At 71.0% G+C, this 47,167-nt stretch carries 32 protein-coding genes and 4 pseudogenes (1 of these 36 running past the window's edge); 24 read left to right on the top strand and 12 right to left on the bottom strand.

Annotated elements, in window-relative coordinates:
* Positions 1-350: pseudogene (locus tag ABZW18_RS10960) on the bottom strand (hypothetical protein); the annotation flags it as partial.
* Between the two features lie 343 nt (positions 351-693).
* On the opposite strand from ABZW18_RS10960, the gene ABZW18_RS10955 reads away from it, so the two are divergent.
* Positions 694-1,611: a carbohydrate kinase gene (locus ABZW18_RS10955; RefSeq protein WP_356185166.1), complete on the top strand. Its 918-nt coding sequence runs from the start codon at positions 694-696 to the stop codon at positions 1,609-1,611.
* Between the two features lie 272 nt (positions 1,612-1,883).
* Here the strand turns inward: ABZW18_RS10955 and uvrA are convergent, their stop codons facing one another.
* On the bottom strand, positions 1,884-4,952 hold the full coding sequence (gene uvrA / locus ABZW18_RS10950; RefSeq protein ID WP_356185163.1) for an excinuclease ABC subunit UvrA: 3,069 nt from the start codon (positions 4,950-4,952) through the stop codon (positions 1,884-1,886).
* Positions 4,953-5,127: 175 nt separating this feature from the next.
* Here uvrA and ABZW18_RS10945 point away from each other — a divergent pair, with 175 nt between their 5' ends.
* Both ABZW18_RS10945 and ABZW18_RS10940 read left to right on the top strand, forming a co-directional pair.
* Positions 5,128-5,844 carry a maleylpyruvate isomerase family mycothiol-dependent enzyme gene (locus tag ABZW18_RS10945; RefSeq protein WP_356185160.1) on the top strand — a complete coding sequence of 239 codons (717 nt, stop codon included), beginning with the start codon at positions 5,128-5,130 and terminating at the stop codon, positions 5,842-5,844.
* A 4-nt stretch (positions 5,845-5,848) separates the two neighbouring features.
* A complete protein-coding gene (locus ABZW18_RS10940) occupies positions 5,849-6,502 on the top strand; it encodes an MBL fold metallo-hydrolase (RefSeq protein ID WP_356185157.1) in 654 nt (217 codons plus the stop codon).
* A gap of 322 nt (positions 6,503-6,824) precedes the next feature.
* Here the strand turns inward: ABZW18_RS10940 and ABZW18_RS10935 are convergent, their stop codons facing one another.
* Positions 6,825-7,043: a hypothetical protein gene (locus ABZW18_RS10935; RefSeq protein ID WP_356185154.1), complete on the bottom strand. Its 219-nt coding sequence runs from the start codon at positions 7,041-7,043 to the stop codon at positions 6,825-6,827.
* Between the two features lie 558 nt (positions 7,044-7,601).
* On the opposite strand from ABZW18_RS10935, the gene ABZW18_RS10930 reads away from it, so the two are divergent.
* Positions 7,602-8,891, top strand: a complete 1,290-nt coding sequence (locus tag ABZW18_RS10930; protein WP_356185171.1) for an MFS transporter — start codon at positions 7,602-7,604, stop codon at positions 8,889-8,891.
* A gap of 55 nt (positions 8,892-8,946) precedes the next feature.
* Here ABZW18_RS10930 and ABZW18_RS10925 read toward each other — a convergent pair whose 3' ends face one another.
* From ABZW18_RS10925 to uvrB, 4 genes are all read right to left on the bottom strand, one after another.
* On the bottom strand, positions 8,947-9,954 hold the full coding sequence (locus tag ABZW18_RS10925) for a TerC family protein (RefSeq protein ID WP_356185152.1): 1,008 nt from the start codon (positions 9,952-9,954) through the stop codon (positions 8,947-8,949).
* A gap of 220 nt (positions 9,955-10,174) precedes the next feature.
* On the bottom strand, positions 10,175-12,193 hold the full coding sequence (locus ABZW18_RS10920) for a TerD family protein (protein ID WP_356185150.1): 2,019 nt from the start codon (positions 12,191-12,193) through the stop codon (positions 10,175-10,177).
* 283 nt (positions 12,194-12,476) lie between these two features.
* Positions 12,477-13,055 carry a TerD family protein gene (locus ABZW18_RS10915; RefSeq protein WP_356185147.1) on the bottom strand — a complete coding sequence of 193 codons (579 nt, stop codon included), beginning with the start codon at positions 13,053-13,055 and terminating at the stop codon, positions 12,477-12,479.
* 138 nt (positions 13,056-13,193) lie between these two features.
* Entirely contained in the window at positions 13,194-15,302 is a 2,109-nt protein-coding gene (uvrB, locus tag ABZW18_RS10910) for an excinuclease ABC subunit UvrB (protein WP_356185144.1), read from the bottom strand.
* Between the two features lie 879 nt (positions 15,303-16,181).
* On the opposite strand from uvrB, the gene ABZW18_RS10905 reads away from it, so the two are divergent.
* Both ABZW18_RS10905 and ABZW18_RS10900 read left to right on the top strand, forming a co-directional pair.
* Positions 16,182-17,096, top strand: a complete 915-nt coding sequence (locus ABZW18_RS10905) for a glycerophosphodiester phosphodiesterase family protein (protein ID WP_356185142.1) — start codon at positions 16,182-16,184, stop codon at positions 17,094-17,096.
* Positions 17,097-17,536: 440 nt separating this feature from the next.
* Complete coding sequence (locus ABZW18_RS10900) at positions 17,537-18,070, top strand: methylated-DNA--[protein]-cysteine S-methyltransferase (RefSeq protein WP_356185139.1); 534 nt, start codon at positions 17,537-17,539, stop codon at positions 18,068-18,070.
* 131 nt (positions 18,071-18,201) lie between these two features.
* Here ABZW18_RS10900 and ABZW18_RS10895 read toward each other — a convergent pair whose 3' ends face one another.
* Entirely contained in the window at positions 18,202-18,735 is a 534-nt protein-coding gene (locus tag ABZW18_RS10895) for a hypothetical protein (RefSeq protein WP_356185136.1), read from the bottom strand.
* Between the two features lie 382 nt (positions 18,736-19,117).
* Between ABZW18_RS10895 and ABZW18_RS10890 the strand changes: the two genes are divergently transcribed.
* Both ABZW18_RS10890 and ABZW18_RS10885 read left to right on the top strand, forming a co-directional pair.
* Positions 19,118-20,041 carry a pseudouridine-5'-phosphate glycosidase gene (locus tag ABZW18_RS10890; RefSeq protein ID WP_356185133.1) on the top strand — a complete coding sequence of 308 codons (924 nt, stop codon included), beginning with the start codon at positions 19,118-19,120 and terminating at the stop codon, positions 20,039-20,041.
* Between the two features lie 232 nt (positions 20,042-20,273).
* Positions 20,274-21,173, top strand: coding sequence for a PfkB family carbohydrate kinase (locus tag ABZW18_RS10885; RefSeq protein WP_356185130.1), 900 nt, complete (start codon positions 20,274-20,276; stop codon positions 21,171-21,173).
* A 36-nt stretch (positions 21,174-21,209) separates the two neighbouring features.
* Here the strand turns inward: ABZW18_RS10885 and ABZW18_RS10880 are convergent, their stop codons facing one another.
* Positions 21,210-21,857 carry a uridine kinase gene (locus ABZW18_RS10880; protein WP_356185128.1) on the bottom strand — a complete coding sequence of 216 codons (648 nt, stop codon included), beginning with the start codon at positions 21,855-21,857 and terminating at the stop codon, positions 21,210-21,212.
* 617 nt (positions 21,858-22,474) lie between these two features.
* On the opposite strand from ABZW18_RS10880, the gene ABZW18_RS10875 reads away from it, so the two are divergent.
* From ABZW18_RS10875 to ABZW18_RS10860, 4 genes and pseudogenes are all read left to right on the top strand, one after another.
* Complete coding sequence (locus ABZW18_RS10875) at positions 22,475-23,710, top strand: glycosyltransferase (RefSeq protein WP_356185125.1); 1,236 nt, start codon at positions 22,475-22,477, stop codon at positions 23,708-23,710.
* Between the two features lie 190 nt (positions 23,711-23,900).
* Positions 23,901-25,581, top strand: a pseudogene (helR, locus tag ABZW18_RS10870) (RNA polymerase recycling motor ATPase HelR).
* Positions 25,582-25,907: 326 nt separating this feature from the next.
* Positions 25,908-27,047, top strand: a complete 1,140-nt coding sequence (locus ABZW18_RS10865; RefSeq protein ID WP_356185122.1) for a peptidoglycan-binding protein — start codon at positions 25,908-25,910, stop codon at positions 27,045-27,047.
* Between the two features lie 24 nt (positions 27,048-27,071).
* Positions 27,072-27,446 (top strand): annotated as a pseudogene (locus ABZW18_RS10860) (transposase family protein); the annotation flags it as partial.
* Between the two features lie 20 nt (positions 27,447-27,466).
* On the opposite strand, the gene ABZW18_RS10855 reads toward ABZW18_RS10860, so the two are convergent.
* Positions 27,467-27,877 (bottom strand): Fur family transcriptional regulator, encoded by a 411-nt coding sequence (locus tag ABZW18_RS10855; protein ID WP_356185119.1) that lies wholly within the window; start codon positions 27,875-27,877, stop codon positions 27,467-27,469.
* 159 nt (positions 27,878-28,036) lie between these two features.
* Between ABZW18_RS10855 and ABZW18_RS10850 the strand changes: the two are divergent.
* Positions 28,037-28,494 (top strand): annotated as a pseudogene (locus ABZW18_RS10850) (transcriptional repressor).
* On the top strand, positions 28,487-30,718 hold the full coding sequence (katG, locus tag ABZW18_RS10845; RefSeq protein WP_356185116.1) for a catalase/peroxidase HPI: 2,232 nt from the start codon (positions 28,487-28,489) through the stop codon (positions 30,716-30,718). The pseudogene ABZW18_RS10850 and the gene katG overlap by 8 nt, the downstream one beginning before the upstream one ends.
* Before the next feature lie 241 nt (positions 30,719-30,959).
* On the opposite strand, the gene ABZW18_RS10840 is transcribed toward katG, so the two are convergent.
* Positions 30,960-31,556, bottom strand: a complete 597-nt coding sequence (locus ABZW18_RS10840) for a polysaccharide deacetylase family protein (protein ID WP_356185113.1) — start codon at positions 31,554-31,556, stop codon at positions 30,960-30,962.
* 600 nt (positions 31,557-32,156) lie between these two features.
* Here ABZW18_RS10840 and ABZW18_RS10835 point away from each other — a divergent pair.
* A complete protein-coding gene (locus tag ABZW18_RS10835; protein ID WP_356185110.1) occupies positions 32,157-33,203 on the top strand; it encodes a hypothetical protein in 1,047 nt (348 codons plus the stop codon).
* 179 nt (positions 33,204-33,382) lie between these two features.
* On the opposite strand, the gene ABZW18_RS10830 is transcribed toward ABZW18_RS10835, so the two are convergent.
* Complete coding sequence (locus tag ABZW18_RS10830; RefSeq protein ID WP_356185107.1) at positions 33,383-33,805, bottom strand: SgcJ/EcaC family oxidoreductase; 423 nt, start codon at positions 33,803-33,805, stop codon at positions 33,383-33,385.
* A 534-nt stretch (positions 33,806-34,339) separates the two neighbouring features.
* On the opposite strand from ABZW18_RS10830, the gene ABZW18_RS10825 reads away from it, so the two are divergent.
* From ABZW18_RS10825 to ABZW18_RS10785, 9 genes are all read left to right on the top strand, one after another.
* Positions 34,340-34,930: a GNAT family N-acetyltransferase gene (locus ABZW18_RS10825; protein WP_356185104.1), complete on the top strand. Its 591-nt coding sequence runs from the start codon at positions 34,340-34,342 to the stop codon at positions 34,928-34,930.
* An 87-nt stretch (positions 34,931-35,017) separates the two neighbouring features.
* Complete coding sequence (locus tag ABZW18_RS10820) at positions 35,018-36,214, top strand: alanine racemase (protein ID WP_356185102.1); 1,197 nt, start codon at positions 35,018-35,020, stop codon at positions 36,212-36,214.
* Between the two features lie 103 nt (positions 36,215-36,317).
* The gene (locus tag ABZW18_RS10815; protein WP_356185099.1) at positions 36,318-37,715 is read left to right on the top strand and encodes a diaminobutyrate--2-oxoglutarate transaminase; all 1,398 of its coding nucleotides are present in this window, start codon (positions 36,318-36,320) and stop codon (positions 37,713-37,715) included.
* Positions 37,712-39,514, top strand: coding sequence for a pyridoxal-dependent decarboxylase (locus ABZW18_RS10810; protein ID WP_356185097.1), 1,803 nt, complete (start codon positions 37,712-37,714; stop codon positions 39,512-39,514). Before ABZW18_RS10815 ends, ABZW18_RS10810 begins: the two co-directional genes overlap by 4 nt.
* A complete protein-coding gene (locus ABZW18_RS10805; protein ID WP_356185094.1) occupies positions 39,511-41,565 on the top strand; it encodes an IucA/IucC family protein in 2,055 nt (684 codons plus the stop codon). The genes ABZW18_RS10810 and ABZW18_RS10805 overlap by 4 nt, the downstream gene beginning before the upstream one ends.
* Positions 41,562-42,977, top strand: coding sequence for a SidA/IucD/PvdA family monooxygenase (locus ABZW18_RS10800; protein WP_356185091.1), 1,416 nt, complete (start codon positions 41,562-41,564; stop codon positions 42,975-42,977). The genes ABZW18_RS10805 and ABZW18_RS10800 overlap by 4 nt, the downstream gene beginning before the upstream one ends.
* On the top strand, positions 42,974-44,419 hold the full coding sequence (locus tag ABZW18_RS10795; RefSeq protein ID WP_356185088.1) for an MFS transporter: 1,446 nt from the start codon (positions 42,974-42,976) through the stop codon (positions 44,417-44,419). Before ABZW18_RS10800 ends, ABZW18_RS10795 begins: the two co-directional genes overlap by 4 nt.
* Complete coding sequence (locus ABZW18_RS10790) at positions 44,416-46,224, top strand: IucA/IucC family protein (RefSeq protein WP_356185085.1); 1,809 nt, start codon at positions 44,416-44,418, stop codon at positions 46,222-46,224. Before ABZW18_RS10795 ends, ABZW18_RS10790 begins: the two co-directional genes overlap by 4 nt.
* Positions 46,221-47,167 carry the 5' portion of a glutamine synthetase family protein gene (locus ABZW18_RS10785; RefSeq protein ID WP_356185082.1) on the top strand. The gene runs 424 nt beyond the window's last position, so only the first 947 of its 1,371 coding nucleotides appear in the window; its start codon is at positions 46,221-46,223; the stop codon falls past the right edge of the window. Before ABZW18_RS10790 ends, ABZW18_RS10785 begins: the two co-directional genes overlap by 4 nt.

Below are 47,167 nucleotides of genomic sequence, written 5' to 3'. Positions count from 1 at the left end.
CGAGCCTGAGCCGGGGCATAGGCGCGAGCCTGAGCCTGCACGTGGGCGCGAGCCTGAGCCGGGGCATAGGCGCGAGCCTGAGCCTGCACGTGGGCGCGAGCCTGAGCCGGGGCATAGGCGCGAGCCTGAGCCTGCACGTGGGCCTGGGCGTGGCCCTGTATCTGCGGACCAACTGCGACCACAGCGGCGGCAAGAGCTCCGGCGGCGACCGCTCGGGCGGTGTTCGTCATGGCGGTCACGGACTCGGGCCCGAAGCACTCGCTGTTCGACATACCGGCTATGGCGCCCAGTTGAAGCAGTCGCTGGAGGGCTGCGGGCCCCGTGGACCCGGCCGCCGGTGGTGCCGTCACCGTAGAACATGTATGTGCCCGCCACCTGAGAACCGCGGGATACCACCCCGCCGGCCGACCACCGTTGATCTCGCTCCATACAGCCGGTGGACGCGAGCGGGTCCCTACGACCCGGCGCTCGAGCTGCGAAAACGTACGGCCGGCGCCAGGTGGTGTGCTCCCCCGGCCGCAGCGGCTCTGCCCTCGTCACCATGACGCCCTACGTGGTCACGGAGCGGATAGCCGGGGCGGCGGACCGGAAGCAGAGGTCCGGGGGGAGCGGCGACCCCGTCGGACCGGCTGTCAGAATCACCTCACTCGACTCGTGGACGCCGGGGAATCCCCGGGGAAAGGAATGCGGCTCGTGATCGTCGTAGCGGGAGAAGCCCTGATCGACCTCGTCCCCGGCCCGAGCACGGAAGGCGGCGGGCTTCCGGCGCTGCTGCCCCGGCGCGGAGGCGGCCCGTACAACACCGCGGTGGGACTGGGCCGGCTCGGCTCCCCCACCGCCTTCTGCTCACGGGTTTCGGAGGACGGTTTCGGGGAGGCCCTGCTGCGCGGGCTGCGCGCGGACGGTGTGGACACCAGCCTTGTGCAGCGCGGCCCGGAGCTGACCACGCTGGCGCTCGCCGCCATAGGCGCCGACGGTTCCGCGGGCTACGGCTTCTACGTCGAGGGCACCGCCGACCGCCTCTTCGAGCTCCCGGGTCCGCTGCCGGACGAGACGCGCGCGCTGTCGCTGGGCACCTGCTCGCTGGTGCTGGAGCCGGGGGCGGGGGCGTACGAGGAGCTGCTGCGGCGCGAAGCCGGGCGTGGGGTGTTCACCGCGCTGGACCCGAACATCCGGCCCCCGCTGATCCCCGACGCGGACGCCTACCGGGCCCGCTTCCGGTCCTGGCTGCCGTACACCGCGCTGCTGAAACTGTCCGCGGAGGACGCGGACTGGCTCGGCGGCACTCCGCGCGAGTGGCTGGCGGCCGGTCCCGGCGCCGTGGTGATCACCCATGGGGCGGACGGGCTCACGGTGTTGACGCGCGACGGCCACGAGTTCTCGGTGCGGGGCGAGCGGGTGGAGGTGGTGGACACCATCGGCGCCGGCGACACGGTCAACGCTGCGCTGCTGCATCGTCTCGCCGCGCACGACGCGCTCTCCCCCGCCGCGCTGGCCGCCCTCGGCGCCGAGGATTGGCGGGACATCCTCGGCTTCGCGGCCCGCGCGGCGGCGATCACCTGCTCCCGCGCGGGCGCCGATCTGCCGTACGCGGCCGAACTCGACGGCTAGGCGCGTTTCCGGACGCAGCGCCGTCCGCCCGGAGGGCAGGGCCCACGGCGTCCGGTGCGCGCGGTCGCACGGCGGTGGGGCACTCCCCCCGGCTACCGCTGGCTGGGGGTGCCCCCAGCGGTAGCCGGGGGAGGTCGCCCCGCACGCAGCGCGACGGCCCTCCGTACGAGCCCGCGCAGCCGAATGCCGCCCGCCGCCGCAGCGGACGGGCGGCATCGTCCCACCCCTGGGCCGGTGCTGCGGATCGCCGCCCCGGCCCGGCAGCCCTCAGCTCAGCTGCCCCGCGTCTTCGAGGACTTCTTCGCGGTCGCGGTCTTCTTCACCGCCGCGGCCGCGGACTTCTGCTTCCTCGCGTCGGCGGTCGTCGTCTTCGCGGCGACGGTCCGCTTGGCGGTCGCAGATTTCGCGGCGACCGTCTTCGCGGGCGCCTTCCTGGCCGCCGGAGCCTTCTTCACCGCGCTCTGTTTCCCGCTACGGGGCTGCGGAACCGCGTCGCTGACCCGCTCCCCCAGCAGATCCCGCAGGAACTTGCCGGTATGGCTCGCCGGGATCGAGGCGACCTCCTCGGGCGTGCCTTCCGCGACGACCAGACCGCCGCCGTTGCCGCCCTCCGGGCCCATGTCCACGACCCAGTCGGCTGTCTTGATCACATCGAGGTTGTGCTCAATGACGATCACGGTGTTGCCTTTGTCGACCAGTCCGGACAGCACATTGATCAACTTGCTGATGTCATCGAAGTGCAGACCGGTCGTGGGCTCGTCGAGCACGTAGACCGTCCGGCCCGTCGAGCGCTTCTGCAACTCGCTGGCCAGCTTGACGCGCTGCGCCTCACCACCGGAGAGCGTCGGCGCGGACTGCCCGAGGCGTACGTAGCCGAGACCGACCTCGTTGAGCGTCCGCAGGTGCCGGGCGATGGTCGGCACCGCCTCGAAGAAGCCGAGTGCCTCCTCGATCGGCATGTCCAGGACCTCGGCGATGCTCTTGCCCTTGTAGTGGACCTCCAGCGTCTCCCGGTTGTAACGCGCGCCGTGGCAGACCTCGCACGGCACATACACATCCGGCAGGAAGTTCATCTCGATCTTGATGGTGCCGTCGCCGGAGCAGTTCTCGCAGCGCCCGCCCTTGACGTTGAAGGAGAACCGGCCCGGCAGATAGCCGCGTACCTTCGCCTCCATCGTCTCCGCGAAGAGCCTGCGGACGTGGTCGAAGACACCGGTGTACGTGGCCGGGTTGGAGCGGGGCGTACGGCCGATCGGCGACTGGTCGACGTGCACGACCTTGTCGACGAGGTCGTCGCCCGCGACCCGCGTGTGCCGGCCGGGCACGGTCTTCGCACCCTGGAGCTCCCGCGCCAGGTGCGTATACAGAATGTCGTTGACCAGCGTCGATTTACCGGATCCCGAGACACCGGTGACGGCCGTGAACACCCCGAGCGGGAACGACACATCGATGTCCTGCAGGTTGTTCTCGCGGGCGCCGTGCACGGTCAGCCGCCGCTTGCCGTCCACCGGCCGGCGGATGTCCGGCGTCGGAATCGCCTTCTTCCCGGCCAGATACTGCCCGGTCATCGACTCCGTGTTGGTCAGCAGCTCCTTCAGCGGACCGCTGTGCACGACCTTGCCGCCGTGCTCGCCCGCACCGGGGCCGATGTCCACCACCCAGTCCGACGAATTGATCGTGTCCTCGTCGTGCTCCACGACGATCAGGGTGTTGCCGAGGTCCCGGAGGCGGACGAGTGTCTCGATCAGCCGGTGGTTGTCCCGCTGGTGCAGGCCGATCGACGGCTCGTCCAGCACGTACAGCACGCCGACCAGGCCGGAGCCGATCTGGGTGGCGAGCCGGATGCGCTGCGCCTCGCCGCCGGACAGTGTGCCCGCCGCCCGGTTCAGCGACAGATAGTCCAGGCCGACGTCGACCAGGAACCTCAGCCGCTCATTGACCTCCTTCAGCACACGCTCCGCGATGGTCTTCTCGCGCGCGGTGAGCTTCATGTCCCGCAGGAAGTCCGCGCATTCGCTGATCGACATCGCCGCGATCTCCGCGATCGAACTGCCCTGCACGGTGACCGCGAGCACGATCGGCTTGAGCCGGGTCCCGTCACAGGTCGGGCAGGGCACCTCGCGCATATAGCCCTCGAAGCGCTCCCGGCTGCTGTCGCTCTCCGCCTCCGAGTGCCGCCGCTTGACGAACGGCACCGCGCCCTCGAAGGAGGTGGTGTACGCGCGCTCCCGCCCGTAGCGGTTGCGGTACCGCACCTCGATCTGCGTCCGGTGGCCTTGCAGCAGGGCCTTCCTGGCACGCTGCGGCAGGCCTGCCCACGGGATGTCCGTACGGAATCCGAGCTCATCGGCGAGCGCGCCGACCAGCCGTCCGAAGTAGTCCTTGGTGTGCCCGTGCGACCAGGGGTTGATGGCGCCCTCGTCGAGCGACTTCTCCTCGTCGGGGACGATCAGCTCCGGGTCGACCTCCATGCGCGTGCCGATGCCGGTGCAGTCCGGGCAGGCGCCGAAGGGCGAGTTGAAGGAGAAGGAGCGCGGCTCCAGCTCCTCGAAGGACAGATCGTCGTACGGGCAGTAGAGGTGCTCGGAGTACATCCGCTCGCGCTGCGGGTCGTCCTCGTCGAGGTCCACGAAGTCCAGGATCACCATGCCGCCGGAGAGCCCGAGCGCGGTCTCGACGGAGTCCGTGAGCCGGCGCTTCGCGCTGTCCTTGACGGTGAGGCGGTCCACGACCACCTCGATGGTGTGCTTCTCCTGCTTCTTCAGCTTCGGCGGGTCGGACAGCTGGATCGTCGTGCCGTCCACCCGGGCCCGGCTGTAGCCCTTGGCCTGGAGGTCGGAGAAGAGGTCGGCGAACTCGCCCTTGCGCTCTCGCGCCAGTGGCGCCAGCACCTGGAAGCGGCTCCCCTCCTCCAGGCCCAGTACCTTGTCGACGATCGCCTGCGGCGACTGCCGGGCGATCGGGCGGCCGCACTCGGGGCAGTGCGGCTTGCCGATGCGGGCGAAGAGGAGCCGGAGGTAGTCGTAGACCTCGGTGATCGTGCCGACCGTCGAGCGCGGGTTGCGCGAGGTCGACTTCTGATCGATGGAGACCGCCGGGGACAGGCCCTCGATGAAGTCCACATCGGGCTTGTCCATCTGCCCCAGGAACTGACGGGCGTAGGAGGAGAGCGACTCGACGTACCGACGCTGCCCCTCGGCGAAGATCGTGTCGAACGCGAGGGAGGACTTGCCCGACCCCGACAGTCCGGTGAAGACGATGAGGGAGTCACGGGGGAGATCGAGCGAGACATTCTTGAGATTGTGCTCGCGAGCGCCACGGACGATGAGACGGTCGGCCACGCCGGTCGGCACCTTTCTTGAGAAGCGGTGGGATGCGCCGCACCCCGGTCCAGGGTATGGGCGGCGGCTGAGCGGTGTCCTACTGATGCCGAACCGAGCCTATAGCACGCACATTCGATTTACGGGCTTCCGTCGCCTCCTTCACCCGAACGTGTGGCGGCGATAGCGTCGGGTCATGACTGATCACGTGCAGGACGCGGCCGCCGTACAGGAGGCCACCGACCGGCTGATCGCGGCGGTGGGCAAGCTCGACGACGCGGCCGTACGCGCGCCCTCCCGGCTTCCGGGCTGGTCACGCGGCCATGTTCTCGCCCACCTGGCGCGCAATGCCGACGCTCTGGTGAACGTCCTCACCGCCGCACGCACCGGCACCCGCATCCCTATGTACGCGAGCGCCGAGGTCCGGGGCGCGGACATCGAGCGCGACGCCGACCGCCCGGTCGCCGCCCACATCGAGGACCTGCTCGCAAGCACCGAACGTTTCAACACCGCGGCCGCCGCACTTCATCCCGAGGCGTGGCAGCGGACAGTCGAGCTGCGCAACGGCGTCACCGACCGCGCCGACCGGGTGCTCTTCCGCCGGCTCGTGGAGATCGAACTGCACCACGTGGATCTCGGTATCGGCTGCGAGGTCGAGGATCTGCCGGCCTCCTTCGTGGACCGTGATCTGGACTACGTCGCGGGCGAGCGTTTCGCGGGCCGCTCCGACGTTCCGGCGCTGCTGCTGACCGCTGACGACGGCCGCAGCTGGCGTACGGGCCGGGACGGCGCCGAACCCACGGCGGTCAGCGGCTCCGCCGCCGCCCTGCTCGGCTGGCTCACGGGCCGGGCGGACGGTGCACGCCTCGATACGGGCGGGTCCGCCGTGCCCGCGCTGCCGCCGCTAGGCTGACGCCATGACGTACAGCGGAGTGGTAACGGTGGGCGGGCCCGCGGATGTGCACGAGCTGACGGACCTCATGATCTCGAAGGTCGCGGTCGGGCCCATGGAGAACAACGCCTATCTGCTGCGATGCAGAGCGACTGATGTGCAGCTGCTGATCGACGCGGCGAACGAGCCGCGGACGCTGCTGAATCTCATCGGCGACGGCGGCATCGCCTCGGTGGTCACCACCCACCAGCACGCCGACCACTGGCAGGCCCTGCCCGAGGTCGTCACCGCGACCGGCGCCCGCACCTATGCCGGCCGCCACGACGCCGCCGGCATCCCCGTCCCGACGGATGTCCTGGTCGACGACGGCGACACGATCCGGGTCGGCCGCGTCGAGCTCACCGCGCGCCACCTCGTCGGCCACACGCCGGGCAGCATCGCCCTGATCTACGACGACCCGCACGGCCACGCGCACGTCTTCACCGGCGACTGCCTCTTCCCGGGCGGTCCCGGGAAGACGACGAACCCGGAGGACTTCACATCGCTGATCGAGGGGCTGGAGACCAAGATCTTCGGTGCCCTTCCGGATGAGACGTGGGTCTATCCGGGCCATGGCAACGACACGACGCTCGGCAACGAGCGGCCGCACCTCGCGGAGTGGAAAGCCCGGGGCTGGTGATTGCGGCCCGGAGCTGGTGTTCGGCGGTGGCACCCCCGCGGGCTGGTGAGCCCGGCCCGGGGCTGGTGGTCCGGCGGGCGGTCCCCCGCGGGCTGGTGATCCGCTCCGGGGCTGCCACCCGACTCAGGCCCCTGGCCGCCCAACTCGGGCCCCTGTCGGTCGGGACGGGCACGCTTTCGGCGTCAACGCACGGCGGCAGGGCCCGGGTCGGGCTGACCCAGGCCCGGGTCGGGCTGACCGAGGCCGGGTCCGGCTGACCGAGGCCGGGTCGGGCTGACCGAAGAGGCCGTACAAGCCGCCGACAGGGGCACTTCTTCGGTTGTCAGGCCGCGTGCGGCGGGCCGTCGTCCTCCGGCTGGTAGCGGTCGGCGTACCGGTGGGCGGCTGCGGTCCGTGACCGCCACGGGGCGACCGGGGCCGAGCCGAAGCGGGCGGCATTCTGCTCAGCGGCTCCGGGGCTCTCGCTCGCGGGACCTGACGGCTCAACGCCACGGATCCGGGCCTCCATCCGGTCAGCGGCACTGAGCTTGAGATCACGCATGTCATCCTCCAGGGGATCGGACTTCGGGGGCGCCCTTCGGCGGTCGACCGCCTCGACCGTGAGGCGGCGCCGGTGGCGTCATTGATCTGTACGGCGGCGGCCCCGCGTCCGTTCAGCCGGGCCTGCTGGGGTGGCACGGGCGTGCCGGAAGCCCCTGGTGCCGCCGGAACCGTGGGCACGCGCGCGTGGCTGGGCTCCGGCAGATGCCGATCTCCGTACCCGCGCCCGCCCCTGCGCCCACGCCGCGTACCCGCCGCGATCAGGCGTTCGCCCAGGAGGAACAGACCCGCCAGCGCGCGGGCCTGGGGGGTGTCGCCGACGCAATCCCGCGGCCCGCCAATTGACCCGAAGCCCCGCCGCGGCGACCGGAGTACCGGCGTCGGGTCACCGGGCGTCGGAGCGTGGGCCGCGTCAGGCGTTGCGGAGAGGGCGTCGGCCGGTCCGCCCGGCTCCTCCCGGTCACCGCGCGAGCGCTCCCGCGCGCCCGGTGACCAGCGTGCGCAAGCGCTCGTTGAGCGCGGCGTGAAGGATCATAGCGACGCCCTCCGCCGCCCGTCGATGACTCGCCTGGCCGCGGCGTCACTCGTCGGCACCGCCATCGAGTTCTACGACTTCTTCGTCTACGGCACCGCTGCGGCCCTGGTCCTCGGGCCGCTCTTCTTCCCGGCCTTCTCGCCGCTCGCGGGCACTCTCGCCGCCTTCGGCACCTTCGGTATCGGCTTTCTCTCCCGCCCGCTCGGCTCGGTCCTCTTCGGGCACATCGGCGACCGCCATGGCCGCCGCCCGGTCCTGCTCGCCTCACTGCTGCTGACCGGTGTCGCGACCGTCGGCGTCGGCTGTGTGCCCACGTACGGGGCGATCGGGGCCGCCGCTCCCGTGCTGCTGCTGATCCTGCGTTTCCTCCAGGGGCTCGGTCTGGGCGGTGAGTGGGGAGGCGCGGTGCTGCTCACCGCCGAGCACGCGCCCGAGCGGCGGCGCGTGCTGTGGTCGAGCTTTCCGCAGATCGGGCCCTCGGTGGGCTTTCTGCTGGCGAACGGCGTGATGCTGGGGCTGTCGGCCACCCTGACGGAGGCCCAATTCCGTTCCTGGGGCTGGCGGGTTCCGTTCTGGGCGGCAGGGGTGCTGGCTCTGGCCGGGCTGCTGCTGCGTACCTCGCTCGCCGAGAGCCCGCAGTTCGAGGAACTGGCGCGGCGGGGCACACTGGCCCGCGTCCCACTGGCGGAAGTCGTCCGCGGCCACTGGCGGTTGGTCCTGCTGACGGCCGGAGCGCTCGCCGTCGGCTACGCCGTCTTCTACACGGTGACGACCTGGTCCCTCGCGTACGCCACCGAGAAGCTGGGCGTGAGCCGGACGGTGATGCTCGGCTGCATCATGGCGGCGGTGGCGGTCATGGGCACGTGCACGCCGCTGGCCGCGATGCTCGGCGACCGCTACGGCCGACGGCCGCTGTGCCTGGCGGGCTGCACGGCCGCGGCGCTGTGGATGGCCCCGATGATCGCGCTGCTGCGCACGGCGCAGCCGCTGTTGATGTTCCTCGGCTTCCTCGTCGCGCTGCTGGCCTTCATCACGATGTTCTCCGTCGTCGCGGCCTATCTGCCGGAGTTGTACGAACCGCGGATGCGCTGCACGGGCGCTGCCGTTGGCTACAACCTGGGCGGCGTCGTGGGTGGTGCGCTCACGCCGGTGGTCGCGACGGCGGTGGCTGTCGGTGACGGGCCGCCGTGGGGAGTTGCGGCGTATCTGACGGCGATCGCTCTGCTGAGCCTGGGCTGCTTCGCGCTGCTTCCCGAGACACGGCCCGCGGTGGCAGCGGATCATGCTGCCACCGGGGCGAGTGCTCCGGCCTGAGCCCAGCCGCGCACCATCCCGGCCTGGTCCGGCCAGGCCAGGCCAGGAGCGTAGGTCAGGTGTCGATGCGGTCCTTCTCGGCCCTGGCCCTGGCCTCGACCTCGACCGTCTCCGCGGCCGCCTGCTTCCTCGACGCGTTCAGGCTGGTGATCGTGGTGACGACGAGCACCGCGCAGATCACGCCGAGGGAGACCGGGATGCTGATCTCGGGGACGGACAGACCGGACTCGTGCAGCGCGTGCAGCACCAGCTTCACGCCGATGAAGCCGAGGATCACCGAGAGCCCGTACGACAGGTGGACCAGCTTCTTCAACAGTCCGCCGATCAGGAAGTACAGCTGCCGCAGACCCATCAGCGCGAAGGCGTTGGCGGTGAAGACGATGTACGGGTCCTGGGTGAGACCGAAGATCGCGGGAATGGAGTCCAGGGCGAAGAGGACGTCCGTGGTGCCGATCGCCAGCATGACGATCAGCATCGGGGTCATCAGACGCTTGCCGTTCTCGGCGATGAACAGCTTGGTGCCGTGGTACGTGTCGGTGGACGGGAAGCGCTTCTCCACCGCCTTCAGCAGGCGGTTCTCCTCGTACTCCTCGTCCTGCTCCTCACCTCGCGCGTCCTGGATGAGCTTCCAGGCGGTCCAGATGAGGAAGGCACCGAAGATGTAGAAGATCCAGGAGAAGTTCGCGATGATCGCGGCGCCCGCGACGATGAAGACCGTGCGCAGGACGAGGGCTATCAGTACGCCCACCATCAGCACCCGCTGCTGATATATCGGCGGGACAGCGAACTTGGCCATGATCAGGACGAAGACGAAGAGGTTGTCGACGCTCAGCGACTTCTCGGTGATGTAGCCCGCGAAGAACTCGCCCGCCGGCTCGCCGCCGCCGAACAGATACACACCGACACCGAAGAGCGCGGCGAGCACGACCCAGACAGCCGTCCAGAGACCGGCTTCCTTGATCGAGACCTCGTGAGGCTTTCGGCCGCCGATGAAGAAATCGACGGCGATGAGGGCGATGAGACCGGCAACGGTCATGAGCCACACGGTCAGGGAAACGTCCACGTGATCCTCCGGCATGTCTACGGCAACTGTCAGCGTCGTCGCTGCCGGAGGTCTCTTCCACCCGAGTTCGCGTGCCGCGCTACGGGCCGGCGCCCCGGGATCTCATCGATCCGTATTGACGGGTACGCCGCAGCAAGGAGTACTCCCCTCCGTACAAAGAACGGTACATGAAAAGCCAAAGGAAGGTAAAGGACAAGGTAGCTCGCGGCAAAAGCACTGGTCAGCGCTTCCACGACCGGCGGGCTTCGACGACCTGGCCGAGCACTTGGTGAAGCACCCGGCTCCCGGCGGGCGCGAGCGCCGGCTCGTACGTCCAGGCGTGCCCGACCCAGGGGTCCGCGAGGTGGTCGTCGGGGACCGGCGTGATGCGCAGCAGCGCGCGCCACAGCGGGTCGAGTACCGGCCCGTACTCCCGCGCGTCCTCCCGGTCGGCGACCATCATCAGATGCACGCCCACGGCCGGGCCCTCGTCGGCGAGGTAGCGCAGCCTGGTGACCGCGCGGTCGTCGAAGCCGTGCGGGAAGTCATTGACGATCAGCAGCTGTTCGGCGGTGTCCAGATCCGGCGGCAGCGAGTCGGACGCGCCGCCCCGTATCGCCATCTGCACCAGGTCCACGCGCTGTGTCAGCTTGGCCATCACCTCGGCCACCCCCGCTGCGCCCACCGCGGGCGGCCCGCCGATGGCGCCGGACTGGACCAGCGGGGCGAGCGAGGAAACGGCCGACCCGGCCGGGTCGATCACATGGACCGTGAACTCGCCCGCCGGATAGACGGCGAGCAGGCGGGCGGCATGGGCGACGGCGGTGTCCATGGCCAGCCGGCGCTTTTCCGCGGAGTCGGCAAGAGCGCCTCCGGCCGTGCCGGCGCGGCCGCTGTCGACCCACAGTCCACGCTCCAGCGGCAGCCGCATCAGCATGGGGATACGGAGCTCCGGCCGCTCCGGCAGATGCAGATCGCCGAGGCGCAGCGCCATCGGTATCTCCATCGGCACCCGGTAGCCCTGCCAGACCGGGCTGTCCCATCCGGCGAAGGCGGGCGGCAGCGCGGGCTCCACGACACCCGACTCGGCGGCGAGTTGGGCGAGGTCGCGGTCGAACGCGGTACGAGCCTGGTCGACGAGCCGGGTGTGCTTGGCGTGGGCCTCCGCGCGGGCGGCGTCGCCCGCGGTGCCGATACGGGAACGCGGGTCGGAGAGCACCCGGTCGAGCTCCTGCTCCATCCGGGAGTCGGCGAAGTCCACCGCGCTGCGGTAGGCGGCAGTTGTCCGGGCCAGGTCCTCGAACATGCCCCAGACCTGGTTGTAGAGGCGCTCGTCCATCGTCCAGCCGGAGGCGTCACCGGCCACGGGCTGCGTGGGCTGTCCCGGCTGGGCGGGCGGCGCGGCGGGAGGAGGGGTGGGGGGAGCCGTCGGTGTACGGCCCGGGTGCCGGTAGTCGACCGGACCGCCGCCGCTCACGCTCCCGGTCGCGGACGCAGGCGCGCTTCCGCTCCCGGTCGCGGACGCAGGCGGGTTCGCGCTCCCGGTCGCGGACGGCTGGGTCGGCACGACGGCCGGAGGGGTGGTGGGTGCGGGGCCGTGGCCGGACGGCCCCGGGGTGGCGTCGCCGGTGCCGCCGGTGCCCGCGGCAGCCGTACGGACTCGGCCCTCGTCGCCGGGTCGCGGCGGCGGAGGGGCGACGGAGCGGGCCATGCCCCGGGCGACAGCGTCGTTGATGCGGGCGGCGAGCTCGGTGGCCTGCGACAGCCCCTGGTCCTGGAGCATGGCCGCCAGTCCCCCGGCGTAGCCCTGGCCGACGGCACGTACCTTCCACACGTCCTGCCTGCGGTAGAGCTCCAGCGCGACCACGGCGGACTCGCGTTCCAGGTCCGTGATCGTGTAGCTGGCGACCTCGGTGCCGTCGAGACCGGTGACCGCGACGAACGGCGCGGCGACCGCCCCGAAGCGTACGGGCCCGCCGACGCCGGTCGGCAGCGCGAGGAGCACGCTCACCCGGTGAACGCTCTCCGGCAGGGCTTCGAGGTCCACGGCGAACCGGTGGTCCGCCGCTGCCAACTTGGAGACTTCGAGTCCGGGGAGGTTCGGCGAGCCCGGGTGGGCCACCCACTCGGCCCCCCGTACGGTGCCCTGCTCGTCGCCCAGGGTGGCTCCTGCCACGATCGGCTTTCCGGCCGACACCCGGATCTCCAAACGGGTCCGGGGCAGTGGGTGGTTCTGCCCACGCACCAGTTCGGCCGTCATCGTGCATCCCCTCGTCGTTTTCCTGCGTACGGTTGCGTGCCAGGCCGTCCGGAGCGTGCCGGGGCCGGCCGGGGTGTGCTGTTCACCCCGTTGTGCGTGGCGTGCGTTCACGTGCGGTGACGCGCTGTGCCATGTGGTGCAGTGTCGTGCGGTGCGGTGCGGTGCGGTGCAGTTGCGGTGTCGTGCGGGGTGCGGCGTCCTGCTATGCCGCACGGCTCCCGGGGCCGTGCCTCCGGGAGCCGTCAGTGCTGCTGCTTCGCCGGGCGCTCTGCCCGTCGGCCGGCTACAGATGCGGCAGAATCGCCGGCATCAGGTCCTGGAACGTGCGGCCGTTGGCGGGGTTGCCGACGGCGGTCATCTGCCAGCCGCTGCCCGCCCGGTGCACCTTCGCCATGATCTGAGCGGTGTACTGACCGCCGCCGGTGAGGGTGAAGCGCGCCAGTTCCTGGCCGTTGGTCTCGTCGACGATGCGGCAGAACGCGTTCTCCACCTCGGCGAAGGTCTGGCCGGTGAAGGAGTTCACGGTGAAGACGATCTGGTCGATGTGCACCGGAACCCGCTGGAGGTCGACGAGGATGGCCTCGTCGTCGCCGCCCTGCCCGGCGCCGCCCACCAGGTTGTCACCGGTGTGCCGGACGGAGCCGTCGTCGCTCACCAGATGGCGGAAGAACACCACGTCCACCGGCTGCTTGTCGGCGAAGAGCACGGCCGACGCGTCGAGGTCGATTTCCTTCGTACGCTTACCGAACAGTCCACGGCGAGGAGCCGCCTGCCAGCCCAGGCCCATCCGTACTGCGGTGAGGGTGCCCCCGTCGGACTTCTGCAGGCTGATGCCCTGCCCCTTGGACAAGTTGACGCTCACGCGCTGTCCCTTCTCTCCCGTGCCCCGTAACCGCCTGTCTGTGCGGTTGGACTGAAACCCTACGCAGTGCCCCTGTCCGTGCGGCATGCCACACCCCGATTTGTGGCGCTCTTGCAACACAGCAGGCGACGGCCCCTGTCAGGAGAGACCGGCTTCCCGCATCTGGCGCAGTTCCTTCTTCAGTTCGCCGACCTCATCCCGCAGCCGTGCGGCGATCTCGAACTGGAGCTCCGCGGCCGCGGCCCTCATACGCTCGGTCATCTCCTCGATCAGCGCGGCCAGTTCGGCGGCGGGCCGGTCCGTCAGCTCGCGGCCACCCTTGCCGGCGCCGGCCTTGCCGCTCAGCGCGGGAACGGGGGCCTTGCCTTCCTTGGCATTGCGGTATCCGGTGCCGAGGAGCTCCTCGGTGTCGACCTCCTCGCGGGCGATGGTGGCGACGATGTCGTTGATCTTCTTCCGCAGCGGCTGCGGGTCGAGGCCGCGCTCCTTGTTGTACGCGATCTGCTTCTCCCGGCGGCGGTTGGTCTCGTCGATGGCCTTCTCCATCGCCGGGGTCATCCTGTCCGCGTACATATGGACCTGGCCGGAGACGTTGCGCGCCGCGCGGCCGATGGTCTGGATCAGCGAGGTGCCGGAGCGCAGGAAGCCCTCCTTGTCGGCGTCGAGGATCGCGACCAGCGACACCTCCGGCAGGTCGAGGCCCTCCCTGAGGAGGTTGATGCCGACCAGTACGTCGTACTCACCGGCGCGCAGCTCACGCAGCAGCTCCACCCGGCGCAGCGTGTCGACGTCGCTGTGCAGATAGCGGACCTGGATGCCGAGTTCGAGGAAGTAGTCGGTCAGGTCCTCGGCCATCTTCTTGGTGAGGGTGGTGACCAGGACGCGCTCGTTCTTCTCCGTGCGCGTACGGATCTCGTGCACCAGGTCGTCGATCTGGCCCTGGGTGGACTTGACGACCACCTCGGGGTCGACGAGCCCGGTGGGCCGGATGATCTGCTCGACCTGGCCGTCGGAGCGGGAGAGCTCGTACTGCCCCGGGGTCGCGGAGAGGTAGACGGTCTGGCCCATCCGCTGCAGGAACTCCTCCCATTTCAGCGGCCGGTTGTCCATGGCGGACGGCAGCCGGAAGCCGTGCTCGACCAGAGTCCGTTTCCGGGAGGCGTCCCCCTCGTACATCGCGCCGATCTGCGGCACGGTGACATGCGACTCGTCGATGACCAGGAGGAAGTCCTCCGGGAAGTAGTCGATCAGCGTGTGCGGCGCGGTGCCGGTCTCACGGCCGTCGATGTGCTGCGAGTAGTTCTCGATCCCGGAGCAGCTCCCGATCTGCCGCATCATCTCGATGTCGTAGGTGGTGCGCATGCGCAGCCGCTGGGCCTCCAGCAGCTTGCCCTGCTTCTCCAGCCGGCCGAGCTGCTCCTCGAGCTCGTTCTCGATACGGGTGATGGCCTTCTCCATCCGCTCCGGACCGGCGACGTAGTGGCTGGCCGGGAAGACGTACAGCTCCCGGTCCTCGGTGATCACCTCGCCGGTGAGCGGGTGCAGGGTGGAGAGCGCCTCGATCTCGTCGCCGAACATCTCGATCCGGACGGCCAGCTCCTCGTAGACCGGGAAGATCTCGATGGTGTCGCCGCGGACCCGGAAGGTCCCGCGGGTGAAGGCCAGGTCGTTCCGCGTGTACTGGATCTCCACGAAGCGGCGGAGCAGCTGGTCGCGGTCGATCTCCTCGCCGACCTTCAGCGGCACCATCCGGTCGACGTACTCCTGCGGGGTGCCCAGGCCGTAGATGCAGGACACGGATGCGACCACGACCACGTCACGCCGCGTGAGCAGGGAATTCGTCGCCGAGTGGCGCAGCCGCTCGACCTCCTCGTTGATGGAGGAGTCCTTCTCGATGTAGGTGTCCGACTGCGGGACGTACGCCTCGGGCTGGTAGTAGTCGTAGTACGAGACGAAGTACTCGACGGCGTTGTTCGGCAGGAGCTCGCGGAATTCGTTGGCCAGCTGGGCCGCGAGGGTCTTGTTGGGCGCCATCACCAGGGTCGGCCGCTGGAGCTTCTCGATCATCCAGGCGGTGGTCGCCGACTTTCCGGTACCGGTGGCGCCGAGCAGCACGACATCCTTCTCCCCCGCCCGGATGCGCCGCTCCAGCTCGGCGATGGCCGTGGGCTGGTCGCCGCTGGGCTGGTAGGGGCTGACGACCTCGAAGGGCGCCACAGTACGTTCGATCTTGGATACGGGCCGCATGGATCCAACGGTACGACTCGGCTCTGACAACAGGCGCCGCGGCTGCTCCAGCGCCCCGCTGATCATGCTGGGAGCCCCCGGGAGGCGGCCAGGTTCTCAGTGGGGTGGTTCCGGGTGGGGCCGGGTGGGTTCCAGGTGGGTTCCGGGTGGGGCTGGGTGATCCCGAGTGGTCTCGGGTTCCGGGTGATCCCGGGGTGGTGGTCCCGGTGATGGCCCCTCCCTCCGTCGCCGTCGCCGGACGCCGGACGCCGGACGCCGGCCAGCGGCCGGGGAGCCTGCGCTGTCACGTCCCGGGCTCGGCCGAGGACAGGACCGCTTCGCCGGGCGACCGCTCCGGCCGACCGGCTGGCTGGGGAGTCGGCCGGTGAGCCGTCGGAGCGAGTCGTTCGGATCGGAGCGAGGCTGCCCTCGAACATGAGCTCCAAGGGCGCGGATCCCCCGGTCGTCGGAGACGGTGGGACACGAGTGGGAGGGCGTGGGACGCGGGCGGGAGGGCGGAGCCGACCCGGCGGGGCTCGGCCGGACGGGCTCGACCGGACGGACGGATGGGCTCGACCGACGGGACGGACGTGCGCGCAGTCGGTTCCGGCGGCGCGCAGCCGGCAGGGCACGGTTGGTCCGGCGGGCGCTGGAAGAAGTCCGGCGCGGTCGGTACGACGCGGTCGGCGAGTGCCCCCGGCCGGGGGGCCGTTACGCCCGGGACTCGCGTTTCATCAAGACGGGTTTCTCGCAGCGCGGCGGAGGTCGGCGTACCGCAATATGACAAGGCTGGGATCCCCCAGCGAGTTCCGTTCAACTTCTGTCCATCCCCCGCCTGTCGGATGTTGCCCCGCGGCTGGGACCCTCGGCCCGTCCGTGAACACAAAGCGAGGAGTCCACGTGCAAATACGCCCTCTCGCAGCCGCAGTTGGCACGCTTCTGGGGTTCTCCGCACTCAGCCTCCCCACGACGGCGGCGCATGCCGCCACCGATCCGCACCGGCCTGTGGTCGTCGCTCACCGCGGCGCGTCGGCGTACGCCCCCGAGAACACGCTCGCCGCCGTGGACAAGGCGGACGACCTCGGCATCACATGGGTCGAGAACGACGTCCAGCGCACCAAGGACGGTGAGTTGGTCATCATCCACGACACCAACCTCAAGCGGACCACGAACGTGGAGGAGATCTTCCCCGACCGCGCTCCCTGGAAGGTCGCCGACTTCACCCTGAAGGAGATCAAGCGGCTCGACGCAGGCAGCTGGTTCTCACCCGCCTACGCGGGTACGCGCGTTCCCACGCTCGAGAAGTACCTCGAACGGGTGAGTCACCACCATCAGAAATTGCTGATGGAGATCAAGGCGCCCGAGCTGTACCCGGGCATCGAGAAGCAGACACTGCGTGAGCTGCGCCGCGAGGGCTGGCTGGACCGCGACCATGTGGAGCACAAGCTGGTCATCCAGTCGTTCAGCGCGGACTCCGTCAAGGCGGTCCACAAGCTCAGGCCGGATGTGAAGACGGGCTTCCTGGGCACCCCCGCGGTGGCGGAGTTGCCGCAGTACGCGAAGTTCACGGACCAGATAAACCCGAGCTTCCGGACGGTGACACCTGAGTACGTAGCCGCCGTTCACAGTCTCCCGGGGGCGCACGGGCGGCCCCTCGAGGTATACACCTGGACCGTCGACGACGGCCCGACCGCGGCCCGGCTCAAGGGCTACGGGGTGGACGGCATCATCAGCAACAAACCCGACGTCGTCCGCGACGCGACGGCGGAGGACACCTCGTACTCCCTGCCTTTGGCGGGCGTCTTGGCGCCGTAGCCTCCTTCTCCCGGGAAGCCCCAGGCGCCGGTGTGGCCGCGTCCCCCGCCCGGGGGCGCGCCCACACTCATCGGTTGCGGGGCTCTCTCCTGGGACAGGGCACTGGGAAACGGGTCACGCACGCGTGCCTGCGGGACACGCGTGCTGTCGGGAGGGGAGACGGCGTTCATCCGCCCGGCAGCGCGGCCGCCTCCGCCCGTCCGCCGGGCGCCGGTGCCGCGCGTCCGCGGGGTCGCCGGTGCCGCGCGTCCGCCGGTGCACGGGTCCGCCGCTTCGCCGCTTCGCCGGTCCGCCGACCGCCCGGTGTCGAGGCGGTCGGTCGTGTTCGAGACAGTCCGAGCGGTCCCCAGGCCCGGTCCGCCGGCCCCGGTTCGCGGACCCTTCCGCCGGTCCTCCCGCTCCACGCGCGCGTGCGGACGGCGCCAGCTACGCTGCGTGAGATGAGCGCAGTGACCTGGACCGTGACCGGCACCCCCATCGGACCGCTGCTGCTCGCGGCGACCGACGAGGGCCTGGTCAACGTCGTCTTCCACGCCGATGAGAAGACTTCGCGCAGAGCGCTGGAGCGGCTGGCCGCCCAGCTCGGGAGCCGTCCCGTGGAGGCGGCGGAGACGCCCGTGCTCGCCGAGACGGTCCGAGAGCTGCGCGCCTACTTCGCCGGTACGCTCCGCGACTTCGACCTCGCGCTGGACTGGTCGCTCTCGGGCGGCTTCAACCGGCGGGTGCTGCGCGAGCTGGCGGCCGGCGTCCCGTACGGCACGGTCGTCGGCTACCAGGACCTGGCCGACCGGGTCGGCGACCCGGGGGCGGCACGGGCGGTGGGCGCGGCCATGGGCTCCAATCCGCTGCCGGTCGTCGTCCCCTGCCACCGGGTGGTGGAGAGCGACGGCGGGATCGGCGGCTTCGGGGGAGGCCGGGAGACGAAGCGCGCGCTGCTGGCGCTGGAGGGCGTACTTCCGCAGCCCTTGTTCTGACGCCGACTCCGACTCCGACGTCTCCCACGCCCATTCACTCTGACGCCCGCTCACTCCGACGCCCGACCGCTCGGACGCCGAGCTGCCCGCGGCAGGAGACGCGGGCAGCAGCCGGTACGAACGGGAGGCGGTCAGCAGCCGCCGCAGTTGTAGTACAGGACGTCCCAGTGGTTGCTCTCGCGGGCGTAGATGTTGCCCGAGCCGGACCGGTACTGCGGGGCGCCGTCGCCCGGGCGGGTGCCGATGTAAGTGAAGGTGTTCTGGACGTAGTTGGTCACGCAGCTCGTGGGGCTGAAGTCGAGCTTGTAGCCGTTCCAGTGGCTGTACGTACCGGACGCGTGGCCGGTCTCGGTCCCCCCGGTGATGGTGAGGGCGCAGCCGCTGGCGGACCTCAATGTTTCGGCGCCCTGGATGGTGGCGAGGTTGACCTGCTCGAATGACGTACAGGTCGGGTTGTTTCGGTCGCTGCACCCGCCGCTGGAGGTCCAGGAGATGCCTGCGGCGCTGAGCCGGGAAGTGGCCTGGGCGTGGGTGAGCTTGGTGACGGCGACGGCCTGCTCGCCACTGGGCCGGGCGGTGGCCGCGGAAGCGGCGGCGGGCGCGCTGAACAGGGTAGCGACGGCGAGGATCGCTCCGGACATGCCGAGAAGTGCGGATCTCTTCACGATGTTTCCTCTCTCGGTGCCGTGGGGTGCCGGCTTCCGGGCGGCGTGACGATAGTGGCAGCGTTGTCAGTACACCGACAGACTGCCGAATAACAGCCGCCCGACCGCCACATGGCCGCCGGGCGTCCGCCCCGAGCCGCCCCGAGCCGGCCCGAGCCGGCCCCGGCACTCCGAACCAGCCCGGACGTCCCGAACCCAGCCCGGGCTGCCCCCGAACCCAGCCCGGACAGCCCGGTAACCCAGCCCGGACAGCCCCCGGACCGAGCGCTGGGCAACGGTGGGCAGCCCTGCCGCCCGACGGGGGAGGTTTGCGGCCGGGCCCCGGATGCCAGGGATGGGAGAGCGTGGGAAAGGTGGCCTACGAGCCGGGAGGCGCAAGAAGATGCCGCAGCGCACACCGTGGATGGTGTTGTCCGACGAGGTTCAGGATGCGGTCGAACGGCACCGGCGGCCGGTCGTCGCGCTGGAGTCGACGATCATCGCGCACGGCCTGCCCCGCCCGCGCAATCTGCGGGTGGCGGAGGAGCTGGAGGGGATCGTACGGGCCGTCGGCGCCGTACCCGCGACCATCGCCGTACTCGACGGCAGGGCCCATATCGGCCTGGACAAGGCCCAGTTGGAGCGGATCGCGGCAGGCGAGGGGATCCGTAAGCTCGGGCACCGCGATCTGGCACCCGCGGCGGCGGTCGGCGCCAGCGGGGCGACAACCGTGTCCGGTACGGCTTTCCTGGCGGCGCGCGCCGGGGTCCGGGTCTTCGCCACGGGCGGGCTGGGCGGCGTACACCGCGAGTGGACGACGACGCAGGACGAGTCCGCCGACCTGCGGTTGCTGGCCCGCACCCGCGTCACGGTCGTCTGCGCGGGCGTGAAGTCGATCCTCGACGTCCCCGCGACGCTGCAACGCCTGGAGACGCTGGGCGTCGGAGTGCTCGGCTACGGTACGGACCACTTCCCCGGCTTCTACATCCGGGACTCGGGTGAGCCGGTCGACTGGACGGTGCACGCGCCGGAGGACGTGGCTGTGGCGATGCACGCCCAGGACGCCCTGGGCGGCCCGGAGTCGGCGCTGATCGTCGCGAACCCCGTCCCGGAGGCGGAACAGCTGAACCCGGACCTCCACGACCGGGTGCTGGCCGAGGCTTTGACGGCCTGTTCCCGCGAGGGTGTCACAGGGCAGGCCGTGACCCCGTTCCTCCTGGACCATCTAGTCCGCCACACGGAGGGCGCCTCGCTGGAGGCCAACCTGGCTGCCGTACGCGGCAATGTCGCTCTGGCCGCGCGGATCGCCACGGCCTGGTCCGCATGACTCGGCACGGCACGGTCCGCATGAATCACCGCGGCCTGGTCCGTACGACTCGCCGCGGCGCAGTCCGCATGAATCACCGCGGCACGGTCCGTACGACTCGCCGCGGCGCAGTCCGCATGAATCACCGCGCCGCGATCCGCATGACTGACCGCGGCACGGTCCGTAGAACTCGCCGCGGCACGGTCCGTACAACTCGCCGCGGCCCGGTCCGCTCGGCTCCCGGGTCCCCTCCATGACGCGCGAGGCTGCCGGCGGCCTGCTGGTGATCGGCGACGTGGTCACGGACATCGTCGCCCGGCACCGCACCCCACTGGCTCCGGCGACCGATACCGCGGCCCGCATCGCGACGCTCCCGGGCGGCGCGGGCGCCAACGTCGCCTGCTGGGCGGCTCACGCGGGGGCCGGCGACGTACACCTGCTGGCGAGCGTCGGACGGGATTCCGAGGCCTGGCACCGCGAGGCGCTCGTACGCTCCGGTGTACGCCCGCACCTGCGCATCGACCGCGAAGCACCCACGGCCGTGGTCATCTCCCTGGTGGACCGCGCCGCCGAACGCACCCTGATCACCGACAGCGGCGCAGCCCTCAGCCTCTCCCCCGCCGACTGGCAGGACGCCCGCCTGGACGGGATCGCCCATCTCCACCTCTCCGGCTACCTCTTCTTCGCCGAGACGAGCCGGCGGCTGGCGCGTGCGGCCATGACGGCGGCCCGTGAGCGCGGAGTCCCTGTCAGCGTGGACCCGGCGTCAACGGGCTTCATCGAACGCGTCGGAGTCGACCGCTTCCTGAGTTCCGTCGCCGGAGCGGACGTTCTCGTCCCCAACCGCACTGAGGCGCAGCTCCTGACGGGCCTCGCAGAACCAGCCGAAGCGGCGCGGAAGCTGAGCCAGGACTTCGCACTCGTCGTAGCAAAACTGGGCGCGGACGGAGCCTTGGTCGCCGCCGGAGGTGACCTTCTCGCACACGTCCCTGCCCCATCCACGGAGGCCCTCGACACCACAGGGGCGGGCGACGCCTTCATGGGCGCCTTCCTCACGGCCCGCCTGGCCGGGGCTCCCCCTGTTGCGGCTGCGGTGGAGGGCTGCCGCACGGGAGCGGAGGCTGTCACCGCGGTCGGCGGCCGACCCGCCTAACGGATACCGGGCGCAGGCGGCGGGCCCAGTCGTCATTCATGCCGGATGATCCAGACCGCTCCAGGCCGGGTGTCGTGGATCGTCCGCCCGTACGAGCACATCCGCCGCCTCCTCCGGACCCACTTCGTCCTCGTAGCGCGCGAACGCGGGCAGCGTCCATCGCTCACTGCCCTGCGTACGGCGTTCCAGCGCGCCCGGCGAGAGCCGCAGATGGACCGCCAGGTCAAAGGGAAACCACTGCCCCAGCAGCAGCGGACCGTGCAGCACCAGCACGCCGCCCTGCGGAAGTTGTACGTACGGGCTCCTGGTCGCCCGGTCGCGCTCCGGGTCCCACAGGTCGGGCAGCACCCGTCCGCTGCCACGGGCAGCGAGAGGGTCGAAGACTTCGCGCCACAGGGCGCTCACATCGAACCAGGAGTCGTAGTACGCATCGGGGTCCTGCCTGCCGTACTCGTACCGCAGCGATGCGGGCCGCAGGAAACCGCCGGTACCGACGACGAGCACCGACCGGCCGCGCGTGCGCAGTGCCTGGGCGACGAACTCCGCGAGCTCGCCGGTGCGCGCGGCGGGCGCGCCGTCGACGGCGACCTTGGGCCAGGGGCTGTCGTCGGCCGTCTTCAACAGGCCGACGCGCTCGGCGAGGGCGTCGGCCAGCCGTTCCCAGGTGATCGGTTCAAGCCGCACGCGACCATCATGCCCGGGCAGGGCCCGGGCGAGACCGTACATCGCCCCCGTGCCCGCTGCGGAGGGGCGGGTGGAACTGGAGAATGCACCAGCGCACCCGAGAGCGATTTGCCAGTCCTCCCGACGTTGGTAAGCAGCGTGGCTGAGTATCGCAAGTCGGAAGAGAGGCATCTTGCGGCAGCTCAGGGAACCGCTCCGGGCGCCACCTTCTGGTTCGATGGAGGGGAGTTCCTTGTTCCTCTTCACGCAGATCGCCGGGGGAATTCGAGGGCAGCAGGCCCGGATGCGGTTTCGTAGGGGCATCCACCGGACGGGCGGACAGCCTCGGACCGATCGCCGGCCGCTAGTGGCTCGTGAAGAGGGTGAAGAACTTCTCGTTCCGCGGCTGCATCCGTAGGCCCATGGGAGATCCTCCTGGACCGACGGTACCGCCGTACGCGGCGCGCCCGCCGCTTCCCGAGGAGGTTGTCCGTCCACAGCGGACGATAAAGGGCAAAGAGCGCACCCACTCCTTGCCACTCTCAACTTATAGCGCACCGGGGGGCTTGCGGCAAGGCCCGGGTCGTGCCGCAGAATCGCCGACCGAAGCCAGAATCTACGGAAATGAGAGTCACGAAGTGCGTGTGTTGTTGTCGACGTACGGGTCGCGCGGGGACGTCGAACCGATGGTGGGACTCGCGGTGCAGTTGCGGGCACTCGGCGCGGAGGTGCGGGTGTGCGCGCCGCAGGACGAGGAGTTCGCGGCGCGGCTGGCCGCTGTCGGCGTGGAGATGGTGCCGGTCGGCTCGCCGGTGCGCGCGATGGTGACCGCGCCGCCGCCGGCGGCGGGCCTGCCCCAGCGCGCGGCCGCGTTGGTCGCCGCGCAGTTCGACGCAGTCGCTGCCGTGGCCGAGGGGTGTGATGCGGTGGTGGCGACCGGCTTGATTCCGGCCGCGGCAGCCGCGCGGTCGGTGGCCGAGAAACTGGGCATCCCCTACGTGTTCGCGGCCTTCTTTCCGTCCTACCTGCCGTCGCCGCACCACCCGCCGCTCGCGTGGCCGGGCCGGCCGCTCCCACCGGACGTGACCGACAACCGGGAGCTGTGGGACCTGAACACCGAGAACATGAACGCGTTGTTCGGCGAGGCGATCAACACCCACCGGGCGTCGATCGGCCTGCCACCGGTGGACAACGTCCGCGACCACGTCTTCACCGACCAGCCGTGGCTGGCGGCGGACCCGACCCTGGGTCCGTGGCTGGAGCCGGCGGACCTCGACGTGGTGCGGACCGGCGCGTGGATCCGGCCGGACGAACGCCCGCTCCCGGCCGAGTTGGTGGCGTTCCTGGACGCCGGCACACCACCGGTGTACGTGGGCTTCGGCAGCATGCCCATGCGTGACTCGGAGGACGTCGCCCGGGTGGCCATCGGGGCGGTACGCGCGCAGGGCCGCCGCGCACTCGTCGGGCGCGGCTGGGCCGGCCTGGCCCTGATCGACGACCAGGACGACTGCTGCGCCGTCGGCGAGGTCAACCAGCAGGCACTGTTCCGTCGGGTGGCTGCCGTCGTGCACCACGGCGGCGCGGGTACGACGACGACGGCCGCCCGGGCCGGCGCGCCCCAGGTGGTGGTACCCCAGATGGCGGACCAGCCGTACTGGGCCGGCCGGGTGGCCGACCTGGGCATCGGCGCGGCACACGAGGGTCCGACTCCGACCTTCGAGTCCCTGTCGGCCGCGCTCGGGACGGCCCTGGCCCCCGAGACCCGCGCACGGGCGAGGGCCCTGGCCGGCACGATCCGCACCGACGGGGCGACGGTGGCCGCGAAGCTGCTGCTCGACGCGATCAGCCGGGAAAAACCGCCAGTGCCCGCGTGAACCACACGGGATCGTCGAGCCAGGACCCAGAACACGAGAACCTACAAACCCTGGCGACCTGAACCGACAACGGCCACGGGGTCCACGTCAGGCGGAGCGTTGCTCGTCATGGCCACCAGGTTCGTCACGCCGGTCCAGACGCCTTGCTGCGCGCAATGGTTGCAAGCGGCCTCATATCGGAGCTGATGACGTGAACCCTCTGACCACCAGCGCGTTCGACCTTCCCGACCGCCTCTCCCCCAAGGCCGACCCGACACTGATCGCCGGCGATGAGCAGCACTTCGCGGCCCTCGCGGAGTGCCTCGAGCAGTCGATGGCCGGCCTGTCCGACCGCCTCGATGCCGAGCGCAAGGCGCCCGGCGGCATAGGCCGGCAGGCGATGGACCGGGACATGGAGATCCACCGGCTGACCGCTCGTCTGCGCGCACTGCGTCGCTTCGGTTTGGACCTGTGCCTCGGACACATGGTCGGCGCAGACAACCCCGAGCCCGTGTACGTCGGACGACTTGGCCTTACGGACAGCGCGGGTCGTCGGCTGCTGCTCGACTGGCGCTCCCCCGCGGCTGAGCCATTCTTCGGAGCCACCCACGCCAACCCGATGGGTCTGGCAAGCCGCCGCAGGTATCGCTGGACCCGCGGCCGGATCAGCGACTACTGGGACGAGGTGTTCACCTCGGACGGCTTTGTCGGGCACGCCGCGCTCGACGACCAGTCCGCCTTCATCGCCAGCCTGGGCGGCAACCGGTCGGCACGGATGCGAGACGTGCTCGGCACCATCCAGGCCGACCAGGACGCCATCATCCGCGCGGGATCCCGCGGCGCTCTCGTCGTCGACGGCGGTCCGGGTACGGGGAAGACCGTCGTCGCTCTGCACCGCTCCGCCTACCTCCTCTACTCCGACCCTCGCCTCGGTCACCGCCGGGGCGGCGTGCTGTTCGTCGGTCCGCACCAGCCTTACCTGGGCTACGTCGCCGACGTCCTGCCCAGCCTCGGAGAGGAGGGCGTGCAGACCTGCACCCTGCGGGACCTCGTCGCCGAGGGAGGAGAAGCAGCGATCGAGACCGACCCGAACGTGGCTCTCCTGAAGTCGTCCGCGGACATGGTGAAGGCGGTCGAGACGGCCGTCAGGTTCTACGAGGAGCCTCCCACCGAGGGGATGACGGTCACGACCTCCTGGTCCGACATCCGGCTGAGCGCCGACGATTGGGCCGTGGCCTTCGAAGCAGCAGAACCAGGTACTCCGCACAACGAAGCGCGCGACCAGATCTGGGAGGAGCTGCTCACGATCCTGATGGACAAGCACGACGACGACGTCTCGCCTGACCTGCTCCGCAAGTCGCTGCTGCACAACAGGGAGCTGCTCAGGACCCTCAACCGCGCGTGGCCGCTGCTCGAAGCGGCTGACCTCGTCGGAGACCTGTGGTCGGTACCCGCCTACCTGCGGATGTGCGCTCCCTGGCTCAGCCCCGATGACGTGTCGAAGCTGCAGCGCGAGGACGCCCAAGCCTGGACGGTGTCCGACCTCCCGCTCCTGGACGCAGCACGGCAGCGGCTCGGCGACCCGGAGGCGTCAGTACGTAAGCGTCGGCACAATGCCTCTGTCGCCGCCGAACGCGAGCGCATGGCCGGCGTCATCGACGACCTGCTCGAGGCCGATGCCGACGGTGAAGGTGCGGTGACGATGCTGCGCGGACAGGACCTGCAGGACAGGCGTCCGGTCGCTGACCCCGGAGCTGTCGAAGGGGCTCGAGTTCGACCTGGTCGTCCTCATCGACCCAGAGGCGTTCGGCAAGGGCGTCGAAGGAGCGGTCGACCGCTATGTCGCGATGACCCGAGCGACCCAGCAACTCGTCATCCTCACGAGCTCCTGACGTCGGCCGGACGAACGCCCGCTCCCGGCCGAGTTGGTGGCGTGACTGGACGCCGGCGCACCGGTGTACGTGGGCTCCGGCAGCATGCCCGGCGGGCGGCAGCGGTTCCACGTAGGACCAGGTGAAGGTCCGGTCAGGACCGGCCAACTCCTCGCTGCAGCCGACGGGGTGTGGGCCGAGTCGCAGAAGGCGGTATGAGACAGGGCCGCACGGCGTGCGTATGGCCTCACAACGAAACTCGGGATGTCGTTGAGGAGGACTACGTGGGAGTCGACGACAGAGAACGTCAGAGCAGTCCCGGTTCAGGTCCTGATACCGGGCAGCCGGTGAAGGACTCCTTTCAGGCCGTGCTGGACGCCTTGGACGCCGCACGCGCCGACCTCTACGCGTTCGACGTGAAGCAGGGCTGGGCCGAGAGCCCGCCGCCGTCCTGGCGCCGCCGCAGCGAACCGAGTGGGGACAACGGCCTCACCCGCACCGCCTCGCCCCCGCTTCCGCCCCGGCGACCGCAGTTCGTGGGGGGCATGCCCGAGGACCTGGATCTCTCCCGTGCCGCGGAGGTGCGCGAGGAGCCGGGTAGTCGTCCGTACGCCGCTCCGCCGCATCCGGTGGTGCAGCCGCTGCGGGTGGGCGGTGTACGCCCGGTGGACCGCCTGGTGGACCGCCCGGTGGACGCTCCGCCCGCTGTGGCGGTGGAACCTTTGTGGGCTCGCGGCGCGCACCCGGAGAATGCTCCGCCCTCTGTGCTGGTGGAGCCGCCGTGGGTCGGTGGTGCGGGCGCGGCGGACGGCCCCCCGCCTGTGACAGCCGTGTACGCGCCTCCGCTGAAGGTGGGCGCCCGCCGCGCCGCCGACCCGTACCCGGCCAACGCAGAGTCGGGCGCTGCCCAGTTCCCGGGCCGGCGGCCTGAGGCGTCACAGCCGCCGGTGCCGGGCGCTGCCCAGTCCCCGGGCCGGCCACCGGAGGGGTCACCGCTGCCGGTTCGCGCGCACGCGGCAACCAAAGGGCGAGGGTGGCGGCGCCTCACCGCCAGGCGGGACGCACGTACCGCCGGGGTCTTCGGAGTGGGCGCCGTGAGCGGGCTGATCCTCGCCTCCTCTCTGCTGGTCGACGAGGATCCCGCACCGCCGCTCCCGGCCGTGCCCGCCGGACAGCCGGACAGACCGCTGCCCGACAACCCCTCTCCGTCACCTCCGGCGAACCCGGCGAACCCGGCGAACCCGGCGAACCCGCAACCGTACGGGGGTGTGCTGCGCCAGGGCGACAGCGGCCACGGCGTGTACGAGCTGCAGGTACGTCTGCTCCAGGTCCCGAACATCTACGACGACCGCGACATCGATGGCCGCTACGACACGAAGGTCAAAGCGGCCGTGGCCAGATTCCAGCAGTGGTACGGCATCAGCGGCGACGAGGCCGGCGTCTACGGTGACAGCACGCGCCGCGACCTGGAATCACGCACCAAGTGAGCTCCGAGAAGCGGCCACGGGACATGGAGCCTTGTCCTCACGGACCCGTTGGGACGGCTGCCGTGGGCCTCACCCGCACTGCCCGGCTCGGCCCACGACCTGACCACCGCACGTGAACACGGCATCATCGACGACGCCCTCGCGAAAGCGGGACTCAAGGGCCGGGCGGACAAGGCGTACCAAAACGCCGGCCGTCACGTCAGGGCCCCGTTCCGGGGGCGTCGCCTCAAGCAGTGGAAGCGACGGCACAACACCACCCACGCCAAGATCCGCTGCGTCGGAGAACAGGCCATGGCCACCCTGAAAGGCCGGCGCCGCCTGCGGAAGCTCCGCTGCAGCACCAACCGCATCACCGACATCGTGAAAGCTGTCCTCGTCCTTCACCACGCCTCAACGTGAGGTTGAAAACGGCTCATTGCCTAGGCGCAGGACGGGCACAGCCCGCGGTAGGTGACCTCGACCTCGGACACCGTGAAGCCGAACCGTTCCTCCGCCGGGAGGTCGGCCAGCGGATTGCCAGTCGGGTGGACATCGCGGATGGTGCCGCAGTAGGAGCACACCAGGTGCTGGTGCGGGTGGTGTGCGTTGGGGTCGTAGCGCTTGGCGCGGCCGACCGTGGGGACCTCGATGACCTCACCGAGGGAGACCATCTCACCCAGGGTGTTGTAGACGGTCGCCCGGGAGATCTCGGGCAGCCGCTGTGTCGCGCGGGCATGCACCTCGTCGGCCGTGAGATGTACGTGGTCGCCGTCGAGGACCTCCGCAACGACACGCCGCTGGGAGGTCATCCGCCAGCCACGCCCTCGCAGTCGCTCCAGCAGGTCACTCATATCGGTTCACCTATTCAAGTTCGGTGGGATGCCCGAAGTTTACCCATGGACGTCCGGGTTCCGATTGGATATGGGCTTGGCGCGCTTCTTGACTTGGACTCGGTCCATCGTAGGATCGGTTCCGGCGATAGCCAAGGGACAGGAAGACTCCAGTACTGCATGAGACAGAGACGTGACGGGACCACCGCCGAGAAGCTGCTCGGTGCCGGCCTGCGGGTGACGGCCGCCCGCGTCGCGCTGCTCGAGACCGTCCGGGACGGTGACCACCTCGGCGTCGAGGCGATCGCCTCCGGGGTGCGCGATCGCGTGGGCCATATCTCCCCGTTCACGTCTGGTGTGCGGCCACCCACGCGCTCACCGCGGCGGGACTCGTACGCCGCATCGAACCGGCCGGCAGCCCGGCCCGGCCCGGTCCGAGGGGCGCGTCGTGTCGTCGCTGACGTCGACTGCGCGGTCGGTGAGGCCCCTGCCCGACCGCGTCCGACGACCACGGCTTCTCGATCGACGAGGCCGAGGTCATCTACTGGGGCCTCTGCCCGACTTTTCCACCGCCCGTCCACCGCCCGCAGTTCCTGAGCACCGTGATCCGCCCGATCCGGAAGGATTCCCATGTCTGAGAACCATGATGCAATCGTCGTAGACGCGAAGGCGGAGGACGGAGGTGGTTGCCCGGTCGCGCACGGGCGCGCCCCGCACCCGACTCAGGGCGGCGGAAACCGCCAGTGGTGGCCGGAGCGGTTGAACCTGAAGATCCTCGCCAAGAACCCCGCCGTGACCAACCCCCTCGGCGAGGAGTTCGACTACGCCGAGGCGTTCGAGACCCTCGACCTCGCGGCCGTGAAGCAGGACATCGCGGACGTGCTGACGACCTCACAGGACTGGTGGCCGGCCGACTTCGGCCACTACGGCCCATTCATGATCCGGATGGCGTGGCACAGCGCGGGCACCTACCGGATCAGCGACGGCCGCGGCGGCGCCGGGGCCGGCCAGCAGCGCTTCGCCCCCCTCAACAGCTGGCCGGACAACGGGAACCTCGACAAGGCCCGCCGCCTGCTGTGGCCGGTCAAGAAGAAGTACGGCCAGAGCCTCTCGTGGGCCGACCTCATGATCCTCACCGGCAACGTCGCCCTGGAGTCGATGGGCTTCGAGACCTTCGGCTTCGGCGGCGGTCGTGCGGATGTCTGGGAGCCCGACGAGGACGTCTACTGGGGTCCCGAGACCACCTGGCTCGGTGACAAGCGCTACACCGGCGACCGGGAGCTGGAGAACCCCCTCGGCGCGGTGCAGATGGGCCTCATCTACGTCAACCCGGAGGGCCCGAACGGCAACCCGGACCCGCTCGCCGCGGCCCGCGACATCCGTGAGACGTTCCGCCGGATGGCGATGAACGACGAGGAGACGGTCGCCCTGATCGCGGGCGGTCACACCTTCGGCAAGACCCACGGCGCGGGCCCGGCGGACAGCGTCGGGGCCGACCCCGAGGCCGCCTCGATCGAGGAGCAGGGCCTCGGCTGGAAGAACACCTACGGCACCGGCAAGGGCGGTGACACGATCACCAGCGGTCTCGAGGGTATCTGGACGAACACCCCGATCACGTGGGACAACAGCTTCTTCGAGATCCTCTTCGGCTATGAGTGGGAGCTGTACAAGAGCCCCGCCGGCGCGCACCAGTGGCGGCCGAAGGAGGGCGCCGGGGCGGGCACCGTGCCCGATGCCCACGACGCGTCGAAGAGCCACGCCCCGACGATGCTGACGACCGACCTCTCGCTCCGGTTCGACCCGGCCTACGAGCAGATCTCGCGGCGCTTCCTCGAGAACCCCGCCGAGTTCGCGGACGCCTTCGCCCGCGCGTGGTTCAAGCTGACCCACCGCGACATGGGCCCGATCGTGCGCTACCTCGGCCCTGAGGTCCCGAGCGAGACGCTGCTGTGGCAGGACCCCCTCCCCGCGGTGACGCACGAGGTTGTCGATGCCGAGGACATCGCCTCCCTCAAGGGCCAGATCCTCAGCCAGGGCCTGTCGGTCTCCCAGCTCGTGTCCACCGCGTGGGCGTCGGCCTCGTCCTTCCGGGGCAGCGACAAGCGGGGCGGCGCCAACGGTGCGCGCATCCGCCTCCAGCCGCAGAGCGGGTGGGAGGTCAACGACCCCGACCAGCTGGCGACGGTGCTGCGCACCCTGGAGGGGATCCAGGAGTCCTTCAACACCGACCGGACCGGCGGCAAGCAGGTCTCGCTCGCCGACCTGATCGTGCTCGCCGGTTCTGCGGGCGTCGAGCAGGCCGCCAAGGACGCCGGCTTCGACGTCGAGGTCCCCTTCACGCCGGGTCGCGTGGACGCGTCGCAGGAGCAGACCGACGTGGAGTCGTTCGCCGCGCTCGAACCGACCGCCGACGGGTTCCGCAACTACCTCGGGAAGGGCAACCGGCTGCCGGCCGAGTACCTGCTCATCGACCGGGCGAACCTCCTGACCCTGAGCGCCCCCGAGCTGACGGTCCTCGTCGGTGGCCTCCGCGTCCTGGGCGCGAACTACCAGGACTCGCCGCTCGGCGTCTTCACCACTACTCCCGGGTCGCTGACCAACGACTTCTTCGCCAACCTGCTCGACCTGGGCACGACGTGGAAGGCGACGTCCGAGGACGCGAACACGTTCGAGGGTCGCGACGCCGCCACGGGCGAGGTCAAGTGGACCGGCAGCCGTGCCGACCTTGTCTTCGGGTCGAACTCTGAGCTGCGCGCGCTCGCGGAGGTCTACGCGAGCGATGACGCGAAGGAGAAGTTCGTGAACGACTTCGTCGCGGCGTGGGACAAGGTGATGAACCTCGACCGGTTCGACCTCGTCTGATTCGTCTGACCATGACGTCCAGGTCGGCCCGCGCCGGCCGACCTGGACGTCCTCAGCCCGAAGGATCTCGACATCGTCCGCCTCCAGCTCCAGCGCGACGCCGAGAGGGTCGCGATCGATGGAGGGGGCGAGCCGGGGAGCGCGCCCGCGCGGTCAGTAGCCCTCAGCCACCGACCACACCGATACCTCGGACCATGCGCGCCGAACCGGCTCACCCACCTTGAACCCACAGTCCGAACTCTCACACGTAGTCCTCGAGGCGGGCGACGGCGAAGCCCTGGTCGGTGATGGTCCGTAGCAGATCCTGGGCTACGTCGGTCAGTGTGGCGCCCTCGAGGCGCTGCTGCGGGAAGAAGTGGAACAGGATGATGTCGCCCGGGCGCAGGGTGTGGTCGGTGGCGTCGTAGCGAAGGCCCTTGGGCTGCATGTTGGCGCGCCAGAGCACTGTGGCGCGGATGCCGCAGTCGGCCGCCGCCTGCAGGGTGGTGGGGTTGTAGTGGCCGCGCGGAGGGCGGAACAGCGTGGGCCGTTCCCCGAAGACCTGCTGCAGGCGGTCTTGTTGGCCGCAGATCTCCGCCCGTTGAGCGGCGTAGGGGAGGTTGGTCAGCCGCTTGTGGGTCAGGGTGTGATTCTGCACCCTATTGCCCAGCTGACGCAGTCGGGCGAAGTACCCGTAGTTGTCCCCGGCCATGGAGTCGGTCAAGAACATGCTGAACGGCACTCGCAAGGTGCTCATCAGCTTCGCGAAGGCCGGATCCTTCGCTGCACCGTCGTCGATGGTGAGGAAGACGACCCGGTCGTGGGTGGGCACCCGCTCGATCCGTGGCACCTGGCGCATTCCGTCCACGATCGGGGCGGGCAGCGGCGGCTTGTTCCGCGGTGGAGGCGGGGGCGGAATCAGCTTTGGGAGGGTCGCCCGGGCAGGCGTGGGCGCCTCGTGTCCCCGCGGACCCAGGGTGTCTTCGCTGCCCGTTCCGCACCCGCTCGCGACGGCTGCCGCCAGGATGAGGCCGGTCAGCCGGCTGATGATCGTTGTCACTCGGCCTGGTTGCTGCATGACACCGATCATCGCGCAGCGCGGCCTCCGGCGGCCGTATGCGACCTGTCGGCTTGGTTCAGCCGGCGAACGGCTGCCAGGCGGATGCGGAGATGCGGCTGTTCGGGGACGGGCGGCCGCGGTGGCTCCGGCTCTGAGGATCCAGCACGCTCGCCGCAGTTGTTCTGCAGCCTGCGCGACCGGCTGAGCGCATTCCCGTCCGTACCGTGTCGCCCCAGCCATCGAGGGCTCGATCGTCTGCATTCTTCTGCTCGTTGGCCATCGACGCCGTGAAAAAGTTATGTGTCTCTGCGACGGACCGCCCGCCGTGGCACGTAGAGCCAGTGAGGACCTGTGCCCACGACCGCGGCACGGGATGTGTAGATGCGGAGAGGCTGACATATGGCGGAACGATTCGGTCGGCGAATACGCAGGGGCGTGAAGGGCACGGCGGTCGCGGCGGCGGCCATGGCGGCATTGACGGCCTCGCAGAGTCATGGGCTGACGGCCGACGCATCCGGTCCTGCCGATACGGTTTCACCGCCTGAACCACTCATTTCGGGCGGGTCGCCGTATCACACCGAACTCCCCCCGCTGGTCGATCCCGGCAAGCGAGCAGCAGGCACGGACACGGTGCGCTCCGCTTCCGACGGGCGGGGCAGCGGGGCCATTCCGACCACGGTCCTGGACGCGTATCAGCAGGCGGAAGCGGCCCTGGCCAAGAGCCACCCCTTGTGCCATCTGCGCTGGGAACTGCTCGCGGCGATCGGCCAAGTGGAGTCCGGCCAGGCACGCGGCGGCCGGGTGGACGCCGACGGCACGACAGCGTCACCCATCCTGGGCCCGCAGTTGAACGGCAACGGGTACGCCGCCATCCACGACACCGACGCCGGCGCTTGGGACGGTGACCGCTCCTTCGACCGCGCGGTGGGACCGATGCAGTTCATCCCCTCCACGTGGGCCGTATGGGGCGCGGACAACAACGGCGACGGCACGGAGGACCCCAATAACATCTACGACGCGGCCCTGGCCGCGGGCCGCTACCTGTGCGCGGACGGGCGCGACCTGTCCGATCCGCACGATCTCGACCGTGCGATCCTCGGTTACAACCAATCCCAGGCCTACCTGGCCACGGTGAAATCCTGGTACACGTACTTCAGGAGCGGTTACCGCACCGTGCCCGACACCACCGACACCGGCCACGCGCGTACACCGGCGCCCTCCCCCACTACTCCACGCGCCACCCCCTCGCCCTCGGCCGCGCCCAGCACGCCGAACACGTCTCGCCCGAGCAGCGGACCCACGTCGCCCGCCGGCAAGCCGAAGCCAACAGAGGAGCGGCCCGACGATCACAAGTCCGAAGGCTCCCTGCAGGGGCTCCCCGACAGCGACCTGCCCACCGCGAAACCCACCGCTACAGCGACTGACCGCCTGCCGCAACTGCCGTGACGCAGCCGCCGCAGCAGGGCGCCGCTCCGCCGTCACCGGTCGACGGCACGTTCGACGGGCAGCATTGGCTCGGTGCCGACTGCTGACGCAAGGCCTGACCGGCTCGCGCCGGGGGATGGTGGACGAGCCCAACCGCAGTGGACCACCTCTCTCGGCGATGGTCGGGCCATAGCGACTGGCTAACTGGTCACCGGCTCATCATCGGCGGCGGTGTCGGGAAACGAGTGATGCTCGTGTGCAACAATCCATCGCCCCTGCTCCTTGCGTAGCCCGAGCGTAAGCCGTAGGCGATTCCGGGGTTGGTCAGCGAGCTCCTGTGGGGTCCCGCAGCGCAGCAAGGCATGGGCATAGGCGACGTCGTGACCAGCGGTGATGTCAAGGGACACGATCTCGAACGACGCGCCTTTGCTCTGCCACTCGAAGAAGGGCGGCCACGTCTCGCGGTAGGCGTCCATACCGCGGACGCCCTCAAAGGGCGGCGGCACATCGAACATCACGATGTCGTCGGAATGATCCGCCAGGACACCGCTCAAGTCGCCGCTGTGCACAGCTGCGGCCCACCGCTCGATCAAGGTCCGAATCTGCCGTTCGTCATCAGGCATGTCAGCTCACAGTCCTCTCGACCGCATCCGGAGCAGCGCTCGTAGGGACGCACAGTCCCAAAGCGCTCCCTCCGCATCCAAACTCATCATCCGGTGTGCGCAACCCGGGAGGCCAACAAAGGCTGCGAGTGTTCAGGCTGACCACGATGCGTGTGAACGCGCCGTCACGTAGTGCCCTCGGCCGCAAGCAGCCGGGGGCGCTTCGTGATCCGGTGCAGCGGCTCAGACCATCGCGCGAGGGCGCCGGGTTCCGAATGACGCGCCACGTCAACCTCCCCACCAAGCGCGCCGCCTCGATGGTCCGCGAGCACGTCGTATGACGGCGACCGGGCGCTCGGTCCTGCCGGCGGCGACCTGGCTCCACCTGTCGCATCTTCGAACACTTCAGGTGGGATATGGCCAGGCGACGGCCTGAAGGGACCACACAGACAGTCGAGCCCGCTCGCTTGGAAACAGCGAAGCATTAGGTTAGGCTCGCCTAAGTTGCGGCCCCTGAGGTGGCCGCCGGGCAGTCCGTACCCCTGGGGGAAGTGCGTGTCTCATTCGAACAGCGCCATCGCACCGACGCACACCGCCGCTTCGGCCGGACTTCTGATCGAGCATTATGACGGAGCCGCTGTCGCCGCGGAGACCAAGCGGTGGGCGCGGATCTACGAGGACGTCTACGCGGAAGCGCTGGGGCTCAGCGACCACAGCGACCCGCCCATCTCGGACCGCCTGCTGCGGCACGCGGGGCGCCCCGGCTTCGCACTGGTGGCGGCGCTGGGCGGCGACGACGTGGCCGGATTCGTCTACGGGTACACGCTGCCTCCCGACTCGCTGTGGTGGGACGGCCTGACGCCGGACCCCGGGGCGGAGTCGACCCGCGAGTACCCGGAACGCACGGTTGCCGTATGCGAATTGCTGGTGCGCGCTCAGTGGCGGCGCTCACGGATCGGGCACGCGCTGTTCGAGGCATTCCTCGCGGAACGGCGGGAGGAACGCGCCACGGCCCTCGTGGCAGCGGACAACGACGTGATGCTCGCTACCTGCACCAAGTACGGGTTCAGCTCCATCGGCCGGATGGAGCCGTATCCCGGGTGGCGGCCCCACATGATGATCATGCGCCACCTCAGCCACAGCTGAACCCTTTCCCCCGCCCCGTCCCCGACCCGAGGCAGAGCCGTGTCCATACAGTTGCCGCCGTCCGCAGCCCCCCGATCCGCTTACCCCGTGGACGTGCTCCCCGAGGCGGTCCGCCGCCGCCTTCTGGAGCTGACGCAGACCGAGACGCCGGTGTCGGCCTATGTGTACGACGGGGCGGTCGCCGCCGAGCGTGCGCGCGAGCTGCGCAGTGCGCTCCCGGAGTGGGCGGCCGTCTACTACGCCGTGAAGGCGAACTCCTTCCCGGGGATCGTCGAGGCGCTGGCCCCGCACGTCGACGGGTTCGAGGTCGCCTCCCGCTCGGAGCTCGAACTCGCCGTTTCGGCCAAGCCGGTGGCCGGGGGCGCTCCGGCCCCGGTGGTCGCCGCCGGCCCCGCGAAGTCCGTCCCCGTCCTGACCGCCCTGGTCCGGGCCGGAGTCGAGGCGATCAACGCCGAGAGCCTGCTCGAGCTCCACCGGATCAGCCGGATCGCCGGCGCCGAGGGGGTCCGGGCAAGAGTGGCGCTCCGCGTCAACCCCGCGACGATCCCGGTCACCGGCTCGCTGCACATGGGCGGCGTCCCGTCGCAGTTCGGGGTCGCGGAGCCCGATGTGCCCGACGTGCTGCGCGAGGCGCTCCGGCTGCCCGGCCTGGACCTGGTCGGCTTCCACATCCACGCCGCGTCCAACAACCTCGACGCCGAGGCTCATGCCGCGTATCTGCGCTGGTGCGTGGAGTGGAGCGTGCGGACCGCCCGGGAGAAGGGGATCGACCTGCGGCACGTGGACATCGGCGGCGGCATCGGCGTCGCCTTCGAGGGCGAGAAGCCCTTCGACGTCGCCCGCTTCGGCGAGCTGGCCGGAGAGGTCGAGCCGCCCTCGGGGGTGAAGGTGGTGCTCGAGCCCGGCCGCTTCCTGGTCACCGACTGCGGTTGGTACGCCGCCGAGGTGACGGATGTGAAGGCGTCCTACGGTGAGTGGTTCGTGGTGCTGCGCGGCGGCATCAACCACTTCCAGCTCCCCACGTCCTGGGACATCGTGCACAACGTCGCGGTGCTGCCCGTCGAGGACTGGCCGGAGGGCTGTCCGCGCCCGGCCGCCGAGCGGGCGCGTGTGACGGTCGTCGGCGAGCTGTGCACGCCGGAGGACACCCTGCTGCGCGATGTTCTGGTGGACCAGGTGCGCGCCGGTGACCTGGTCGTCTTCCCGTACGCGGGCTCCTATGGCTGGGAGTTCGCCATGCACAGCTTCCTCGGCCACCCCGTCGCCGACCGCCTCCTGCTCTGAGGCGCAAGAGCCACGAGCCGCGGCGGGCCCGGGCCGCACCAGCCCTTACATCCGCCGTCGGCGCCCGTTCGCCCCCTCTCCTCAGCATCTGGAGCCGTAAGTCATGACTGTGCACCCCACCGACCTCCCTGACACCGGACAGGCCGCGAACAGAGGGGACGCCATCCTGGAGCGTCAGCGCGCCCGGGAATCTTCGGCACGTACGTACGCCCGCTCGTTCCCGATCGTCCCGGCCCGTGCCCAGGGCATGACGGTCGAGGGCACCGACGGCCGCAGCTACCTCGACTGCCTTTCCGGCGCCGGCACCCTGGCCCTCGGCCACAACCACCCCGTCGTGTTGGAGGCCATTCAGCGGACCGTCAGCAGCGGGGCCCCGCTGCACGTCCTGGACCTGGCGACCCCGGAGAAGGACGAGTTCACCGACGCGCTGTTCGCCACCCTGCCCAGCGGCTTCGCCGACAAGGCCCGTATCCACTTCTGCGGGCCCGCCGGGACGGACGCGGTGGAGGCCGCGTTCAAGCTGATGCAGACCGCCACCGGGCGGCACGGGCTGCTCGCCTTCACCGGCGCGTACCACGGCATGACCGCGGGTGCCCTGGCCGCTTCCGGCGGTGTCGGGACGAAGACGCCGGTGCCAGGGATCGCCGCGGATGTGACCCGGCTGCCGTACCCGTACTCCTACCGCTGCCCGTTCGGCGTCGGCGGGGAGCGCGGCGCACAGCTGTCGGCCTCGTACACCGGGCGGCTGCTCGACGACCCGAACGGCGGAGTCGTGCCGCCCGCCGCGATGATCCTCGAAGCAGTGCAGGGCGAGGGCGGAGCGGTACCCGCCCCGGACACCTGGCTGCGCGAGATGCGCCGCATCACTGCGGAGCGGGAGATCCCGCTGATCGTCGACGAGGTGCAGACCGGCGTCGGGCGCACCGGCGCCTTCTGGGCCGTGGAGCACAGCGGGATCGTGCCGGACGCGATGGTGATGTCCAAGGCGATCGGCGGCAGCCTGCCGCTCGCGGTGCTCGTCTACCACGAGGACTACGACGGCTGGCTGCCCGGGGCCCACACGGGCACCTTCCGCGGCAACACCCTGGCCATGGCCACCGGCACCGCCACCCTGCGGTACGTCGACAAGGAGGGCTTGGCCGAGCGGGCAGCCACCGTCGGCGCCCGGATGACGGCGCGGCTGGAGGGCCTGCGAACCGAACTCCCCGCGATCGGCGATGTCCGCGGCCGCGGCCTGATGATCGGCGTCGAGCTCGTCGACCCGGAGGCCGAGCCCGACGCATGCGGCGCCCGGCCGGTCGCCCCGCAGCTGGCCGCGCAGGTGCGCGCCGCCTGCCTGGAGCGCGGCCTCATCGTGGAGTTGGGCGGTCGCTACGACTCGACCGTCCGGCTCCTGCCGCCGCTGGTCATCACCGATGAGCAGGCCGAAACGGTGCTGGACCGGCTGACCGACGCCATCGCCGCGGTGAGTGCACCGCAGTTCACGGGAGTGCAGGCATGACGGGCAAGATCCACGAACTGCGGTCGGCCACCGGTGTGTCCGGGGTGACCGACGGCACGAGCGCTCCCGCGTCGGACGGCTCCGGCGCTGCCCCGGATGTGTACGACACAGAGGCCGCGCCGGAAGGAACAGTCCGCAACGTCGCGAGCATGCGCAGCAGGCGTACCCCGCAGGCCGACGGCACTCGTGCCCGAGGGGGCTTGAGCCTCGCCCCGGACCCCGCCTCCCCAGGAGCCGACCCCCTCGATGAGGAGTGGGCCGGACTGCTGCGCAGTGCCGCATCGTCGGAGTTCGGCAACCGGAAGACCGCGCTGTCCGGCGGGCCGGGCGGACCCGGCGCGCTCGAGCCCCTGCTGCACGCCGTGCTGGAGGCCCTCGCCAAGGGCGCTGTGCGGCGCGGCGGTCCGCTTCCCGCCGGGACGCCCGAGGAGCTGGCCACGGAGGTCGCTCGGGTGTTCGCCGAGGCGGACGGTGACGACGCGCTGCACCATCTGACCGAACTGCTGGCGCACGGCAGCGCCGACCCGGCCGACCCCTCCTGCGCCGCGCATCTGCACTGCCCGCCGCTGGCCGTCGCCGTCGCCGCCGACCTGGCGGTGTCCGCGCTCAACCCCTCCCAGGACTCCTGGGACCAGGCACCCGCCGCTACCGCCCTGGAGACCCTGCTGTTGCAGGAGTTGGCGCAGCTGGTGGGCTACGACCCGGCCGAGGCAACCGGAGTGATCACCTCCGGCGGCACCGAGTCCAACCTCATGGGCCTGATGCTCGCCCGCGACCGGGTGCTCGGCCGGACAGCGGAGCGTCAGGTCGAGCTGAGCGGTGTGCTCCCCCTGCCTTCGGCGGGGGGAGCCCCAGGCGCCGGGCCACGCCCGCGGATCTTCGCCTCCGCCACCGCGCACTTCTCGGTGCAGCGGTCGGCTGCCCTCCTCGGCCTCGGCGAGGACGCGGTCGTGCCCGTCGCGGTCGACCACGAGCTGCGGATGAAGCCGGATGCGCTGGCCGCCGCCCTCCGTGACTGCGTCGAGCGCGGTGAGTTGCCGGTGGCCGTCGTGGCCACCGCCGGCACCACCGACACCGGTGCGGTCGATCCGCTGCGCACCTGCGCGGCGCTGGCCGCCGAATACGGCGCCTGGCTGCACGTGGACGCCGCCTACGGCGGCGGCGCCCTGCTCTCCGACGAACTCGCCCACCTGGTGGACGGCATCGCGCTGGCCGACTCGGTCTCCCTGGACTGGCACAAGCTGGGGTGGCAGCCGGTCGCCGCGGGCGTCTTCCTGGTCCGGCGGGCGGAGACGTACGCCTCCCTCGCCCGGCGGGCGGTGTACCTCAACCCGCAGGACGACGAGGAGGCCGGCTACCCCAGCCTGCTCGGCCTCTCGTTGCGCACCACGCGCCGCGCCGACGCGTTCAAGATCGCCGTCACGCTGCGCACGCTGGGCCGCGAAGGGCTGGGCCGCCTGGTCGACACCTGCCACGCGCTGGCGCGCAGCGGTGCGCAGGCGGTACGCGCACACCCGCGGCTGGAACTGCACGCCGACCCCGTCCTGACGGCATTTCTGTTCCGCTATCTGCCCGAGGACGCCGAGCCCGCGCACATCGACCGGGTGAACGCGGCGCTGCGGCGCCGACTGCTGCGCGAGGGGCGGGCGGTCGTCGGCCGCACCGAACTCCCGGGCGAGGGCCCGGGCCGGGTGCGCCTCAAGCTCACCCTGCTCAACCCGCACACCACCGCTGCCGAGGTCGAGCGGCTGCTCCACGCGGTCGCCGCGGCGGGCCAGGCCGAGGAGGACGCCCTGTGAACCGGCCCACCGACGACCGGCAGACAGAGGCGGCGCTGCCGCCCGTAGAGGGATCGGCCGCAAGCTCCGCCGCACGCCGGGAAGGCGCCGTATCGCCGTCTCCCGCCGGGCAGCCATCCGGGCAAGCCGCCCGGGGGGACGCTGCCGCTGCCGTGGCGCCTGCGGGAGAGCAGTCCGGAGATGTCGCGGTGCTCGCGGGTGGCGCCGTCGCGGGCACGTCCGCGGAGAGGTCCGGACACATCCCCGCAGCCGCAACGCCTGCGGCCCCACCGTCGGCGCCCGCCGTCGGCCCCGACCCGCTCGACGACCCGGACGCGCTCCGCGCGGGCGACGCGGCGGCGATGGAGACGCTGCTGCGCGCGTACGTACGCGAGACCGGCACCGAGGTCCCGGCGACCGGCCAGGGCCTCCTGCTGAATCTGCCGGCCAGTCAGCTGACCTTGTGGGTGCCCGTGCGGTACCGGTCGGCCACCGGCTGGCACCGCTTCGGCACGCCCCGGCTGGTCACCGCCGGGGACGACGGCCGCCTCCCGGCCGACGCGGCGCTGGTGGCGGCGGCGCTCATCCGGGAGACCACGCTGGGCCGCGGTGTGCTCCCGCACCACGGCGGCGACGCCGCCGCCCGGGTGCTGAACTCCGCCCGGCGCACCGCCACGCACATCGCACGCCGACGCGCCGAAGGCGAGGACGCCCAGGGCCCGACGCCGTTCCTCGACAGCGAGCAGGCGCTGCTGCTGGGGCACCCGTTCCACCCGGCGCCCAAGAGCCGCGAGGAGGCATCCGACACCGAGCTGGACGCGTACTCGCCCGAGCTGCGCGGCTCCTTCCCGCTGCACTGGTTCGCCGCGCACCCCGACGTCGTCGTCGGCGAGAGCGCGGACGGCCGTTCCCCGGCCGAGCTGCTGCGTCCGCTCGCCGCCCGGCTGGACCTGCCCGACGGCATGGTCCCGGTGCCCGCCCACCCCTGGCAGGCCCGCGAGGTGCTGGACCGTCCCGAGGTCGCCGCGCTCATCGACGCCGGGCTGCTGCGCCCGCTCGGCGCGGCCGGACCGGACTGGCACCCCACCTCCTCCGTGCGGACCGTGCAGCGGCCGGACGCCGAGGTGATGCTGAAGCTGTCCCTCGGCATGCGGATCACCAACTCCCGGCGGAACAACCTGCGCAGCGAGATGCGCCTCGGCGTACGGGCCGCGCAGCTGCTGGCCGCGGGCCCCGGGGACTGGCTCCGCGCCGAGCACCCCGAGTTCGGCATCCTGCGCGACTTCGCCTGGGTCTCGGTCGGCGCCGACGGGCCGGAGACGGGTCTGGAGACCGCCATCCGCGACAACCCCTTCCGGGGCGGCGGTACCGGCGAGCCCGAAGGGCTGTGCGTGGCCGGTCTGCTGGCCGAGCGCACCGGCCCGGGCGACGGCACCCCGCCCCGGCACCGCGCCCTGCTGTGCGCGGCCGTCGATCGCGCCGCCCGCGCGCTCGGTGTCTGTCTGGCCGAGGCGTCGGAGCGCTGGCTCGCCCGCTATCTGGACGTGCTGGTCATTCCCCTGATCCGCCTTCAGGCGCGGTACGGAATCGCCCTGGAGCCGCACCACCAGAACACCCTCGTCGCCCTCAACGCTCACGGACTGCCCCGCGCGGGCTGGTACCGGGACAGCCAGGGCTACTACCTGGCCGCTTCCCGCACCGCCGAGGTGGAGCGGCTGCTGCCGGGCGCGACGCAAGGCATCGAGCTGGTCTTCGACGACGCCTTCGTCGACGAGCGGGTGGCCTACTACCTCGGCATCAACAACCTCCTCGGTCTCGTCGGAGCCTTCGGCGCGCTCGGACTGGCCGACGAGGGCGACCTGCTGCGCGTGCTGCGCGGCGCACTGGAGCGGCTGCGCACGGCCGAGCCCGCCGCCAAGGGCCTGCTGGACCTGCTGCTCGACGCGCCCGCGCTGCGCTGCAAGGGCAACTACCTGACCTGCGTGGACGGTCTCGACGAACTCGTCGGCGACGTCCACACCCAGTCCGTCTACATCGATCTCCCCAACGCCATCACGGAGGCACAGCGGTGACCGCCCCCTCGACTTCCCCGGACCAGAACCTTCCCTACGACCTGGTCGGCGTCGGAATCGGCCCGTTCAACCTGTCCCTGGCCGCCCTGGCCGACGGCGTCCCCGGCTTCCGCTCCCTCTTCCTCGACGCCAAGCCGGCCTTCTCCTGGCACCCCGGCCTGCTGATGGAGGGAACGACCCTGCAGGTGCCGTTCCTCGCCGACCTGGTCACCATGGCCGACCCGACCAGCCCGTGGTCCTACCTGAACTACCTCCGCTCCCACGAGCGGATGTTCAAGTTCTTCTTCTCCGAGCGCTTCCACATCCCGCGCCGTGAGTACGACCATTACTGCCGCTGGGTCGCCGAGCGTCTGTCCTCCTGCCGCTTCGACGCCCAAGTCACCGCGCTGGAGTGGGACGAGGGAGCGGACGCCTTCGCCGTCGTGTACCGCTCCGCCGCCGGCGCCGAAAGCCGTGTCCTGGCCCGCCAGGTCGTGCTCGGCGTGGGCACCGACCCGGTCGTCCCCGAGCCGCTGCGCTCGCTTCTGACCGACACCCACGCCGGCCGCATCCTCCACAGCGCCGACTACCGCACCCACCAGGCGAGGCTCGCCGCCGCCGACGACGTCACGGTCATCGGCTCGGGGCAGTCCGGCGCCGAGGTCGCGCTCGACCTGCTCCGCCACCAGGACGGCGACGGCGAGGGCGGTCCGTACGTCCGCTGGCTGGCCCGTACCACAGCCTTCGCGCCGATGGAGTACTCGAAGATCGGCCTGGAGCACTTCACCCCGGACTACATCCGCTACTTCCGCCACCTCCCCGAGGCCACGCGTGAGCGGCTGGTGCGCGAGCAGTGGCAGCTCTACAAGGGCGTGAGCGAGGAGACGCTGGGCGACATCCACGACGAGCTGTACGAGCGCACCATCGGCGGCGGTGAGCCGCGCGCCGCCCTGCAGCCGGGCGTGGAGATCGTCGCGGCCGCGGCCGACGGCGACGGCTACCTGCTCACCTGCCGGCATCAGCAGCAGGAGTCGCTCTTCGAGATCCGGACCTCCGCCGTCGTCGCCGCCACCGGCTACGCGGCCTCCCGCCCCGCCTTCCTGGACGCGATGGCCGGCCTGGTCGACTGGGACGACCGGGGCCGCTACCAGATCGACGGGGACTACCGGGTCGCGCTCGACCCCCGCGTCTCCGGCACGCTCTACGTCCAGAACGCCGAGCTGCACACACACGGCGTGAGCGCCCCCGATCTCACCCTCGGCGCCTGGCGCGCCGCGACCATCCTCAACGCCGCCGCCGGACGCACCGTGCTGCCCGTGGCCTCGCGGCAGGCTTTCACCACCTTCGGAACACCGCAGGCGCCCGCGTCCACCGAGCCCGCCGCAGCCGTCCCGCCCGCAGCTGTCACCTCCCCGGCGGGGATACCACGATGAGCGTCGCCGAGAAGGCCGGCCCGTCGGCCCCGGGCGGCTCGACGCGCCACGCCAAGACGGTGCTGATATCCGTGATCGGCCTCCACCTGGTCGCCGAGACCGCTCTGACGCCGTTCCTCCCTCAGCTGTTCGAGCGGCTGTACGGGATCGAGGATCCGGAGGCGACAGGGCTGTACATCTGGATCTGCCGCATTGCCGGGCTCGCCGCCCTCCCGCTGTGGGGGCTGGCGGCCCGGCGTTGGCCGCTGCACAAGCTGGTGCTGGCCGGGCTGTGCGGGTCCGCCGTTCTCGATCTGCTCCTCGGCCTGGCACCCAGCTATGCCGCGTACACGGTGCTGTCGACGCTCATCGTGGCGACCAACAGCGCACTGCTGCTGGCCTACCCGGCGTTCATCGCCGAGCACGGCGACGAATCGGAGGGTGTACAAGGCCGGCTGTCCGCAATCTGCTCACTCGTGATCGTCTTCCACCTGTCGGTCGTGGTCTCGACGATGGTGGGAGCCGGGGTGCTCGCCCTGCCGGAGCCGCGCATCGGCATCTCGGCGTTCGCGGTCCTGGACACCCTCCTGGCCGTGCTCACCTATCGCATCCTGGGCCGGCGCCCGGACCTGAAGGCCGAAGGCTCCGCGGTCGACGACGACGTCCAGGACACCGACGGCACGTCGGACGCGGTGCGTGCCGAGACCGTCGCGGCTGCCCGGGGTGCGCGTTCGGCGAGCCGCCTCCCGTGGTTCATGATGCTGGCCTACGCCGCCCTGATCGGGGTCGCGTTCGACTTCTCGGTCAACGTGGCACGCCCCTTCTTCACCGAGTTCGCCGACAGCCTCGGCAGCGGCTCGGTCGGGTCCGCGGTGCTGTTCTTCCTGCCGAGCGTCTCCGCGCTGGCCGTGCTGCCCGCGGTGCGCCGCTGCCACGACCTGCTCGGTGACCGGTTGCTGCCGCTGGCCCTGGCCGTGGGCACGGCCGGGCTCGCCTGGACGTGGCTGGCCGACTCACTGCCCGGGCTGGTCGGCAGCCGACTGCTGTACGGCATCGGTCTCGGCCTCGGCCAGGTCGCCGTCGAGCTGCGGATGTTCCGCGCGACCGGTACGAAGGGCCCGGCGTTCACCGCCGTGGAGACCGCCCGTTCCGCCGGTCTGCTCGCCGCGCCGCTGGCCGCCACGGCCGCGGTCTCCCACGACCTGGCGCTGCCGCTGGCCGTCGCCGCGGCCGTACAGGTGTGCGCCGTCGTCCTGGCCCTGAAGCGCACCCGGAGCGAGGCCGCCCCGGCATCGGCCGCCTCCGGCTCCGTCGGGCCGGAGGCCGGAGCGGCGGAACCTGCCATCCCGCGGCAGGCCGGGCCGGTCTCGGCTGCCCCGGAATCCGACGACGGCCCCACGCCTGCCCTGACCGCACCCGCCTCCCACGGCTCCCCCGCGTACTCCGAGGAGAATCACCGATGAACCGCACCGCACGTGAGGCCTGGGCGCAGGCGGGCCGACGGCTGCTCGTCAAGGCCGTAGCGGAGTTCGCCTACGAGGAGTTGCTCGTCCCCGAGCCCGACCCGTCGGCCAGTGCCCCCGACGCGTACCGACTGGACCTCGCCGACGGGGTCCACTGGACCTTCCGGGCCGCGCGCGGCACCTTCGGCACCTGGCGGCTCGTACCCGGCACCCTGCGGCGTCACCCCGCCTCCGCCGATGACGAGGCCGGGCCCGAGCGGCTGCTGCTCGACGCCCGCCCAGTCCTCGGCTGGGACGGCCCCACCACCGCCGAGGTGCTGCGCGAACTCACCGCCACCCGGCGGGCCGAGGCCGAGGTCATCGCCCGCGGCCTGCCCGCCGCCGACCTCGCCGACCTGGACCACCTCGACCTCGAGGCCCATCAGGACGGCCACCCGTGCATGCTGCTCAACAAGGGACGGCTGGGCTTCTCCGCCGCCGACGCCGCCGCCTACGCCCCCGAGGCGGCGGGTTCGGTGCACCTGCTCTGGGCCGGCGTCCACACCGGCCTCGCCTCCTACTCCGGCGTCCCCGGCCTGGACGCCGAAACCCTCCTGGCCGAGGAGTTGGACGAGGACACCCGCAAGCAGTTCGCGGCCACCCTTCAGGAGGCGTGTGCCGAAACCGGTTACGACACCGCCGACTTCTGCTGGCTGCCCGTGCATCCCTTCCACTGGGACGAGGCCGTCGCAACCCTCTTCGCCCCCTATCTCGCCGACGGCCGGATCGTGCTGCTCGGCGAGGGCCCGGACCGCTACCGGCCGCTGCAGTCCATCCGCACCCTGGCCAACCTGGACCATCCGCAGCGCCGCAATGTGAAGGTGCCGCTGTTCATCCGTAACACCCTCGTCTGGCGCGGCCTGTCGACCGAGCCGATCGAGGCCGCGCCCGATGTGAGCGCCTGGCTGCACACCGTCCGCGACGCGGACCCGCACCTCCGCGACGAACTGCGCTTCCATCCGCTCGGCGAGGTGGCGGGCGTAGCCGTGCACCACCCGCTGTACGAGTCCGTGAAGGACGCCCCGTACCGCTACCACGAACTCCTCGGCGCGGTCTGGCGCGAGCCGGTCGCGGCACTGCTCCGCGAAGGTGAGCAGGCCCGCACCATGGCCGCACTGCTCAAGGTCGGCTCGGACGGTCGCGCCCTGGTCAGCGAGCTGGTCGACAGGTCCGGGCTCGAGCCCCGCGCCTGGCTGGACCAGTTCTTCCGCGCCCTGCTGCCCGGCCTGCTGCACTACCTCTACCGGTACGGCGTGGCGTACTGCCCGCACGGCGAGAACACCGTCGTCCTCTACGACGCCGCCGACACCCCCATCGGCATCGCCGTCAAGGACTTCGCCGAGGACGTCAACCTGCTGCCCGGCAGCCACCCGGAGTACGCCGCCCTCTCCGAGCGCGCCGACGCGCTGCTGCTGCGCTGGCCCGCCGGCGAGCTCGCCCACTCGCTGCTCAGCGCGATCTTCGCGGGCCACTTCCGGTTCTTCGCCCCGCTGGCCGCCGAGCATCTCGGCGTGCCGGAGGAGGAGTTCTGGGCCATGGTCCGCGCGGAGATCGAGCGCTACCACGCCCGCTTCCCCGAGCTGGCCGAGCGCTTCGAGGACTTCGGCCTGCTCGCCCCGGAGTTCGACCGGGTGGCGCTCAACCGTGAACAGCTGCTCGGCGGCGGCTTCCACGACCGCGCCGAGAAGGACGAGGGCTTCGACGTCGTCCACGGCACCCTCTCCAACCCCCTCGCCACCGCCGCCGTCCCCCAGGAGCAGATATGAGTACGTCACCGAACACCTCGCCGTATGAACGGCTGCGCGCCGACGCCGACGCCGGACGCGTCGAGGAAGTGATCGTCGGCGTCCCGGACCTCCAGGGGCGGCTCCAGGGCAGTCGGCTGTCCGTCCCGTACTTCCTGGACGAGGCGGCCGAACAGGGCTTCGGCGCCTGCGTCTACCTCCTCGCCTCCGACGTCGAGATGGGAACCGGACCCGGCTACGCCATCGACGCCTGGAACGTCGGCTTCGGCGACTTCGTCCTCCGCCCCGACCCGGCCACGCTGCGGACCCTCCCCTGGGACCCGGGGACCTCGCTCGTCCTCGCCGACGCCGTATGGCCGGGCGGCGAACCGGTCGAGGTGGCACCGCGCCAGGTGCTGCGCACCCAGCTCGACCGCCTCGCCGAGCGCGGACTGGCCGCGTTCACCGGCACCGAGCTGGAGTTCCTCGTCTTCCGCGAGTCGTACCGGGATGCCTGGGACCGCCGCTACCACGGCCTGGAGACGACCACCGCCTACAACGTCGACTACTCCCTCCAGGGGCTCGCCGAGATCGAGCCGGTGGTGCGCCGCATCCGCCGGGAGATGGTGCGCGCCGGGCTCACCATGGAGACCGCCCGCGCCGAGTGCCACGCCGGCCAGTACGAAATCGTCTTCCGCTACGACGAGGCGATGGTCACCTGCGACAACCACGTCGTCTTCAAGAACGGCGCCAAGCAGATCGCCGCGCAGGAGGGCGTCGCGCTCACCTTCATGCCCAAGTTCGACGAGGGCGAGGGCAACTCCTGCCACATCCACCTGTCGCTGCGCGGCACGGACGGCTCGGCGGCGCTGGCCGATCCGGCGGCGGAGGACGGCATGTCCGAGCTGATGCGCCACTTCGTGGCAGGCCAGCTCGCCTGCCTCGCCGACTTCGCGCTGCTGATGGCGCCGAACATCAACTCGTA

The sequence above is a fragment of the Streptomyces sp. NPDC004647 genome (genome assembly GCF_040609575.1).
Taxonomy (GTDB): domain Bacteria; phylum Actinomycetota; class Actinomycetes; order Streptomycetales; family Streptomycetaceae; genus Streptomyces.
The sequence above is the reverse complement of the archived record's forward strand: the minus strand, read 5'-3'. Positions and strand labels throughout refer to the sequence as shown.

Excerpts from the sequence above, each read along its gene's own strand:
- ABZW18_RS10945 (WP_356185160.1), top strand. The coding sequence starts at position 5,128 with ATGACTGATCACGTGCAGGACGCGGCCGCCGTACAGGAGGCCACCGAC.
- ABZW18_RS10940 (WP_356185157.1), top strand. The coding sequence starts at position 5,849 with ATGACGTACAGCGGAGTGGTAACGGTGGGCGGGCCCGCGGATGTGCAC.
- ABZW18_RS10935 (WP_356185154.1), bottom strand. The coding sequence starts at position 7,043 with ATGCGTGATCTCAAGCTCAGTGCCGCTGACCGGATGGAGGCCCGGATC.
- ABZW18_RS10930 (WP_356185171.1), top strand. The coding sequence starts at position 7,602 with ATGACTCGCCTGGCCGCGGCGTCACTCGTCGGCACCGCCATCGAGTTC.
- ABZW18_RS10920 (WP_356185150.1), bottom strand. The coding sequence starts at position 12,193 with ATGACGGCCGAACTGGTGCGTGGGCAGAACCACCCACTGCCCCGGACC.
- uvrB (WP_356185144.1), bottom strand. The coding sequence starts at position 15,302 with ATGCGGCCCGTATCCAAGATCGAACGTACTGTGGCGCCCTTCGAGGTC.
- ABZW18_RS10900 (WP_356185139.1), top strand. The coding sequence starts at position 17,537 with ATGAGCGCAGTGACCTGGACCGTGACCGGCACCCCCATCGGACCGCTG.
- ABZW18_RS10890 (WP_356185133.1), top strand. The coding sequence starts at position 19,118 with ATGCCGCAGCGCACACCGTGGATGGTGTTGTCCGACGAGGTTCAGGAT.
- ABZW18_RS10885 (WP_356185130.1), top strand. The coding sequence starts at position 20,274 with ATGACGCGCGAGGCTGCCGGCGGCCTGCTGGTGATCGGCGACGTGGTC.
- ABZW18_RS10855 (WP_356185119.1), bottom strand. The coding sequence starts at position 27,877 with ATGAGTGACCTGCTGGAGCGACTGCGAGGGCGTGGCTGGCGGATGACC.
- katG (WP_356185116.1), top strand. The coding sequence starts at position 28,487 with ATGTCTGAGAACCATGATGCAATCGTCGTAGACGCGAAGGCGGAGGAC.
- ABZW18_RS10840 (WP_356185113.1), bottom strand. The coding sequence starts at position 31,556 with ATGCGCCAGGTGCCACGGATCGAGCGGGTGCCCACCCACGACCGGGTC.
- ABZW18_RS10835 (WP_356185110.1), top strand. The coding sequence starts at position 32,157 with ATGGCGGAACGATTCGGTCGGCGAATACGCAGGGGCGTGAAGGGCACG.
- ABZW18_RS10830 (WP_356185107.1), bottom strand. The coding sequence starts at position 33,805 with ATGCCTGATGACGAACGGCAGATTCGGACCTTGATCGAGCGGTGGGCC.
- ABZW18_RS10815 (WP_356185099.1), top strand. The coding sequence starts at position 36,318 with ATGACTGTGCACCCCACCGACCTCCCTGACACCGGACAGGCCGCGAAC.
- ABZW18_RS10810 (WP_356185097.1), top strand. The coding sequence starts at position 37,712 with ATGACGGGCAAGATCCACGAACTGCGGTCGGCCACCGGTGTGTCCGGG.
- ABZW18_RS10795 (WP_356185088.1), top strand. The coding sequence starts at position 42,974 with ATGAGCGTCGCCGAGAAGGCCGGCCCGTCGGCCCCGGGCGGCTCGACG.
- ABZW18_RS10790 (WP_356185085.1), top strand. The coding sequence starts at position 44,416 with ATGAACCGCACCGCACGTGAGGCCTGGGCGCAGGCGGGCCGACGGCTG.